Annotated in this window: 48 protein-coding genes, 1 tRNA gene, 1 rRNA gene and 1 other RNA gene; 21 read left to right on the forward strand and 30 right to left on the reverse strand. The window is 62.7% G+C overall.

What is annotated here, in order from left to right:
- Window positions 1–92: ribosomal RNA gene (rrf, locus tag E6X30_RS04325) — 5S ribosomal RNA — on the forward strand; the annotation flags it as partial.
- Window positions 93–677: 585 nt separating this feature from the next.
- Here the strand turns inward: rrf and E6X30_RS04330 are convergent.
- The 5 genes from E6X30_RS04330 to E6X30_RS04350 all read right to left on the reverse strand — a co-directional run bounded on the left by E6X30_RS04330 (window position 678) and on the right by E6X30_RS04350 (window position 4,879).
- Window positions 678–1,580, reverse strand: a complete 903-nt coding sequence (locus E6X30_RS04330) for a hypothetical protein (RefSeq protein ID WP_016663711.1) — start codon at window positions 1,578–1,580, stop codon at window positions 678–680.
- 276 nt (window positions 1,581–1,856) lie between these two features.
- Entirely contained in the window at window positions 1,857–2,738 is an 882-nt protein-coding gene (locus tag E6X30_RS04335; protein WP_016663712.1) for a hypothetical protein, read from the reverse strand.
- Entirely contained in the window at window positions 2,725–3,429 is a 705-nt protein-coding gene (locus tag E6X30_RS04340; RefSeq protein ID WP_016663713.1) for a hypothetical protein, read from the reverse strand. The genes E6X30_RS04335 and E6X30_RS04340 overlap by 14 nt, the downstream gene beginning before the upstream one ends.
- Window positions 3,426–4,154, reverse strand: a complete 729-nt coding sequence (locus E6X30_RS04345) for a hypothetical protein (protein ID WP_016663714.1) — start codon at window positions 4,152–4,154, stop codon at window positions 3,426–3,428. The genes E6X30_RS04340 and E6X30_RS04345 overlap by 4 nt, the downstream gene beginning before the upstream one ends.
- A 161-nt stretch (window positions 4,155–4,315) precedes the next feature.
- A complete protein-coding gene (locus tag E6X30_RS04350; RefSeq protein WP_016663715.1) occupies window positions 4,316–4,879 on the reverse strand; it encodes a hypothetical protein in 564 nt (187 codons plus the stop codon).
- A gap of 195 nt (window positions 4,880–5,074) precedes the next feature.
- Between E6X30_RS04350 and E6X30_RS04355 the strand changes: the two genes are divergently transcribed.
- Window positions 5,075–5,863 (forward strand): DUF981 family protein, encoded by a 789-nt coding sequence (locus tag E6X30_RS04355; protein ID WP_016663716.1) that lies wholly within the window; start codon window positions 5,075–5,077, stop codon window positions 5,861–5,863.
- Between the two features lie 66 nt (window positions 5,864–5,929).
- Here E6X30_RS04355 and E6X30_RS04360 read toward each other — a convergent pair whose 3' ends face one another.
- The 4 genes from E6X30_RS04360 to E6X30_RS04375 all read right to left on the reverse strand — a co-directional run bounded on the left by E6X30_RS04360 (window position 5,930) and on the right by E6X30_RS04375 (window position 10,686).
- Entirely contained in the window at window positions 5,930–7,417 is a 1,488-nt protein-coding gene (locus E6X30_RS04360) for a DUF1846 domain-containing protein (RefSeq protein ID WP_016663717.1), read from the reverse strand.
- Between the two features lie 167 nt (window positions 7,418–7,584).
- Window positions 7,585–8,415 carry a carbohydrate ABC transporter permease gene (locus E6X30_RS04365; RefSeq protein ID WP_016663718.1) on the reverse strand — a complete coding sequence of 277 codons (831 nt, stop codon included), beginning with the start codon at window positions 8,413–8,415 and terminating at the stop codon, window positions 7,585–7,587.
- Window positions 8,412–9,302 carry a carbohydrate ABC transporter permease gene (locus tag E6X30_RS04370; protein ID WP_016663719.1) on the reverse strand — a complete coding sequence of 297 codons (891 nt, stop codon included), beginning with the start codon at window positions 9,300–9,302 and terminating at the stop codon, window positions 8,412–8,414. The genes E6X30_RS04365 and E6X30_RS04370 overlap by 4 nt, the downstream gene beginning before the upstream one ends.
- Window positions 9,303–9,393: 91 nt before the next feature.
- Window positions 9,394–10,686: an ABC transporter substrate-binding protein gene (locus E6X30_RS04375; RefSeq protein WP_016663720.1), complete on the reverse strand. Its 1,293-nt coding sequence runs from the start codon at window positions 10,684–10,686 to the stop codon at window positions 9,394–9,396.
- Window positions 10,687–10,903: 217 nt separating this feature from the next.
- Here E6X30_RS04375 and ptsP point away from each other — a divergent pair, with 217 nt between their 5' ends.
- The gene (ptsP, locus tag E6X30_RS04380) at window positions 10,904–12,622 is read left to right on the forward strand and encodes a phosphoenolpyruvate--protein phosphotransferase (protein WP_016663721.1); all 1,719 of its coding nucleotides are present in this window, start codon (window positions 10,904–10,906) and stop codon (window positions 12,620–12,622) included.
- Window positions 12,623–12,696: 74 nt separating this feature from the next.
- Here ptsP and E6X30_RS04385 read toward each other — a convergent pair whose 3' ends face one another.
- From E6X30_RS04385 to E6X30_RS04395, 3 genes are all read right to left on the reverse strand, one after another.
- Window positions 12,697–12,969, reverse strand: a complete 273-nt coding sequence (locus tag E6X30_RS04385; protein ID WP_016663722.1) for an HPr family phosphocarrier protein — start codon at window positions 12,967–12,969, stop codon at window positions 12,697–12,699.
- Between the two features lie 123 nt (window positions 12,970–13,092).
- On the reverse strand, window positions 13,093–13,653 hold the full coding sequence (locus E6X30_RS04390; RefSeq protein ID WP_016663723.1) for a PTS sugar transporter subunit IIA: 561 nt from the start codon (window positions 13,651–13,653) through the stop codon (window positions 13,093–13,095).
- A gap of 35 nt (window positions 13,654–13,688) precedes the next feature.
- On the reverse strand, window positions 13,689–14,174 hold the full coding sequence (locus tag E6X30_RS04395) for a GtrA family protein (RefSeq protein ID WP_316335789.1): 486 nt from the start codon (window positions 14,172–14,174) through the stop codon (window positions 13,689–13,691).
- Window positions 14,175–14,229: 55 nt separating this feature from the next.
- Here E6X30_RS04395 and fdhD point away from each other — a divergent pair, with 55 nt between their 5' ends.
- The gene (gene fdhD / locus E6X30_RS04400; RefSeq protein ID WP_316335790.1) at window positions 14,230–15,099 is read left to right on the forward strand and encodes a formate dehydrogenase accessory sulfurtransferase FdhD; all 870 of its coding nucleotides are present in this window, start codon (window positions 14,230–14,232) and stop codon (window positions 15,097–15,099) included.
- A gap of 72 nt (window positions 15,100–15,171) precedes the next feature.
- Complete coding sequence (locus tag E6X30_RS04405; protein ID WP_316335791.1) at window positions 15,172–15,552, forward strand: hypothetical protein; 381 nt, start codon at window positions 15,172–15,174, stop codon at window positions 15,550–15,552.
- A 94-nt stretch (window positions 15,553–15,646) separates the two neighbouring features.
- Here the strand turns inward: E6X30_RS04405 and E6X30_RS04410 are convergent, their stop codons facing one another.
- From E6X30_RS04410 to E6X30_RS04425, 4 genes are read right to left on the reverse strand one after another with little or no spacing between them, the layout of a single operon-like run.
- Entirely contained in the window at window positions 15,647–16,531 is an 885-nt protein-coding gene (locus E6X30_RS04410) for a carbohydrate ABC transporter permease (RefSeq protein WP_316335792.1), read from the reverse strand.
- A complete protein-coding gene (locus tag E6X30_RS04415) occupies window positions 16,528–17,472 on the reverse strand; it encodes a carbohydrate ABC transporter permease (protein ID WP_259893143.1) in 945 nt (314 codons plus the stop codon). The genes E6X30_RS04410 and E6X30_RS04415 overlap by 4 nt, the downstream gene beginning before the upstream one ends.
- Window positions 17,469–18,857, reverse strand: coding sequence for an extracellular solute-binding protein (locus E6X30_RS04420; protein WP_316335793.1), 1,389 nt, complete (start codon window positions 18,855–18,857; stop codon window positions 17,469–17,471). The genes E6X30_RS04415 and E6X30_RS04420 overlap by 4 nt, the downstream gene beginning before the upstream one ends.
- A gap of 13 nt (window positions 18,858–18,870) precedes the next feature.
- Window positions 18,871–19,803: an endo-beta-N-acetylglucosaminidase H gene (locus E6X30_RS04425; RefSeq protein WP_316335794.1), complete on the reverse strand. Its 933-nt coding sequence runs from the start codon at window positions 19,801–19,803 to the stop codon at window positions 18,871–18,873.
- 221 nt (window positions 19,804–20,024) lie between these two features.
- Here E6X30_RS04425 and E6X30_RS04430 point away from each other — a divergent pair, with 221 nt between their 5' ends.
- Window positions 20,025–21,404 (forward strand): glycoside hydrolase family 125 protein, encoded by a 1,380-nt coding sequence (locus E6X30_RS04430; RefSeq protein ID WP_316335795.1) that lies wholly within the window; start codon window positions 20,025–20,027, stop codon window positions 21,402–21,404.
- On the opposite strand, the gene E6X30_RS04435 is transcribed toward E6X30_RS04430, so the two are convergent.
- The gene (locus E6X30_RS04435) at window positions 21,401–22,426 is read right to left on the reverse strand and encodes a LacI family DNA-binding transcriptional regulator (protein ID WP_168161685.1); all 1,026 of its coding nucleotides are present in this window, start codon (window positions 22,424–22,426) and stop codon (window positions 21,401–21,403) included. The two genes, E6X30_RS04430 and E6X30_RS04435, sit on opposite strands and share 4 nt — an antisense overlap.
- A gap of 74 nt (window positions 22,427–22,500) precedes the next feature.
- On the opposite strand from E6X30_RS04435, the gene E6X30_RS04440 reads away from it, so the two are divergent.
- The 6 genes from E6X30_RS04440 (at window position 22,501) to E6X30_RS04465 (ending at window position 31,758) form a co-directional block, all read left to right on the forward strand.
- A complete protein-coding gene (locus E6X30_RS04440; protein WP_070435579.1) occupies window positions 22,501–23,691 on the forward strand; it encodes a glycosyl hydrolase in 1,191 nt (396 codons plus the stop codon).
- Window positions 23,692–23,780: 89 nt separating this feature from the next.
- Window positions 23,781–26,843, forward strand: a complete 3,063-nt coding sequence (locus E6X30_RS04445; protein WP_316335796.1) for a glycoside hydrolase family 38 C-terminal domain-containing protein — start codon at window positions 23,781–23,783, stop codon at window positions 26,841–26,843.
- Window positions 26,844–27,009: 166 nt separating this feature from the next.
- The gene (locus E6X30_RS04450; protein WP_034371711.1) at window positions 27,010–28,290 is read left to right on the forward strand and encodes an extracellular solute-binding protein; all 1,281 of its coding nucleotides are present in this window, start codon (window positions 27,010–27,012) and stop codon (window positions 28,288–28,290) included.
- 75 nt (window positions 28,291–28,365) lie between these two features.
- Window positions 28,366–29,250: a carbohydrate ABC transporter permease gene (locus E6X30_RS04455; protein WP_034371714.1), complete on the forward strand. Its 885-nt coding sequence runs from the start codon at window positions 28,366–28,368 to the stop codon at window positions 29,248–29,250.
- Window positions 29,251–29,263: 13 nt separating this feature from the next.
- Window positions 29,264–30,205, forward strand: coding sequence for a carbohydrate ABC transporter permease (locus E6X30_RS04460; RefSeq protein WP_070435581.1), 942 nt, complete (start codon window positions 29,264–29,266; stop codon window positions 30,203–30,205).
- A gap of 164 nt (window positions 30,206–30,369) precedes the next feature.
- Complete coding sequence (locus tag E6X30_RS04465; RefSeq protein WP_083288046.1) at window positions 30,370–31,758, forward strand: extracellular solute-binding protein; 1,389 nt, start codon at window positions 30,370–30,372, stop codon at window positions 31,756–31,758.
- A 40-nt stretch (window positions 31,759–31,798) separates the two neighbouring features.
- Here E6X30_RS04465 and E6X30_RS04470 read toward each other — a convergent pair whose 3' ends face one another.
- Genes E6X30_RS04470 through E6X30_RS04480 form a run of 3 tightly spaced genes read right to left on the reverse strand, consistent with a single transcriptional unit; the run spans window position 31,799 to window position 34,903 of the window.
- A complete protein-coding gene (locus E6X30_RS04470) occupies window positions 31,799–32,665 on the reverse strand; it encodes a carbohydrate ABC transporter permease (RefSeq protein WP_070435582.1) in 867 nt (288 codons plus the stop codon).
- A gap of 13 nt (window positions 32,666–32,678) precedes the next feature.
- Entirely contained in the window at window positions 32,679–33,599 is a 921-nt protein-coding gene (locus E6X30_RS04475) for a carbohydrate ABC transporter permease (RefSeq protein ID WP_210386263.1), read from the reverse strand.
- Between the two features lie 5 nt (window positions 33,600–33,604).
- Window positions 33,605–34,903 carry an extracellular solute-binding protein gene (locus E6X30_RS04480; protein WP_016663753.1) on the reverse strand — a complete coding sequence of 433 codons (1,299 nt, stop codon included), beginning with the start codon at window positions 34,901–34,903 and terminating at the stop codon, window positions 33,605–33,607.
- Window positions 34,904–35,317: 414 nt separating this feature from the next.
- Here E6X30_RS04480 and E6X30_RS04485 point away from each other — a divergent pair, with 414 nt between their 5' ends.
- Complete coding sequence (locus tag E6X30_RS04485; RefSeq protein ID WP_016663754.1) at window positions 35,318–35,941, forward strand: NUDIX hydrolase; 624 nt, start codon at window positions 35,318–35,320, stop codon at window positions 35,939–35,941.
- Window positions 35,942–36,000: 59 nt separating this feature from the next.
- Here the strand turns inward: E6X30_RS04485 and E6X30_RS04490 are convergent, their stop codons facing one another.
- Window positions 36,001–37,293 (reverse strand): extracellular solute-binding protein, encoded by a 1,293-nt coding sequence (locus E6X30_RS04490; protein ID WP_034371720.1) that lies wholly within the window; start codon window positions 37,291–37,293, stop codon window positions 36,001–36,003.
- 233 nt (window positions 37,294–37,526) lie between these two features.
- Here E6X30_RS04490 and E6X30_RS04495 point away from each other — a divergent pair, with 233 nt between their 5' ends.
- Genes E6X30_RS04495 through E6X30_RS04515 form a run of 5 tightly spaced genes read left to right on the forward strand, consistent with a single transcriptional unit; the run spans window position 37,527 to window position 44,698 of the window.
- Window positions 37,527–40,718 carry an alpha-mannosidase gene (locus E6X30_RS04495; RefSeq protein WP_016663756.1) on the forward strand — a complete coding sequence of 1,064 codons (3,192 nt, stop codon included), beginning with the start codon at window positions 37,527–37,529 and terminating at the stop codon, window positions 40,716–40,718.
- Complete coding sequence (locus E6X30_RS04500; protein WP_016663757.1) at window positions 40,715–41,770, forward strand: alkaline phosphatase family protein; 1,056 nt, start codon at window positions 40,715–40,717, stop codon at window positions 41,768–41,770. Before E6X30_RS04495 ends, E6X30_RS04500 begins: the two co-directional genes overlap by 4 nt.
- Before the next feature lie 8 nt (window positions 41,771–41,778).
- A complete protein-coding gene (locus E6X30_RS04505; RefSeq protein WP_016663758.1) occupies window positions 41,779–42,441 on the forward strand; it encodes an HAD family phosphatase in 663 nt (220 codons plus the stop codon).
- Window positions 42,438–43,961: a beta-N-acetylhexosaminidase gene (locus tag E6X30_RS04510; RefSeq protein ID WP_016663759.1), complete on the forward strand. Its 1,524-nt coding sequence runs from the start codon at window positions 42,438–42,440 to the stop codon at window positions 43,959–43,961. The genes E6X30_RS04505 and E6X30_RS04510 overlap by 4 nt, the downstream gene beginning before the upstream one ends.
- Before the next feature lie 59 nt (window positions 43,962–44,020).
- The gene (locus E6X30_RS04515; protein WP_070435584.1) at window positions 44,021–44,698 is read left to right on the forward strand and encodes a metal-dependent transcriptional regulator; all 678 of its coding nucleotides are present in this window, start codon (window positions 44,021–44,023) and stop codon (window positions 44,696–44,698) included.
- On the opposite strand, the gene E6X30_RS04520 is transcribed toward E6X30_RS04515, so the two are convergent.
- The 8 genes from E6X30_RS04520 to E6X30_RS04555 all read right to left on the reverse strand — a co-directional run bounded on the left by E6X30_RS04520 (window position 44,682) and on the right by E6X30_RS04555 (window position 52,131).
- A complete protein-coding gene (locus E6X30_RS04520) occupies window positions 44,682–45,548 on the reverse strand; it encodes a metal ABC transporter permease (RefSeq protein WP_259893134.1) in 867 nt (288 codons plus the stop codon). The genes E6X30_RS04515 and E6X30_RS04520 overlap by 17 nt on opposite strands.
- Window positions 45,545–46,477 carry a metal ABC transporter permease gene (locus E6X30_RS04525; protein ID WP_016663762.1) on the reverse strand — a complete coding sequence of 311 codons (933 nt, stop codon included), beginning with the start codon at window positions 46,475–46,477 and terminating at the stop codon, window positions 45,545–45,547. The genes E6X30_RS04520 and E6X30_RS04525 overlap by 4 nt, the downstream gene beginning before the upstream one ends.
- Window positions 46,474–47,202: a metal ABC transporter ATP-binding protein gene (locus E6X30_RS04530; RefSeq protein ID WP_051120618.1), complete on the reverse strand. Its 729-nt coding sequence runs from the start codon at window positions 47,200–47,202 to the stop codon at window positions 46,474–46,476. Before E6X30_RS04530 ends, E6X30_RS04525 begins: the two co-directional genes overlap by 4 nt.
- Before the next feature lie 53 nt (window positions 47,203–47,255).
- A complete protein-coding gene (locus tag E6X30_RS04535) occupies window positions 47,256–48,269 on the reverse strand; it encodes a metal ABC transporter substrate-binding protein (RefSeq protein WP_236621875.1) in 1,014 nt (337 codons plus the stop codon).
- 457 nt (window positions 48,270–48,726) lie between these two features.
- The gene (locus E6X30_RS04540) at window positions 48,727–49,899 is read right to left on the reverse strand and encodes a hypothetical protein (RefSeq protein ID WP_070435586.1); all 1,173 of its coding nucleotides are present in this window, start codon (window positions 49,897–49,899) and stop codon (window positions 48,727–48,729) included.
- A gap of 152 nt (window positions 49,900–50,051) precedes the next feature.
- Window positions 50,052–50,136: transfer RNA gene (locus tag E6X30_RS04545), tRNA-Ser, on the reverse strand.
- 127 nt (window positions 50,137–50,263) lie between these two features.
- Complete coding sequence (locus E6X30_RS04550; RefSeq protein ID WP_016663766.1) at window positions 50,264–50,380, reverse strand: methionine/alanine import family NSS transporter small subunit; 117 nt, start codon at window positions 50,378–50,380, stop codon at window positions 50,264–50,266.
- Window positions 50,377–52,131: a sodium-dependent transporter gene (locus E6X30_RS04555; protein WP_070435587.1), complete on the reverse strand. Its 1,755-nt coding sequence runs from the start codon at window positions 52,129–52,131 to the stop codon at window positions 50,377–50,379. The genes E6X30_RS04550 and E6X30_RS04555 overlap by 4 nt, the downstream gene beginning before the upstream one ends.
- Window positions 52,132–52,312: 181 nt before the next feature.
- On the opposite strand from E6X30_RS04555, the gene ffs reads away from it, so the two are divergent.
- Window positions 52,313–52,408: signal recognition particle sRNA small type (gene ffs, locus E6X30_RS04560), an RNA gene on the forward strand.
- A gap of 19 nt (window positions 52,409–52,427) precedes the next feature.
- Here the strand turns inward: ffs and E6X30_RS04565 are convergent.
- Window positions 52,428–53,018: a DUF421 domain-containing protein gene (locus tag E6X30_RS04565; protein ID WP_070435588.1), complete on the reverse strand. Its 591-nt coding sequence runs from the start codon at window positions 53,016–53,018 to the stop codon at window positions 52,428–52,430.
- Between the two features lie 394 nt (window positions 53,019–53,412).
- Between E6X30_RS04565 and E6X30_RS04570 the strand changes: the two genes are divergently transcribed.
- Together E6X30_RS04570 and E6X30_RS04575 are read left to right on the forward strand one after the other, a co-directional pair.
- Window positions 53,413–54,261 (forward strand): DUF559 domain-containing protein, encoded by an 849-nt coding sequence (locus E6X30_RS04570; RefSeq protein ID WP_070435589.1) that lies wholly within the window; start codon window positions 53,413–53,415, stop codon window positions 54,259–54,261.
- Window positions 54,262–54,435: 174 nt separating this feature from the next.
- Complete coding sequence (locus tag E6X30_RS04575; protein WP_070435590.1) at window positions 54,436–57,414, forward strand: DNA polymerase III subunit gamma and tau; 2,979 nt, start codon at window positions 54,436–54,438, stop codon at window positions 57,412–57,414.
- Window positions 57,415–57,417 lie beyond the last annotated feature (3 nt).

Raw genomic sequence — 57,417 nt, forward strand, 5'->3', positions numbered from 1 at the left:
CGCCCGGTTCCATTCCGAACCCGGTAGCTAAGCCTAACTGCGCCGATGGTACTGCACTCGGGAGGGTGTGGGAGAGTAGGACACCGCCGAACTATTCTTTGAGGGTGGAGCCCCGGCCGCTAGGGCCGGGGCTCCCCACATTTAACGCCCGAATTTTTGGAGCCAATACCCCTGAGCTTAGGTTCGGGGTTTTCTTTTGCCTTCATGCGAATGCTTGCATCATCCGTGTGTTTACCGATCGCGCTGCCCGCATGGGGAAGAGAGGCAGCTAGCTGAGCGCTCTCGCTCGCTTGGTCACTGAACGTATCCGTCGATCGAGGGCATCGCGGAGAAAAGCTGATTGCTCCACCTTTTCGCCGGTGTTAGATGCTTTGTAGGTGAGGCGATAGTCAGGAGCCGGTGCCCGAAGCTTCGCCGGCATCTTGTCCTGGAGCGGCCCCTGCCTGTCTGGCAACCGAGTCTGTGCTCAAGTGTTGCTACGCTCCGACGGAATCATGCCATTGGACTCGTGCGGCTCCGCGAGGTTTTCGCCTTTATCGAGATCATCGCCGCTTTCGGGCGGGATGGCATGGGCTAAATGCGCTGGCGGAGCCGCTGAGTAGTTTGCAATTACCTTACGAAGGGTTCTTGCACTTTTGTTGTCGTTTTTGAGGAGTGGGAAGTCCAGGCGAGAATGTCTATCCCATCTTCGAAATGAACTCGTCGCCCCAGGCGGTAACGTCTTCGGGACTCAGCGCTCCGGCGTTTGCACCGATGATATAGACGAGTGCGCCGGAAGAGTTCTGTTTGTAGCACGTATGACTATTCGTGGTTTTGGATTCGCATGTCCAGCTGCCTACGGTCTTCTTTTCTCCACTTCCGTACTTTGTGAACATGTCTTGGGTGTCTTTGTCATTGATGATCGAAGCGATATAGACAAGAGTCATATCCTGAGAGACGTAGGTTCCGCCAACGTCGCCGATTCCGGCATCGCCGAACGAGGGGTCGAGGCTTGTCGAGCCAACCTGTTGAGGAAGGTTCCCCGATGCCACTCCGCCTCCACCGCCGGGCTGCGGAGCGTCTCCACCGCCTTGTCCCGGCTGAGGGCTATTGCCGCCGTCCCCGGGTTGCGGGTCGTTGCCCCCGGTGCCAGGTTGGGGCATCGGCTGGGGGATATTCTTGACGTCGTCAGGTTGAGGGCTGTCGCTGCTGTTTCCACCGGGCGCGGGGTTCGGAGCAGGAGCTGAACCCCCGTTGTTATTCGTGTTCCCCTTGTCGTCCTTGCCCTTGAGGTCCTTTTCCGCGGAGCTCACTTCTGAGGCGGGAACCTCTTTTTTGTCGTCGCCATTGAGGAGCGTGAACGCGAGGACGCCTCCACCGACCAGGAGAGCGAGCAGGAGGAGAACACCGCAGCCGATTCCAACCCACAGTCCAGTCTTGCTCCTCTTCTGTGGAGGCATACCGCCGCCGGGGTATCCCGCGGGCTGGTTGTATTGCCCTTGAAAATTGCCCTGGTCGTATGAGGGCTGCTGGTCGTAGCCTTGGTTGCCGTTCGGATTTGCACTCGAAGCAGCTCCTGGCTGCCACTCGGGGTTGCTCATGTTCGATGTCTTCCTGCTGTGCTGGGTCGCGAAGGTGCGAGAAGCGGACGGGACGTGTCGCAGACGCCAATGTAGGCGCAGGCGCCAGTCAGTATTACACATCACATCGATGGAAACCTAGAGTTGCCTATCTCAAAATTGCGGTGACAGCACCAGGGGTTGAAAAACGCAGGCGGGAGGATCCTGACGAGCTTTTGCTTACGGAATGCACCTCGGCGTCTTTGCCTTGGCTCGCACATCTCACCCCCACGCTGTGTGTGCTCCCGTTCGGGTGCTTTAGTGTGGCGCGGTCGCAAGCTGATCGCCGAACTGGGCGATCTCGTTGAGGTCTTTCACATTGGAGGCCATAATGAGCACGATCGCGCCGCCAGGGCCCTGGGCGTAACAGTCGCCGCCGTTCTCTACGAAGGCGTCTTCTTGGCATTTCCAGTTGCCGATCTGTTTTCCGGTCGCGTCAAGATCTTGGACAAAGAGTCGACCGCTCTCGGTATCGTGGAATACCTCGACCCAGAAGATCGCAGAGCTGTTTGGTGAGGAGTACACCTTCTCAACATCACCGAAATCTAGTTTCGGTTGGCTTTCGTCGACTTTGAAATCTCCCACTTGATCCGGGGGAGTATAGCCGCCGCTGGGATTCGAGCCCGGGGCGGGATCCGGCCCGTTCGGTCCCGGCGCCGGCTGGGGGCCAGGGTCAGGACCGTTGGGCCCTGGGGCCGGTGCAGGTTGAGGTCCGGGATTCGGGTCTGGATTCGGAGCCGGGTTGGGGTTCGGCTGCGGCGCTGGGTTCGGACCAGGTGCTGGAGCCGGGTTGGGGTTAGGTACAGGGTTATCCCCACCGCCATCACTCACGGGAGCCTTGGGGTTCGGGGCGGGCGCGGGTGCGCTCGTGGTCGTGTCGTCTTTAGAGTCCGACGCTTCCTTGTCTTTGTTGTTCATGAGCATGAAGGCGAGAACTCCACCGGCGATGAGAAGGAGCACGAATGCGACGCCCATCCCGATCGCGACCCACAGAACCATCCTGTTTTTCTTTTCCGGGGGTACCGGGCCCGGTTGGGTCATTGGAGTGCCGCCCTGTGGTGCTTGGTAAGGGCTGCCAGCCTGGTACTCGGTTGGTTCTGCGTGGGGATCGGGGGTCTGCTGCCAATTATTGTTGTTCATTCAACGCTCCAAGGAGTTCGTCGCCCCATGCTGCGAGTTCGTTGGGGGCGAGCGTCTTGGCTCCAATCGCCACGTAGCCGTGAGTGGCGTCTTGCGTGATGCAGCCGGTAAGTGAGCTGGACTCTTCCACGGCGCATGTCCATTTGCCGATTTTTTGGGGGTTAGGGAGGGTCTTCGCAACGCTCTCAGCGTTACGGTCGGTGTTCTTGCCGACTCCAACTTCGATCTGGGTGCCGTCGGGCATTTGGTACACGGAATGGAAGTCAAAGTTTTGAGGGGCTTGGTGGGGCTCCCCGGAGTTGACGAGAACGGCGTCTCCGATCTTTTGGGGTTCGCCGCCCCGAGCTTCGACTGGCCCGGAGCCGTCGTCGGGCTCGGGTTCCGGTGTCGGTGCGGGCTGCGAGGTCCGTTCGTCCCCGCCCTCATCGCTTGGTGGTGCCGACGCTGGATCGCTTTGGCCGTCGTCTTGTGGGCTCGGGTCGGGAGCTGTAGACGACGTGGTCGTGTCGTCGCCGCCCGATTCCTTCGAATCATTCCCGCTCATGAGCGCGAACGCGAGGATGATGCCGCCGACGATGAGGGCGAGCAGCACGATGCAGCCGCAGCCGAGGCCAACCCACAGGCCGGTCCTGCTCTTCTTTGCGGTCGGTATTCCGGGAAGGTGGCCGCCGTGTGGCGTGAATTGGGTCATGAGCTCGCTCCTCCGGCTGCGATGAACTGATCACCGAAGTTGGCGAGAGTTTGGGCATCTGGCGTGCCGATCACCTTCACGACGTCGGTGCCGTTGGAAGATTTCACGCAAATGTTTTGGCTCGGGTCTCCTTGGAAGGTCCCGCACGTCCAGCCGTTGATTTCTTGTCCGTCAGTGATGGTTTTCTTTTCATCCTCGGGGCTGAGCGTGGGATTTGCCGCGCCCGACACTTCGATCATGTCCATTGCGCTGTTGCTGTAGGCAGCGACGTAATCCGCACCGACAGTATTGCCTGTTCCAACACCGGCGAGTGTGTAGTCGCCGACTTGTTGCGGTTTATTTGAACTGCTGTCGCCCGAGGGCTGTTCTGGCATGGGAGCAGGCCCTGGGTCGTTGCCACCATCGTTGGGAGCCGGAGCGGGATTTGATGCCGTGCTGTCGCCGCCGCTGGGGGCGGGCGCTGGATTTGGTGCCGGTGCTGCAGCCGATGTCGTCGTGCCACCGTCTTTCGATTCCTTCGAATCGTCCCCGCCCATGAGCATCACTGCGAGCACGATGACACCGATGAGGAGGGCGAGGAGCAAGAGGCAGCCGCAGCCGAAGCCGACCCATAGGCCGGTATTGCTCTTTTTTTGCTGTGGCATAGCGCCCGGGTATCCCATAGCGGGCTGCCCCTGCACCGCACCGTGATTGATTGGAGCCTGATTCCACTGGTTGTTCGACATGTGCGGGGTCCTCATCGGGTGGGGCGGTGTGCGCACGCGCACAAGGGATAGCGCAGCTGACTGTAACGCTGTGCCGTTCGTCAGTATTACACATCACACCGAAGGAGTACTAGGGCTTCCGTTAATCTACGGCGCGGTGTGCGGGGCGAGATCTACTTCGGCTATTTGAGTTGCTCCATAAACTCTTCACCCCAGGCCGCAATGGTGCTGAGGTCGGCGTCGGTATCAAGCGGAACGAGGAGAACTCTTCCACGTTCGTCGTCGGCCATGCAGACGTTCATCTCGTACTGCGTCCCGCACACCCAAGGCCCGATGTCTTGCCGGTTCATGAGGCCGGCGGTGTCCTCTTCAAACGTGCGGCCCGTATCATTCTCGATCCCGATCTCGAACCCGCCGCCGCTCTCATCTTCGTAGCGGGCGCGCACGACGTAATCGTGATCCGGGTCTTCCCCGCGGGCTTCGGAATAAGCAAGGTGGGTATCGCCCACCGTTTCGGGTTCTCCGGATTTGGGGGACACAGCCTGGGAGCTTGAGGTATCGGGGGAGGGGTCCGACGCTTGCTCTTCCCTATCGCCCAGGAACATGAAGGCAAGAAGCCCGGCAACAGTGAGTGCTGCGAGCGCAACGAACATGCCACCGCAGCCAAGTAGCACCCACAGGAGAGTGTTGTTTTTGCGCTCCGGGGATGCAGAGGGGGGATTGGGTTGTCCCAATGGTGGTTGCATGCCATAAGAATAAATGAAAGCGCCTTTGCTCCTGCACCGCCCGTACAGAAGACCTTCGTCAGCATTGATATTTGACGCGATATTTAGCAATGGCCGCCTGTTGGACCGGTCAGCCGGCTCGTTCGCAACGTCTCTAGGTAAAAACCTGCAGGCGAATGCTAGTTTTAAGCAAAATCAACGCTCCAAGGAGGTCCAATGGGCACGTTTTTCACCGGTGAAAGTACGCCCGGGCTCATCGACTGGTCGTCGATGCCTACTTACAACACGATTATGGCCATCGCTGCTGGCGCCACCCTTCTCGCGCTCGTACTATTCGTACGCGGGTTAGCGAAACGCAGTACGCTCTCGCGCACCGAAGAAGTTTCGGAAGGGACAGAAGAGTACCGCGAGCTTGCCGCTTTTCTCGACGGCTATGCCGTTGCCTTTGGAGTATTCGGGCTCATTCTTTTTACGACCGGCCTCCACATGATTCTCACATGGCCGCTCGCGGAGGGCGGTTTTCCGTTCGACAACATCGTCTTCGGCGAAACCTGCCTGCCGCTCGGTGCACTGGCTCTTGGCGCTTCACTTTACCTGTGGCGTCGCCGCGATAGCGTCCTCGACGCCCCGAACCCTCTTGTGCATCTCGCGCGCATTGCGAGCCCAGTAGGCTTCTTCACCGTGCTCCTCGGCCTTGCATTGATTGGCATTGCACTTGCGGGTCTCGTGTACCAGCTTTTTGCAGCACCTCCACAAGAGCCCATCTCGGGTGCGTTCGCAAGCATGCCTATGCTCGAAAACGGCGCACTGGCCGTTCTCTTCTGTCTCGTGGCTTTTGGAGCGATCTGTTTCCCATTCATCACGAAACAGATCCGCGAGAAGGGGGCGCTCACGCCGCTTGCCGTCGTAGCAGGATGGAGCCTCGCACTTGCTGGCATCGCTTGGGGTCTTTTTGGCGCGATGAACTTCTATACCCACATCGGGCTCATTGTGAACACCATGTGAGCACACGGACGCGATGGCGTAGGTGGGCCGGCTGCTTGAGAGCCGGCCCACCTAGCTATTTGCTCGCTATTTGTGGAAAAGGCTCTTTTTGCCGAAGGCGGGCTCGCTCGTGACGAGAACCCCGAGCGAGCGGAAAACGGACTCGTCGACGGAGCCGAGGATCGTCGTCGTGTGCACGTCGCAGCCACGCAGGTTCTTAATCTGCGCGAGCGCGGCGGCTGCATTCTTGTCGCTCCCCGCGGAGACCGATAGGGCGATGAGCACTTCGTCGGTGTGCAGGCGCGGATTGCGCGAGCCCAAGTGGTCCACCTTGAGAGTCTGGATCGGCTTGATCGACTCGGGCGACAGCAAAAGGGCATCCTCGGGAATCCCCGCGAGATGCTTGAGCGCGTTGAGGAGCATGGCAGCGGAAGCACCGAGCAGGTCTGAGGTCTTGCCTGTAATGAGGGTGCCGTCGGAAAGCTCGAGGCACGAAGCAGGCCCGCCGGTTTTTTCGGCGAGGGCGAGAGCAGGCTTCACTGTGGGGCGAATCGTTTCGTCCACGCCGAGTTTCGCCATCACGAGCTTGATGCGCTGCGACTCGAGCGGGGGAAGTTCGAGCTTTTTTTCGGAAACACGGGCCTTGAAGTAGCGGCGCACAACCTCTTGCGTCGCGGCCTCGCGGCAGGCGTCGTCGTCGGTGATCGCGTACCCGGCCATGTTCACGCCCATGTCGGTCGGAGAAGCGTAAGGGCACTGCCCGAGGATGCGTTCGAGGAGGATTCTGAGCAGAGGGAACGCTTCGATATCGCGGTTGTAGTTGACGGCCTTTTCGCCGTACGTTTCGAGGTGGAACGGGTCGATGAGGTTGACGTCGTCGAGATCCGCGGTCGCCGCCTCATAGGCGAGGTTCACGGGATGCTCAAGCGGAAGGTTCCAGATCGGGAACGTCTCGAATTTCGCGTAGCTCGAGGCGATTCCGCGCTTGTGGTCGTGATAAATCTGCGACAGACACGTCGCGAGCTTGCCCGACCCAGGCCCCGGCGCCGTCACGATGATGAGGTCGCGTTCAGTTTTTGCCCACTCGTTTTGACCAAGTCCCTCCTCGGACACGACGAGGGTTGGGTCCGGGTAGCCCTTGATCGTGCGGTGGCGCACGACCGTCAAACCGAGTCGCTCCATGCGAGTTTTAAACTGTGACGCCGCCTCGTTATGGTCGTCCATTTGCGTGAGCACGATCGTGTTGACGAGGAAACCGCGCTCGCGGAACACATCCACGAGGCGCAGAACGTCCTCCTCATACGTGATGCCGAGGTCGGCGCGCATCTTGTCGTGTTCAATATCGTGGGCGTTGATGGCGATAAGGATCTCGAGCTCATCCTTCAGCTCGTAGAGCATCGCGATCTTGTTATCGGGTGTGAACCCGGGAAGAACCCTCGAAGCGTGCAGGTCGTCGAAAAGCTTGCCGCCCATTTCGAGATAGAGCTTCCCGCCGATCTGGGCCCGCCGCTCGGCGATGTGCTTCGACTGCAGCTCGATGTATTTTTCGGGATCAAAACCTTGCGTGCGTGCCATGCGAGCCTCCTGCGATGAGATGAGAAAACGAGGGGGCCGGTGGCATACGACCTGCATGTGCAGCCCTCGACATTTTAGGGCACGAGCGGGTGAGTTTCCAGGACCGTTGCGGTCCGACGGTCCCCGCGCGTACCCGCGATGCCTACTCTTTCGCGGTGGCCCTGCTCTCAGCCCTTCACGGAGCCGCTCATCATGCCCGAAATGAAGTACTTCGACAGCAGGATGTACACGACGAGGGTGGGAGCCGAAGCAAGAAGTGCGCCCGCCATCGACACCCCGTAGTTGGTTAGCAGCGCGCCGTTGGCGAGGTTGTTGAGCGCGAGAGTCACCGGGCCGTTCATCGGGGTCGCGAAGAACACCGCGAACAGGAAGTCGTTCCACGCGTTCGTGAACTGCCAGATCATGACCACCACGAAACCGGGAATCGAGATGGGCAGCGCAACGGACCAGAACGTGCGGAGCATCCCCGCGCCATCAACCTTGGCGGCTTCGATGAGCGACTCGGGAACCGTCTCGAAGTAGTTGCGGAAGATAAGCGTGCAGATCGGGATACCGAACACGACGTGCACGAGAATAAGCGAGGGAACGCCCGAGTCGATGGGCAGAGCAAGCACGAGCGAGAGCAGGGGGATCATCACGGCCTGATAGGGCAGGAACATGCCAAACAGGAGGAACGTGAATACGACATCCGCCCCGGGGAAACGCCAGCGAGACAGCACAAAGCCGTTCATGCACCCGAGAGCCGAGGAGATGATCGTCGAGGGAATGACCATCGCAAACGAACGTCCCATCGCAGGCGAGAGCGTTTCCCAGGCTTCCGCCCAGTTCTCAAGCGTCCACTCGCTCGGCAGCGCCCACGCGCGGGCGGCCGAGGCATCGCCGCTCGTTTTGAAGCTCGTGACGATGAGGACATAGACGGGAATCAGGACGAGGACGACGCCGATGAGGAGAAGGGTGAGGCGGGCGAACCGCCACGGGGAAACCGAGGAGGTGTTCACGACTGACGCTCCCTGTGTTGCTGAATGAGATAAGGAACGATGAGGACGCCCACGATGATGAGAAGAATCGTGCCGACGGCAGCCGCGTTCGCGTAGTCGAAGCTCGACTTAAACACGAACATGTCCACGGCGGGGATCTTGGTTTGGTAGTTCGAGGGTTTCGAGATCGACATGATGAGGTCGAAGCTCTTGAGGCTCATGTGCGCGATAATCACGAGAGCGCTCATGATGATGGGGGTGAGCTGCGGGAAGATCACGTGGCGGTAGATTTGCCACTCGCTCGCACCGTCCATGCGACCCGCTTCGCGAAGCTCATCGGGAACGCCGCGGAAGCCGGCGAGAAAAAGCGCCATGACATAGCCGCTCAGCTGCCAAATCGCCGGAAGGGCAATCGCGGCGATGCCCCACGTGATGTTGTTCCACCAAGGGTTTTGGAGAAAGCCGAGTCCCACCATCTGAAAGAGGCGGTTAAGCCCACTTGCACTCTCGCCCTGGTTGGAGTTGAGGAGCCAGCGCCACACCACGCCCGAGGCCACGAAGGACACAGCCATTGGGAAAAGGTAGATGGTTTGGAACACTCGACCACCTTTGATGGGGCGATCGAGAAGCCACGCCCACACGAACCCGGTGATCATCGCGCCACCCAAGAACACCACCGTGAAAATCACGAGGTTCATGAGTGAGTGGCGAAAATCGGGGCTCGAGAGAAGAGCGATGTAGTTATCGAGGCCAACGAACTTACTGGGTTGCACGCCGTTCGCTTGCGCTGCCGTGTGGTTGTCAGTGAGAGAGGTCCACACGTTCTGCGCCATAAGCACGTAGACGAAGATCCCCACGAGAATGAGCGAAGGCGAGATGAGCAGCAGGGGCGCCGCATACTTTTTCATGCCTGGTCCTAGGGTGGAAGTGGCATCGGTGGGGGCCGGGCGAGCGTCGGAAATGAGATCCCCGGCCCCGAAACCGATGTGAAAGCGGAGCTTACTTCTTCATGTTCGATTCGGCAGCGGAAACAAGCTCGGCCTGGAATGCCTTGGCGTCGGTCGCGCCGGAGGTGAACTTGCTCGTTGCGTCGGAAATGGCGTTGAGCCACGCGACCGAAGTTGCCGCACCGTGGGCGATCGAGGCGCAGATCTTGTCGTGTGCGAAGGACTCGAGCGCGGACTGCTGATACGCCGGGAACTTCGAGACATCAGCGTCGGTGCGCGCCGGGATCGAGCCCTTGGCGAGATTGAAGGCTTCCTGACCTTCAACGGACGAGATGGTCTTGAGCCACGCCTTCGCGTTGTCGGCGTGCGGTGCGCCCACAGGCAGGGTGAAGGAGTCCGCGAGGAAACCGAAGATCTTGTCGCCAGAGGCGGCCGAGGGCACCTCGAAGTAGACATAGTCCTTCATGTCTTCCTTGCCGGCTTCCTGGAATGCTGCAACGGCCCAGTCGCCCATGACGTTGTAGGCGGCCTTCTCGTCGATCACGAGGGCTGTCGCTTCGGGCCAATCGAGCGAATCTCGGTCGGAGTTGGTGTAGCCCACGAGCTTCTCGAACGCCGCGATCGCAGTGGCGACTTCCGCACCTGCCCAGTCGGTCGAGCCGTCGAACAGGCCGTTGTAGGCGTCCGCGCCGAGGTGGGACATGAGCACTGCTTCAAGCAGGTTGACCTGCGTCCACGGTGCCGCGAGAGAAAGCGCGGTGACACCCGCAGCCTTGGCCTTTTCGAGGTCGGCGAGCCAGGCATCGAACGTCTCGGGGACAGCCTTCGGGTCGATCCCGGCCTTCTCGAGCACGGCTGCTGATGCCCACACGACGTTCGAACGGTGAATGTTGGACGGCACCGAATAGATCTTGCCATCCACCGTGAGGAGCTTGACCAAACTGTCAGGGAAGGCCTTGCGCAGGTCGAACTCGTCGTAGAGTCCAGAGACGTCTTCGATCTGGCCAGCATTGATGTAATCGGTCAGCTCGCCACCCGCGTGCGCCTGGAAAGTGTCAGGCGGATTCTTGGTCTGCAAGCGCGACTGGAGCATGTCCTTTGCGGCACTGCCCGCACCACCCGCGACGGAGCCATTGACGAACTTAATCTTGGGGTTTTGCTCGTTGAATACCTTGACGAGAGCGTCGAGGCCCGCTTTCTCCGAGCCTTGGGCCCACCACGTGAAAACCTCGACAGAGTCGTCCCCTCCAGCGGAGCCGCCACCGGAGGAGTTGGAACATGCTGCGAGCGCGCCAAGCGCAATACCAGCGGACGTGAGAGTGAGGAAAGTCCTCCGTGCGATCATTGCTGTTCTCCTTTAAACAACAGGGGCGTCGTTGCCGAGTGCCGCGATGCGGCGGCCCTATTGTAGTCGCACTGGGCCCCGCGATCCAATCCGAGCGGTTGGAATGTTGTAAGTGCCGTGATCGCGCGGGCGCGGCGCGTCAGCGTGATTACGATGAGGTGACATCGCCAGTAGAGAGTAGAGACCGCGTCCGCCTAGGGCGTAAGAGGGAGATAGTGTGACGACATACCGAGGCGTCGCCGTAAGCGCCGGCCGCGTGATCGATCCGGTCAAGGTTATGGCCCCTCCCGTGACCGAACCCGAGGCCGGAAAGACGCTCCCAGAGGGTGAAGCGCGCGAGGCTGAGGCTGCTCGCATCTCACAGTCAGCTGCGGCGGTCAAAGCAGATCTTGAAGCGCGCGCGGAAAGAGCGAGTGGCGACGGCAAAGCCGTTCTCGAGGCGACAGCGCAAATGGCGGCGGATCCAACGCTCACAACGAGCGCGGAGCAGCTTGTACGCACCGCCGGTATGAGCGCCGAACGCGCCGTGTGGGAAGCCGGCGAGCAGGTCGCCACGATGCTTGAGGGCCTCGGCGGCTACATGGCCGAGCGCGTTGCCGACGTTAAGGATGTGCGCGCTCGCATCGTCGCCCACCTCCGCGGCGAACAGGCGCCCGGCATCCCGTTCTCGACCGAGCGCTTCGTACTCGCCGCGATCGATCTCGCCCCCGCCGACACAGCAACCCTCGACCCGACCATCGTTTCGGCGCTTATCACCTCCGACGGTGGGCCGCAGTCGCACACCGCGATTCTCGCGCGCCAGCTTGGGATTCCTGCCGTTGTCGCCGCGAAAGGCGTCGAGAGCATCGAGCCGGGAACGGTCGTGTACGTGGATGGTGCCGCCGGCACCGTGACCAGTGAGTTCGGCGACCGAGAGCGGGAACTCTCCGCCACCTGGTACGAGCTCGTGAAAAACCCGCTCACATACTCCGGCGGGGGTGCGGAGCTTTTCGACGGTACCCGCGTTCCACTGCTCGCCAATGTGGGCGGCGAAAAGGACGCGGCTTTAGCCGCCGAGGCCAATGCTGACGGCGTGGGTCTCTTCCGAACCGAGTTCTGCTTCCTCGACCGCGACGAGGAGCCGAGTATCGAGGAGCAGGCCGAGGCGTATGCGGGGGTGCTTCGGCACTTTCCGGGTAGGAAGGTCGTGATCCGTACACTCGACGCGGGTGCCGACAAGCCGCTTCCGTTTTTGACCGATGCCGACGAGCCGAACCCCGCGCTTGGCGTCCGGGCCTATCGCACCTCGTGGGAGAAGCGCTCGGTGCTCGAGAACCAGCTGAAGGCAATCGCAAAAGCGAGCTGCGAGACGAGCGCTGAGCCGTGGGTCATGGCACCGATGATCTCGACACTCGAGGACACCGAAGATTTCGTGTCGATGGCACGCTCCGCTGGCGTGGAGCGCGCCGGCATCATGGTCGAAACTCCGAGCGCGGCCCTCACAAGCGATCACCTGATGGGCGTCGCCGACTTTGCTTCGATTGGCACGAACGACCTCACGCAATACACGATGGCTGCCGACCGCATGCTCGGCTCCCTCGCGCAGCTCAACGATCCGTGGCAGCCTGCCGTCCTCGCGCTCGTGGGCGCAACGGCGACGGGTGCGCGGGTCGCGGGTGGCGACCCGGAAGCCTTCGGCGACGGCGCGAACAAGCCCGTGGGCGTATGCGGTGAGGCAGCAGGCGACCCCGCGCTCGCGGTCGTCCTCGTGGGGCTCGGTGTGAACTCCCTGTCAATGACGCCTCGATCGCTGCCAGCAGTCGCGAAAGTCTTGTCGACCGTGTCGCTGGCGGATGCGCGCGAACTCGCTCGTCTCGCGGTGTGCTCACCGACCGCCGCCGAAGGCAAACGGGCCGTGCGTGCGAAGCTCCCCATCATTGAGGAACTCGGACTCTAACGGGCTGAATGAAGCGAAGGGGGTATGCCGCTCGGCATGCCCCCTTCATCAGCCAACAGAGGTGTAGTTGGTACTTAGGCCTGCGCGTCGAGATCCGTCTCGAGAAGCTCCGCGAGCTTGTTGACCGACTCTTCGGCTCCGTCGCCCTCGGCACGCAGAACAACCTCGTCGCCGTGGCCAGCGCCGAGAGTCATAAGCATAAGAATTGACGAGGCGTCGATCGGCGCGCCGCCAACCTTTTCGATCGTGACCTTCGCGGGCTGTTCACCCGCGGCCTTCGAGAAAATAGCGGCGGGGCGGGCATGGAGCCCGGAAGCGGCCGCAATCTTGACGGTGCGTTCTGCCATGATGTGCCTTTCGACGAGCCGGTATGCCACATGGACAAACACCAGCGGGAAAATTTTAGTGAGGCCACCCTACCGAATGACGCTGCAGGTGACCTTGTTGGAACCGTCTCGTGCGGGCCATCCTCACAGCCCGCGAATCTCCTCGAAGTCAGGATCAAACACCGCGAGAACCTCGAGCGGCGCCTCTGCCTCAGCTAGTGCCCGGCGGCGATCCTCCTCCGCAAACACCTGCGAGATTGCCTGAAGCAGCATCAGATGCTCATCGCCAATGCCCGCAATGGCGATAACGAACGACACCTTTTCCTCGCCGCTGTCACCCCAAGCAATCGGCTCGTCATACTTCACGACGCTCATCGCTGTGCGGTGAATATTGCTCTTTGCCTCGCTCGTTGCATGGGGAACCGCAACGCCATACCCCATAAACGTTGACACCGCGTCCTCGCGCTCGTGCATCGCCTCAACATACGCCGGATCGATCGCCTCGAGTTCAACGAGGAGATCGCCTGCCTCCTCAATCGCCTCGCTCTGATTTCGAGCAAGGCCCGGAACGCGAATCGCATGCGGCGAAAGAATGACCGACTCGCCCGACGCCGACGGCGCCCCTTTCCCATGATCGCGCGTTACATCGCATGCCCACCGCGGAGCAGCGTGCTCAGATCCGTCACGACTTCGTGAAATGTTCATGATCCACGCCTTTCAAAAGATGCTTCACCTCGAGTCTAGGTGGCGTCGGACCCCTCCGCCTCAGGAAAAACGAACTTCCCGTACGTGAAGTACCGGAACGTCGTGGAAACCACCTGGCCAATGAACGTGCCGCTCACGTTGTCCGCGAAGGCCGAATCCAGCCCGAGGACGTAGCGGGAAAACCCCAGGCAACCGAGCTGCAGCGCGCTCGCGATCACGTTCACGATGATGAACGCGAGAATCGATTTCGCCGTCTGCGGCTTGTCACGGTCCCCGTACGTCCAAAAGCGATTCCCGAGATACGTGAGGCAGCTAGCCGCAGCAATCGTGAGGATCTTCGCGAGGATCGGCTGGTCGTGCATGAGCCCCTCGCTCCAGCCGTGCGTCGGGCTCCAAAACACGAGGACGTTATACATCGCCGCATCAAAGAAGAACACGAGGCCGCCCACGATCAGGAACTTCGAGCCGCGCAAAGCATGGGCGAGCGCAGCAGTTCTCGGCGGGGAATCCTTCACGGTCACGAAGCAAGGGTACAGGCCGTGCCGGAGCGAACGAATGCAGTTAAGCTGAGGTGCTATGGGACGAGTGACAGCATCGACGCGTCTGACGCGCATACGAATCCGGGACGGCAAGCTCTACCACTCTGAGCGGCCCGACACCGTCGCCGTTGAAGAACCGCTCGACATTCGTCTCAACGGCCAGCAGCTCTCCATGACGATGCGCACCCCTGGCCACGATGTCGAACTGATCCACGGTTTCCTTCATGCCGAGGGGTACATCACGAACCGCGAGGATGTGCGCGAAGCTCGCTACTGCGACGGTGCCGTCGTCGAGGATGATTCCGGTTTCGAGCGCAACACCTACAACGTCATGGATTTCACCACCCGCACGATCACCACAGCCCCGGTGATCACGAAGCCGTTCCTTACCTCGAGCGCGTGTGGCGTGTGCGGTTCGGCTTCAATCGACCAGGTGACGCAGCGGGTGCGTCACGATTTCGCTCCGACGTTTGCCATGCAGCCGTCGAACCTTCTTCGGGCGCAACGCGAGCTAGGCGACGGCCAGGCGGCGTTCTCGAAAACCGGCGGCGTGCACGCGGCAGCCCTCCTTACTCCGGAGGGTGAGCGCCTTGTGCTTCGTGAGGACGTCGGCCGTCACAACGCCGTCGACAAAGTGATCGGCTGGGCCCTCCTCGAGGACCGTCTGCCCCTCAACGACGCCGTGCTCCTCGTGAGCTCTCGCGCCTCTTTCGAAATCGTGCAGAAAGCCGCGATGGCCGGCATCGGCTTCATCGCATGCGTGAGCGCCCCCTCCTCCCTCGCGATCGACACCGCCGCGCGGCTCGGCATCACGCTGTGTGGATTCGTGCGCGCTGACGGAGACGACGGTCGCTTCAACGTGTACTGCGGGATGGAGCGGATTGATCTTTCGGGCAGCGAGAGTTGACGGCCGGGTTCCCTCCAGCACCGTGTGCCACGATGGCTGTGTCCGCAGACACACCTCTATGGAGGAGGAACCATGAAGAACAAGCTCATTCTTGCGACCGGCATCGCTATCGGTTTTGTGATCGGCTCGAAGATGGGCCGTGAGCCCTACGAGAAGCTCGAGGCGACCGCCAAGCAGTACGTAGACGATCCGCGTGTGCAGGAGAAGGTTGGCCAGGCACGCGAAACCGTCTCGAAGGTGGCGAAGGACGCGGCTGAGACCGTGAAGGACAAGGCCCCCGAGGTTGCCGAGCAGGCCAAGAGCGCCGCGAAGGGAGCTGCATCGACGGCCAAGGACAAGGCGCAGGAGGTGCGCGCCTCCCACAGGGCGAGCACGCCGACGGTGAAGGCCACCGATACCTCGAGCGACTCGAGCGTGGCCGGCGGCGACGCTGAGGTGCACGAGGCGAAGTAACGCTCCACGCGGCACGCGCCGCCTGGTACACAAAGAGCGCTCCCGGCGATTGATGCCGGGAGCGCTCTTCAGGTTAAAGCAACCGTCGGACCCCCTAGCCCTTGACGCCGCCGGCGGCCGCGAAGCCCGTGCCGAGGCTGCGGCCGAGAGCCAAATACAGCACCACGATCGGGGCGGAGTAGAAGATCGAGAACGCCGCGAGCTGACCGTACGCCACCTGGCCGTACTGGGACGAGAACGTGTAGAGGGTGACGGCTGCCGGGAGTTTCTCGGGGCTGAGCAAAAGCATGAACGGCACGAAGAAGTTGCCCCACATGCCCACGAACGTGAAAATCGTGGCGACGGCGAGGCCCGACTTCATGAGTGGAAGAACGACCGAGAGGATCGTGCGCACCACACCCGCACCTTCCGTCCACGCGCTTTCCTCAATCTCGACGGGCACCGAATCGATGAACCCTTTCGTGAGGAAGATGGCGTAGGGAAGCGACGAGGTCGCGAGGAACAGGATCGCCGCAGGCATGGAGTCCACGAGGTTGACCTGCACGAACATCGAGTACACGGGGATCATGATCGCCGTGATCGGAAGGCCCGTGGAAAACAGGATGCCGAGAAGCAGAGGGCGCCGCGCCCGGAAGCGATACCGAGAAAAGGCGTAGGCGCATAGCACCGCGACCGTCATCGTGATGAGTGTTGCGCACCCGCACAGCACAAGCGAGTTGAGGAGCGGGCGGAACGTCGTCTGCTCGTTCCAGATTGCCTGATAATTGCCGAAACTCCAGTGTTCCGGCGCTTTCACCGCGAGAGTCGCTTCGGTATCGAATGACGCAAGCACGACCCACAGAATGGGGATCGCGAAACTTACGCTAATGAGGGCGATGACGATCGAGGAGAGGACGGACGTGAGACGCCCGCGCGCCGTGTGAGGCTGGTTTCCGCGGTCGCTTTTCGCACGGGCCTTCGTGGGAGCTGCGGTGGTCATCGCTTGTCCTCCTCAGGCAGAAGCTTCAGATAGATGAGTGAGGCGATCGCCCCAATCGCGAGCAGGATTAGCGCGACCGCGGTGCCGTAGCCGAGCTGGCCGTACGAGAACGCCTGCTCATACATGTACAGGGGGAGGGTCTGGCTGCGACCGGACGGCCCGCCACCGGTCATGATGAAGATCAGACCGAAAACGGAAAGGGTCTGCAGCGTGATGAGCATGAGGTTCGTGGCGATCGCGGTACGCATAAGCGGAATTGTGATGCGGATAAGTCGCGTGAACGCCCCCGCGCCGTCGATCTCCGCTGATTCGTATACGTCCTTCGGGATCGACGTGAGAGCCGCCGAATAGATAAGCATCGTGAACGCTGTTCCGCGCCAAATGTTCGCGAAGGACACCGCGAGGATCGGCGCGCTAAAGAGCCAGTCTTGCCCGGGAAGCCCGATGCTCGTGAGGAGCGTGTTGAGGGAGCCCTGATCGGCGAAGAAGGTGTACAGGAGGTAGCCCGCGACGACCTCTGGGAGGATCCACGCGAGAATCACGATCGACGTGCCGATGAACGTCACGAGGCGGTTGGCCTTCTCCATGAGGAGTGCGAGAACCATGCCGAGGAGATTTTGGCCGATAACCGCGGACACCAGGGTGAAAATCAGGGTGAGGACGACGGCGTTCCAGAACCGATCGTCGCTAAAGGCGGTGATGAAGTTGTCCAGCGCGACGAACTCCACGGCTTTCGCGTTCTCCCCGCGCACGGCTTTATTCGTAAACGCGAGATAGATCGAATAGACGATCGGGCCGAGCATGAAAATCGCGATGAGCAGGAACGCGGGAACCATGAGGAGGCCGCGGCGAGGCGTGAGGTGATTCCCGAGCGGAGTCCGTTTGCGATTGGTTGGCGCGCTTGTTGGCGCCGCTGCGACGGCATCTACGGATGTACTCATGAATGACGCACCTCGATGTTGTCCTTGCCCACCAGCTCGGTGAGCTTGGTGTCGTACCAGGCGGCTGCCTGCTCGGGAGTCTTGTCGCCCACCATCACGGTGTCCATTGCGTCTTGAAGAGCGGAAGACACTTCGGGATAGACAGCAAACGCCGGCCGGTAGTAGGCGGCTTCGAAAATGTCGGTGAAGAATCCGACGGTTGGCGAGTAAGTCCTGTATTCCTCGTTTTTCGCGACGTCCCTCCTTGTCGTGAGGTTGGCGCCGCTCTTATTGCGGTAGACGAGACTCTCGAGCGTACACAGTTCCTTGATGAGTTCGAACGAGAGCTCTCGGTCGCGCGCGTGGGTGGGGATCGTCCATCCCCAGCCGCCGGCGAGGGTGGTCAGCCCCGGTTCTTCTCCATTTTGCGTGGGCATCTGGGCGAGGCCCACATCGTCCTGCCACGTGGGCCACGGTGCGGGGCCGTCCTCAGCCCACTGGTTGGAGATCCACGAGCCGTCAATGAGGATCCCGAGTTTGCCGGCGGGGAACATCGTCGATTGGATCGCTTCGGCGATATTCGGGTCGAGGTGCTGGGAGACGGGCAGCGTGAGCTTCTCGTCGAACTGGCGCTTGTAAAACGCGAGCGTGTCGATGAAGCCCTGCGACCCTGCGACCCACTTCTTCGTCTCGGGGTTGTAGAGGGTGTCGTTCGTGCCATACAGCAGCATTTCGAAGCCCTGCATCGAGGCTTTTTCGCCCTGGGTTTTCCCGCAGTACATGAACATGCCGGCGGCATCGACGTTCGCGTCACGAATGGTCGTGGCAGCTTCGGCGATCTCCTCCCACGTGCGCGGCTGCCACTCGGTGGGCAGGCCGGCCTTTTCGAAGACCTTCTTGTTGTAATAGATGCCGCGCGTGTCCGTTTCAGTGGGAACGCAGTGCGCGCGCCCCTCGGGATCGACGGCTGCCGCTTGGGAAGCGGGGTAGAGGTTGTCCCAGCCCTCCCAGCCCTTGACGAGATCGTCGATCGGTTGAATGTATCCGGCGGCAACGTCGGAGAGCAGGATGAAGGTGTCTTCGAAAACGAGGTCGGGGCAGCTTCGGGGCGACGACATCAAGAGTTCGTTCTTCGTGAAGTAGTCGTTCTCCGCGGCGACGATCGGCAGGAGCTCGACGCTCACGCCGGGGTGCTTCTTGGTGAACTCCGCGATGATCTTCGTGAGCCACTGCTGGAGGGTCGTGCCCGAACCAAATTGCTGATAGGCGACCTTGAGCGTGGACGAATCGCGCTCGCTCGAGCAGCCTGCGAGCATCGCGAGGGGGAGTGTGCTCGCGATTCCTCCGGTCACCTTCAGGAAGGTTCGCCGTGAGGATCGCTCCGTCACCTTGACTGATGGACGCATGGCGCGACTCCTTTCATAGGACGAATTCGCCGGTGTAGGTGGCGTCGCTTCCATACAGCGCACGGGTGAAGGCGCTGACCTTCGCTGACTGATCGCCAGGCTGAAGCTCGTATGTCACAAACGCCCCGAAGCCGTCGTCAACCGTGCGCTGGGCGAGCTTTTCAATTCCGCGGAGGGAGATCCCGCTCGCCTTCGAAAGGTCGATCGCGGCTGCGCCGTAGCGCTCTTTTGGCAGCCCCGGGACGTCGAAAACGTTGTACTGGTTGTAGTACGGATTCCATGCGTAATCGACGAGCTGGCCCGCGCTGAGGCCTCGATACTCGGCGTGCTCGGAACTCGGGCCGATGAAGTAGAACGAGATCACTCGGTTGGGCAGTCGTTTGCGCAGCGATGACAGCATCGCGAGGAAGGAAAAATCGTTCGGCTCGCCCGTGCCGTTCTTGCCATATTCGACCCATTCATCGTCGAGGTCTACGCCGTCGAGGCCGTAGCGGCGAACGGTACGCGAGACCTGTTTCGCGAAGTCGTCGGCCGCCTTGCGGCTCGGGAAGTTCGCGAAGCCAGCGCCCTCGTGGTTGCCGAGGACGGAAAGGAGGACCTTGATGCCGCGCTGCTGGAGAGGGCGGATCGTGGTCTCTGCGTTGTCGAGGACTCGCTGAACATTGTCGTTCATGTGAAGGTAGGCTTTTTCGCCGTCGTAGTTGATATTCGCTGCGAAAATAACCACGTAATCGAATGCTGGAGTGCCGTCGGAAAGAACATAATTGCCGACGTTCAGAATCGAATTACTGTTGACTTCGATATAGGCGACCGAGGCAATTCTCGAGCCGCGTCCGGGGCGGTGCGGGTTTGCAAGTGCAGGTGACGCCAGCGACAGCGCACCTGTGGCAGCGGCAAGGATGACGCTACCGCGAATAAGGGCGCGGCGGGAAAGTGGGCGATCCATGTCTCACTCCGTTGTAGACGCATATGGGCCAATCGCGCAGCTATGACGCGATTCACACACGAGGGTAAGGCCCCTACCTGGGAATGTAAAGGCGCAAGAGGGGCACGAGCCGTGTTGCCTCCGCGGTGCGGGATGCGAGAAAGTGGGAGCATCGAAGACCGGAAGAAGGTCGACGTCCGCCAATGTTGGCGGCCGAGAACCCCGAGCGAAATGAGCTAAGAGTGCCCCGCTTTGCCACCGTCGGAACCCCCCACCCCCAAGGCATTGAACTCGCCCCTGAACTCCTTGAACGCGTGTCTGCCCGCGTGCGCGACGCTGCTGGCGAGGACGTCGCCGAGGCCGTGGTGCGATTCCTTGACAACACCGCCCGCACGACGGTTCGTTGCCGCGGCAAGGGGGACACGTTCGTGATGACGGGCGACATCCCCGCGATGTGGCTGCGAGATTCGTGCGCGCAACTCTCGCCACTGCTTCGCCTGGTCGGCGAGGACGAAACCCTCGGTGACCTGATCGGCGGCCTGCTCGCGACGCACTGGCGCATGATTCTCATCGACCCGTACGCAAACGCCTTTAACGAGGAAGCCAACTCAAACCGCTGGGATGACGACGAACCCGAGCCGAGCCCGTGGGTGTGGGAGCGCAAGTTCGAGATTGACTCGCTCGCCTACCCGATTGACCTCGCCGCGCGCCTGCTCGCAACCGGCAACACATCCTGGATCACCGCCGACACGCTCCCAGCCCTTGAGGCCGTCCTCGAGGTCCTCGAAACCGAAACCCACCACGAAGAACGCTCGACGTACACGTTCGTGCGCCGCGACTGCCCGCCCACCGACACGCTCGTACGCGAGGGGCGCGGGCGGCTCACTGAGCCGTGTGGGCTCGTCTGGCAGGGCTTTCGCCCGAGCGATGACGCGTGCGCGCTCGGCTACAACATCCCGGGAAACCTCTTCATGGCCGCCGCTCTCAGGGCCGTGCCGGCGCTCGTGGAGGCATGCGCGACGGCCGGATTTAGCGAGGCGCCGGGGGAGCAGGGTGAAGGGGTCCGACGTCTGCCCCTGGGCGAGCGTGCCGACCTCGTACGCGAGGGGATCCTCAAGGGGATTGAGGTGCACGGAATCACGCGCGATGAGGGGGGTGCCCGGTTCTGGTACGAGGTTGACGGTTCCGGTGAAGCCCTCTTCATGGATGACGCGAACGTCCCCTCGCTTCTGTCTCTCCCGTATCTGGGCGTGATTGATGCCGAGGACCCGCTGTATCTCGCGACACGCGCGGCCGTGTTGAGCACCGCCAACCCGTTCTATTACGAGGGATCGGCGCTCGCGGGAGTCGGCTCCCCGCATACGCCCGAGGGCTACGTGTGGCCCATCGCGAAATCCATCGAGGGGCTCACCTCGACCCACATCGACGAGAAGCGGGCGATTCTCGAGTTGCTCCTCGCGACGACCGGTGGAACCGGCTATATGCACGAAGGGGTCGACTGCAACGATCCCACGGCGTTCACGCGCGAGTGGTTCTCGTGGTCCAATGCGATGTTTTGCGAGCTTGCCCTCGACGTTGCGGGGATCTCTCGCCCGTCGCTCGTGGCCGAGCCGCTTCTCTAGCTCTCGACGCGCGGCGGGAGAGTGTCGCGCGCGTGAAGGCGCGGGCACGCGAGTTCGCGTGTGCGGGGCTCGGGCCCGGGATTGTCGCGCATGTCGCGGAGGACTTCCACCGCGGCGCTTCCCATCTCGGCGGGGCTTCGCTCGAGCGTCGAGACCGCAGGGGTACGGAGCGTGAGGCCCGGGGTCGATTCCCACGACACGACGCCCGCGTCTGCGGGGACGGCGACATCGAGGTCGCTGAGTGCGCGCAGGGTCGCGAGAGTGAGGTCCTCGCTCTCGCACACGAACGTCGTCGCGGCCGTGAGGTCGAGCATCGAGGCGAAATCGCGAATGGCCGCGCAGGTGTCGTCGAGCTCGCCCAAGGGGATGCCGTGCTCAATTGCCGTGATCCCCGGGCGGCTGCGCCTGAGGGCCTTGAGGCGAGCCTCGCCGTGACTGTAGCGGGCGTGCGAATGGAGGTAGGCGATGCGGCGCGTTCCGTGGGCCACGAGGTCCTCGATAAGCGTGTCCATGACGAGAGCGTCGTCGATGAAAACGGAGGAGAACGGCTCGTTCGTTCCGGGCTTGCCGATGAAGACGGTGGGAACGCCGAGCGTGTTCGTAAGCGCAGGCCGCGGGTCGTCGGGGCGAGGGTTGACGAGGATGAGCCCGTCGATGCGGGACTCGCCGTGCCACTGGCGAATCGCCGTGAGCTCATCCTCGAAGTTCTCGACAATTTTGAGGACGAGGGCGACGGGGCTCGACGAGAGTGCGTGCTCGACGCCCGCGATGAGCTGGAGAAAGAAGGCGTCTCGCGCGAGTTCGGCGTAGGACGACGTGATGATGAGGCCGATCGCGTTGACGCGCGAAGTGGACAGCGCTCGAGCGGCACTGTTTGGGGTCCACCCCATGTCGTGGGCGATCGCCATGATTTTTTCGCGGGTGGGTTCGGCGACTCCCGGACGCCCGTTGAGCGCGAACGACACGGCGGTACTCGAGACACCGGCGGTGCGGGCGATATCGGCGATGGTGGGGCGGGCCATGCAGTCCATGATACCTTTTGAGCTAAAGCGCTTTAGGTGAGCGCATGGGTATCCAGCGACAACGAGGTGACGCGATGAATCAACAGCACGCGTGGGGCGCGAACTACACCCCCCGAAAAGGCTGGTTCCACTCCTGGGCGAACCTCGATCTCGGCTCGGTCGACAACGACTTCGCGACCCTCGCCGATCTCGGCCTCGACCACGTGCGCATCTTCCCGCTGTGGCCGCTCCTGCAGCCCAATCGCACTTTCATCGACTCGAAAGCCATCGATGACGTCCTCGCCGTCGCCGACGCCGCCGGCGACGCGGGCCTCACGGTCTCCGTGGATCTCCTCCAAGGTCACCTGTCGAGCTTCGACTTCCTCCCCTCGTGGGTGAGTACGTGGCATCGCCGCAACATTTTCACCGACGCCGACGTCGTGGACGGCCAGCGCGCCCTCGCGCGCACCCTTGCCGCCGAGCTTTCCACCCGCACACATGTCTCGGGCCTCACCCTCGGCAACGAGATCGGTCAGTTCGCCGCCCCACGGCACCCCGAACGCCACGAGATCTCCCCGAGCGAGGCCTACGCCTGGCTCGACGGCTTGCTCGCCGAGGTGCGCGGGGCCTTCCCGAGGGGAGCACACCACCACTGCTTTGATGATGACACCTGGTTCGTCGATGCTCACCCCTTCACTCCCCGCGCGGCCGTTGAACTTGGTGACTCCACAACCGTGCACTCGTGGATCTTCGGCGGCGCGGCGCAGCGCTACGGCGTCGATGCCCCCGAGCTTCCCCACTTCGCCCGCTACCTGCTCGAAGTCGCAGACCTCTGGCACAGGGTGAGCGGGCAACCGTCGGACCGCTCCGTGTGGCTCCAGGAAGTGGGCGCGCCAACGCCGTGGGTGAGCCCCGAGAACGCCGCCGATTTCCTCGAGGGAACCGTTCGCGCAGCGTGTGGGTACCGAAACCTCTCGGGTATCACCTGGTGGTGCTCCCACGATGTTTCGAGAGCGCTTGCCGACTTCCCAGATCTGGAATATAGCCTGGGTCTCATCGATTCCGAAGGAGTGGTGAAACCCGCGGGCGAGCGCCTCCGCGACCTCATCGCTCTCGAGAAAGCCGGCGAGCTTGCCACGACCCCAACCTCGACGCCGAGCGTGATCGTGGAAGGGCTGAAGGCCGATGGCTCGAACCGCTCCCTCACCAATACAGGATCCGATGTCTTCGGCGAATGGATGGACTTCGCTCGCCGTGGAGAGTACCGAAGCCTCGAGCTCGGATAGCGCGAGCACCGTCGTTCGCCACACGCCGATCACGACCGTGCCCGCCCGCAACCCGAACGCGCAGCAGACCCTCGACGAAAGGCCAACCGATGTTCAACAACCGCGCGCACAGCGAGGACCGGGTCCGACGGTTCCTCGCCGAACAACTCCCCGCGAGGCGCCACCTCGATACCGCGCCCGTCTCGATCGAAGCGTGGGAAGTGCCCGGCGAGCCAGTTCCCTTCGACGAAGCGAAAGCGCAGACCTATAGCCCCATCGAGGTCGGCGCTCGCTGGGGCCGCCCCTGGTCAACGCTGTGGCTGCACGTCACGGGCGAGGTCCCCGAAGGATGGGCGAGCGACGACGAGCGCGACGTGGAACTCCAGCTCAACCTGTCGTTTACGAACATGCCGGGTTTCCAAGCCGAGGCGCTCATCTGGAATACCGACGGCACCACCGTCAAGGCGGTCAATCCCTACAACCAGTACCTCACGCTCGAACCCGGCACCACGAGCTTCGAGTACTACCTCGAACTTGCCGCCAACCCCAACGTCGCAGGTGACTGGACATTCGCGCCGACGAAGCTCGGTGAGTGGGAGAGCGCGGGAGACGACCCGATTTACGACCTCACGGAACTTCGCCTCGCGTGGCGCTCGACAACGATCTGGGAGCTCGAACAGGATGTCGTTGCGCTGAACGGCCTCATGCATGAACTCCCCGAGGACAGCACGCGCCGCCAGGACATCCTCCGCTGCCTTGACGACGCGCTCGACGTCGCCGACCCGGATGATCTGCACTCGACGGCTCACGACGCGCGCGAGGTGCTGCGTCGCGAACTCGACAAGCCCGCCAATGCCTCCGCGATGACCGTGATCGCGACCGGCCACGCCCACATTGACTCCGCGTGGCTCTGGCCCGTGCGCGAGACAGTGCGTAAATGCGCGCGCACCTTCTCCAACGTGTGCTGGCTCCTCGAGCATTACGACGACCTGACGTTCTCGTGTTCATCGGCGCAGCAGTACCAGTGGATCCGAGATTTCTACCCCGAACTGTTCGAGCGCATCAAGGAGCACGTCGCGAGCGGCCGTTTCATTCCCGTGGGTGGCATGTGGGTCGAGTCCGACACGAACATGCCCGGCTCCGAGGCAATGGCCCGGCAGTTCATTCAAGGTAAGAGCTTCTTCTTGCGCGAGTTTGGGCTCGAAACCACAGAAACCTGGTTGCCCGATTCCTTCGGATATTCGGGCGCGCTTCCGCAAATTTGCGCCGCCGCGGGCAACACCAACTTCCTCACCCAAAAGGTCAGCTGGAACCAGTTCTCCGTGTTCCCGCACCACACGTTCTGGTGGGAGGGCATCGACGGCACGACCCAGTACACGCACTTCCCGCCCGCCGACACCTACAACTGCCAGCTCACCGGCAAAGAACTCGCATACGTCGAGAAGAACTACAAGGACAAGGGCCGCAGCCACATCGCGCTTAGCCCGACCGGTTGGGGCGATGGCGGTGGCGGCCCCACGCGCGAGCAACTCGCGGCGGGCCGCCGGGCCGCGAACCTCGAGGGTTCGCCGAAGGTCGAGTTCTCGAGCCCCACGGCATTCTTTGAGCGCAGCCGCGCCGAATACGCCGATGCGCCACGCTGGAACGGTGAGCTGTACCTCGAGCTGCACCGCGGCACGTACTCGTCACAGATCCGCGGTAAGCAGGGCAACCGCCGGAGTGAGGCGCTCATGCACGACGTCGAGAAATGGAGCGCGCTCGCCGCACGCCTCGATGACTCGTTCGAGTACCCCTATGCGGAGATCAACGAGCTGTGGGAAAAGGTCCTCCTCCTCCAGTTCCACGACATCCTCCCCGGCAGTTCGATCGCGTGGGTGCACAAGGAGACCGAACACAACTACGAGGGCATCGCGGAGCGCGGCGAGGAACTCGTCGAGAAAGCCCTCGAGGCAATCGCGAGGGCAAAGGACACGGGCGCGGGGGAGAGCAGCGGCGATGGTGAAACCGCGGGCGAGGTTACGTGCGAAGAGTCCGACGGCTGCTTCGCCCTCAGCAACGGCCACGTGTCCGCCACGATCGACGCCGACGGCCACCTCGTGAGTCTCCGCGCCGGCGAAAGCGGACGCGAGCTCATCGCTCCCGGCGCGAAGGGCGCGCTGCTCCAGCTTCACCGCGATACTCCCAACGCGTGGGATTCGTGGGACATCGACGAGTTTTATCGGCGCATTGGCAGGGACCTGGCAGCCGTCGGACCCGTGAGTGTTGAGCGCGAAGGCGAGGCGGTGCACGTGCGCGCCACCTACGAGACCCGCACGGAGGGCGTGCGCACCGAGGAGCGTCCGTACCCCGGCGCGCCCTCTAACGGGACCGGCTCGAGGATTGTGCTCACATACGTGCTCGCGCCCGGCGCCAAGGGGCTCGAGGTCGTGCTCGACGTGGATTGGCACGAGCGCAAAAAGGTTCTCAAGCTCGCGCTCCCGTTCGACCTGCGCGCGGCGCACATGGCGAGCGAGATCCAGTTCGGGCACATCGAACGCCCCATCCCCGTCAACACGCTCGACGACTTCGGTCGCTTCGAGACGTGCGCGCACCGCTGGGTGCGCGTGCACGAGGGTGATCGGGCCGGCTCGGCCGTCGCGCTGGCGAACGACTCTTCGTACGGCCACGACGTGCGCCGATGCCTCCGCGAGAGCGACGGCGGCACGACCACGATCGTGCGCGCGACCGTGATCCGCGCGGCCGAGTTCCCCGATCCGCGCGCTGAGGAGGGGCAGTACCGGATGCGGTATTCGCTCGTTCCGGGTGCGTCGATTGCCGACGCAATCGACGAGGGCACGCGACTCAATCAGGTGCCGCGCGATGTCGATCACGACCTCGTGGACGCTGCGCTTGCGCGCATCGAGGGGGAGGGGACCTCCCTGCGCCTCCAGACGCTCAAACTCGCCGAGGACCAGTCGGGCGATCTGATCGTGCGCCTATACGAGTCCGAGGGGAGGCGCGGCGAGGGCGTCGTTGTGGTGCCTGGCGCTGAGGAGATTGTCGCTGTGGATCTTCTCGAGCGTGAGCTGACCGAGGAGTCGGTGCTGCACTACCAGGCCCAGCGCGCTGACGGCGACCGGATCACGATCGCGGCCCGACCGTTCCAGATTGTGACCCTTCGCGCCCGCTTTTAACTGGATTCCATAGGGGCTGTGGGGGTTTGGGCCCGCGGGCAGAGCGATCTGCTTGCGGGCCCTCAGTCTTTCGTGTGGCTGAGGAGGCGTGTACACTCAACTTTAGCGGTTTAGTTATCACCGGTCTGGTGCCGCTCACGACATCTCAAGGAAGAGGTACACGGCAATGAAAACAACTCGTCGCGCGGTTCTCGGTGCAGGCGTCGGGCTCATGGGGCTCACCCTCGCGGGATGCGGTCTGAGCGGTGGCGGCGGCAGCGCCGAACAGGATAACGCCGCCAAGGAAGCCAAAGAAGGCAAGGTCGAGGGCGAGATTTCGTTCCAGACCTGGTCGCTCAAGAACGAAAAATTCAGCCCCTACTTTGAAGACCTCGTCGCGAGGTTCGAAAAAGAAAACCCGGGCGTCAAAGTCAAGTGGATGGATCAGCCCGGCGAAGGCTACGAGGATAAGCTCCTCGGCCAGGCAAACTCCGGCGCGCTCCCTGACGTCGTCAACGTTCCGCCGAACTTCGCGTACTCACTCGCAAAGAACGGCATGCTTCTCGACCTCGCGAAGGCCGACGACAAGCTCAAAGACATGTACGTCGAGGGCGGCGTCAAGGCCTACGAAATGCCGGGCATCGACGGCAGCTACGGCTACCCGTGGTACCTCGGTACCGACATGTCCTGGTGGAACATCGATGCGCTGAGCAAGTTCGGCGTGAGCGAAGATTCGCTGCCCACGACTTTCGACGAGCTCTACGACCTGGCCATGGAAGCCGCCAAGCAGGGGGGATCCGCCCCGATCATCTCCTCGCTCCCCGAAATCATCATCACCTCTGGTGACGACGGCAAGTTCAACTTCAACACCGACGAAAACGTCGACTTCCTGCAGAAATACGTGGAGCTGTACAAAGCCAAGGCCATGCCGGTCGAGGTGCTGAGCGATAACTACACCGGTAACGCCCAGCTGTACAAGCAGGAGAAGGTTCTGTGGACAACGGCGACCTCGAGCTACCCGACCGAGCTCAAGACCGATAACCCCGGCCTCATCGAGAAGACGGTCGTGACGAAGCGTATGGGGCAGCCGCCTCTGTTCGTACAGGGCATCGCCGTCTCCGCAAAGTCGAAGGCCCCTGCCGCAGCACTCGCCTTCGCGAAGTTCGCGACGAACACCGAAAACCAGATCGAGTTCGTCAAGCTCGCACAGGGCTTTTTGCCCGGCACGAAAGAAGCGGCAGCCGACCCCAGCAAGTTCGCCGAGAAGTCGGACATCGAGCTGCAGAACAAAGCAGTTGAGCTGGCCGCCGAGTCGATGAAGACCGCTGTCGACCCCACGAACGTCATGTGGACCGAAGACATGAAGACCAACATGGGGCAGCAGATGGCGCTCGCCATGCGCGGCGACATCACGGCTAAAGAGGCGCTCGACGCAGCCGTGAAGTACGGCAACGATCAGCTCAGCTGACACCCCTGGCCGGGTGAAGCCCCTCGGGCCTCGCCCGGCCCCTTCACGCCGCACCGTTGGAAGGAAAGAAGTAGCGTGCGTTCATACAAGTGGTACGTCCCGTGGCTCCTCGTAGGCCCCGCAGTTGTGTGGGTTGCCGTTTTTGCTCTGTGGCCGTTCGTCAACACGGTCGTCCTGAGCTTCACGAATGCGCGCCCGCTCACGGGCGGAACCTTCGTCGCCTTCGACAACTATGCGGCGCTCTTCAGCGATGCGCGCGTGTGGACATCGCTCGGAACGACGCTTGCCTTCACCGTCGCGTGCGTCCCCCTCCTGACCTTCTTGCCGCTCTTGCTCGCTCTCCTCGTGCATCGCATGATCCCCGGCATCTCGTTCTTCCGAACTACTTTCTACTTCCCCGTCATCGCCTCGGTTGTTGTCGTGGCCCTCATCTTCCAGTGGCTCTTCGACTCACGCGGCGTCATCAACGAAACCCTGCAATTCCTCGGCCTCGTTCAAGGCCCGTTGCCGTTCCTCGCCTCGCGATGGGGCCTCATTTTCACGGCCGTCGTCCTCACCGTATGGAAAGGCCTCGGGTACTACATGGTCGTGTACCTCGCGGCGCTCGCCAACGTTGGCACCGAACTCCACGAAGCCGCAGCCATGGACGGCGCAAGCGCCTGGCGCCGCTTCTGGTCCGTCACCGTGCCCGGCGTGCGCGGCGCAATGTTCCTTGTGAGCGCCCTCATCACCGTGAGCGGCATGCGCGTGTTCTCCGAACTGTACGTGCTCTCGAAAGGCTCGGGCGGTCCAGGTGGCGAGGCATCCTCGCTCGTCATGCTCGTCCAGCAGGTCGGCTCAGGCCTCAACGGCAGGCTCGGATACGCTTCGGCGCTTTCCGTGCTCCTCTTCCTCTTCACGGTGGGGCCGCTCATCCTCGTGGCCTACCTCAACAACCGGCCAGACTCGAACGCGCACTAAGGAACTGATCGGAATGTCCACTCTCGAAACCGGAGCCGGCAACGTGAACCCGGAAGCCGTCGGAACCTCTTCCCGCACCTACCGCAACACGAATCGCCCGTGGCGCAGCAAGGAATCCGGGGGATTTAATAAGCCGACGCTTGCCGGTTTGATCGTGCGCTACATTCTGCTCGTCGCGATGTTCTTCGTGTCGGTGGGGCCGTTCCTGTGGCAGCTCAGCACGAGTTTCAAAGGCCCGAAGGACCCGATCTATCAGTTCCCGCCGTCGCTTCTGCCGAGTGATTTCACGCTCCACAACTACGTCGAGGTTGCCAACACTGTGCCGATCCTCGGCTACGCCTGGCACTCGCTTATCGTTGCCGTGACGCTCGCGATAGCGAATGTCGTGTTCTCGACGATCGCCGGTTACGCCCTGGGCTGCTTGCAGTTCAAGGGCAAGAAAATCGCGCTCGGGATTCTCTTTTCGACGCTTCTCCTGCCTGGCGAAGTGACCCTCATGAGCCAGTTCCTCACGATCAAGTCGCTTGGCCTCGCTGACTCGCTCGCGGGCGTCGTGCTTCCCGGCCTCATCGGTGCTGTCAACGTTCTTCTCATGATGGCGGCGTGCCGATCGATCCCGCCGGCGCTCCTTGACGCGGCCGTGATCGACGGCGCGAATACGTGGCAAATCATCACGCGAGTGGTGTGGCCGAACGTGCGGGGTATGGCGAGTGTCGTCGCCATTTTCGCGTTCATCGGCGGGTGGGATGACTTCCTGTGGCCGCTGCTCGTGCTGAGCGATCCCGACAAATACACGCTCACCGTGGGCATGCAGTACCTTAACTCAAACTTCGGTTCCAACCCGCGCGTCATCGCCGCGGGCACCATGATTGCGCTCGTGCCGATCATCCTGTTCTTTGCCGTGTTCCAGCGCTTCTTCTTCAAGGGAGTGGAAGACGGCGCGGTTAAGGGGTGAGTGAAGCGCCGCGGCGTAGGGGCCGCGCGCCCGCGACCCGGCGAGAGCTCTGCGAACAGCCCGGTTATCGATAGGCTACGGGGGACCTCCCCGGCCCCCTCGCCTGGAGTACGGGGCAGCTTAGCCACGCACTCCGGTGGCCCGCGAACGAGAGGACCGCCATCATGCACCACGCCGTGAAAGTCACGAGCCGGCCGTCGCGCCGAAACTTCCTCACGGTGACGGGCGGTGTAGCGGCAACGCTCCCGCTATCGATGCTGACCGGGTGCGCGAGCGAACGCGACGCCTCGACGCTGCGGATCGCGTTCCAACAGTTCGGATCAGACAGGAACCTCGAGCAGTGGCTGACGGGAGTAGCCGCGAGCTTTACCGCGAAACACCCGGAGGTGAAGGTCGAACTCGTGCCGATCGTGGCCGCGGCGAATGACTACTTCACCAAAAATGAGCTGCTTATGTCCTCGCCACGCAGCTGCCCGGACGTCGTGTTCGAAGACTCCTTCATTCTCCAGTCCGACATCGCCGCCGGTTACCTTCAACCGATCGATGATCTCGTTGACGCGTGGGAGGCCTGGGAGAGTTTCTACCCGGCCTCCAAGGAGGCTGCCAAGGACCCCGAGGGGCGCGTGCACCTTATTCCCACCGAGACCGATACGCGCGGCATCTACTACCACAAGAGAGTGTTCGAGAAGGCGGGACTTCCCACCGAGTGGCAGCCGAGCACGTGGGACGACATTGCCGAAACCGCCGCGGTGATCCGCGACGCCGACATCGGCGCGACCGGCATGTTCATGTACTGCGGAAAAGCGCAGGGCGAATCAGCCTCGATGCAGGGCCTCGAGATGCTCCTCTACGGCACGAACGACACGCTCTACAATCCCGAGACGAAGAAATGGGTCGCGCGATCGCAAGGCTTCATTGACGCGCTCGCGTTCTACAAGCGCCAGTTCGACGAAGGGCTCACACTCCCCGCAGCCCGCCACTTCGACCCGAATCTCATGGAGGCCGTGCAGGCCACGATGTTCCCCGCGGGCGAGCTCGGCATCCTCATCGATGGATCGTGGATCTCATTCCTCTGGGCCGAAGGCAGCCTCGCCCCCTGGCCCACGTGGCCCGATGACGTCGGTGTCGCCTTCATGCCCACCCAGCACGGCGAAGCCCCCGGATCGACAACTCTCGCGGGAGGCTGGGGCTGGGCGATCCCCACGCACGCGCGTGATCGCGACCTCTCGTTCGCACTCGTCAAGGAGCTATGCAGCCTCGAGCACCAGGTTCAGCGCAACATCTCGGGAGGCACGCTCACGACGAGGAGGGACGTCGCGCAAAACGAGGAGTACAGGGGCTATTCGCCAACCGTCGGATTCTTCACCGACATGCTCGAGGGCGCCCATTACCGGCCCGCCTTCGCGGTCTATCCCGAGGTGTCCTCCGCTATCCAGGACGCGATGGACACCGTGATGGTGGGCGACAAAACGCCGGAACAGGCAGCGGCCTGGTACGACGCGAAGCTTGCCGAACTCGTTGGCGGCGCGAACGTCGAAACCCGCAAAGCCTGAGCGCCGAGGGAGGGATTGCCCCCGCTCATGAAGGAGCGGGCTAGGACTTCACCGCACCCTCGGCGATACCCGCAATGAACTGCTTCGCGCCAATGATGAACACGATGATGAGCGGCACGACCGCGATCAGGGCCGAGGCCATGAGCATGCCGTAGTCGCTTCCGTGGGCTGTCTTGAGCTGGCTCAATGCGACCTGGAGCGTGAGCTTATCCGGGTTCGTGAGCACGATGAGGGGCCACATGAAGTCGTTCCATGCGCCGATGAACGTGAACATGCCGAGGAAGGCGAGGGCCGGCCTGATGAGCGGGAGGCACACGTGGCGGTACTGGCGCAGGAAGCCACAACCGTCGATGCGGGCAGCCTCGAGCAACTCGGTTGAGACCGAGTTCGTTGCGTATTGGCGAAGCCAGAACACGCCGAACGCGCTCGCGAGCGACGGGAAGATCAGGGCCTTGAGGTCGCCGGTCCAACCGAGCTTGCTCATGAACAGGAACTGCGGGATGCTCGCGAGCTGGGCCGGCAGAAGGAACGTGGCCATGATGATGAGGAAGAGGCCTTTTTTGCCGGGGAACTCGAACTTTGCGAAGGTGAATGCGGTGATCGACGAAATGAAGAGCCCGAGCACCGTCACGGACAGGGCCACGACCAGGGTGTTGCCCATTGCCGCCCAAATGTTGATCTTCGAGGTGATGGTCTCGATGTTGGTGCCGAGACGATCACCGGGAAGCACATCCGGCGGGAACTTGAAGATCGCGGACGACGGGTGGGTCGCGAGGATGAACATCCAGTAGAACGGGAACAACGAGACGAGCGCGCCCGCCGTGAGCGCGATGTATTTGAGGATCGTGGTGATCCGGATCGGCTTGCGGCGGCGAACAATCGTGTCCGTATGAGTCTGAGCTGTCATGTCGAGGCGCCCCTTAGTCCTTGCGCTCGCGGGTCACGAGCCAGTTGATGATCGAGAAGAACATGACGACAACGAAAACGCCCCACGCAATCGCGGCGCCGTAGCCGTAGCGGTTCTCTTGGAAGGCCACCGAGTAGAAGTACATCACCATGGTGAGACCAGAGTTGTTGATGCCGCCCGCACTTGCTGCACCTCCAGAGTTTGAGGAGGTCAGCACCTGCGATTCGGTGAAGCTTTGGAGTGAGCCGATCGTCGACATCAGGGTGACGAACAGGATGATCGGCCGCAGCTGGGGGAGGGTGATGCGGAAGAAGATCTGCCACGAGTTTGCGCCGTCGAGTGCGGCGGCTTCGTAGAGGGATTTATCGATCGCCTGGAGGCCGGCGAGGATAAGCAGCGCGTTGTAGCCCACGAACGCCCAGGTCGTGAGGCATGAGATCGCAATCTTGATGCCCCATTCGGTTTGAAGCCACGCGATGTTCTCGAAACCGAAGACGTTGATGATGGCGTTTGCGATACCGAATTGGCTCGAGAAGATCGAGCTGAACAGCATACCCATCGCGACCATCGACGTGATGTTTGGGATCAGGTAGATGACCTTGTAGGTCGTCGAGAACCTGAGGGTCGAGTTGAGCATGAGGGCGAGGATCGTCGCGAGAACGAGGGTCGGCACAGTGCCCATGACCCACAGAATCAGGGTGTTGACGAGGGATTTGTAGAAGAGGGGATCGGAGACCAGGTACTTGAAGTTGGTGAAGCCGATCAAGTCGAAGTCGCCCAACCCCGACCAGTTCGTGAACGCGAGCGCCATCGTGAAAACGACCGGCATCGCACCGAACACGAAAAAGAAGAAAAAGTACGGCGAGATGGCCAGGTATTGCGGCAGCGCCTTTTTGATGCGCGCCCCGAGTGGCCGGGGTTGGGGATTGTTCATATCTGTTACTTCACCTTGATGCCGGCCTGTTCGGCGATGCGCTTAGCGGCCGTGACCGCGTCGTTCCACGCCTTTTCAGGGTCCTTGCCTGTCGATTCGATTTGTTCGAGCTCTGCAGTGAACGGTGCGATGACCGATTCGGAGTTCGGGTCTTCATACAGCGGGCGAACGGTTTCGGCGGCGGCGCTGAAGACCTCCGCGGCTTTTTGGCCGCCGAGGAATTCGACGGCACCGTCGACCTCGGGCATCGAGTGCGCCTCGGGTGCAGCGGGGAAGTTGCCGCTGAAGGTGTACTCGACTGCCTGGTTCTTCGCGTTGAGAATGAAGGAGATGAGCTCGAACGACTTCTTCGGGTCCTTCGCGCCCTTCGGGATAGTCAGGAACGAACCGCCCTGGTTGACGGCCTCACCAGGGTGCTTGCACACGCGCCACTTGCCGGCAGTTTCGGGGGCGTCGACTTTCATGTCGGCGAGGTGCCACGACGCGCCGAAGTCGGCGGGCAAGCGCCCTTCGTTGACAGCTGCCGCGGAGTCAGCGGTCTGCGAGTCAAGGGCGGCGTTGATGCCGGCAGCATTCGCCTTGACCGAGAGATCCCAGGCCTTGCGGATGTGGTCCTGATCGCCGATGAACATCTGGTTCTCATCGATAAAGCCCTTGCCGCTTTGGCGGTAGGCGGTGCTGAAGATGCCGGCGCTGTTGCGGATCAGGTAGGTGCCAGGCTTCTTGGCGATGAGTTCCTTGCCGAGTTCGAAGTAGGCGTCCCACTCGCGAATCGCGGCTTCGAGTTCGGCTGGTTCGAAGGGGAGTCCTGCTTCTTCAAACACGTCGATGCGATAGAAGAGGGCGGTGGGGCCGATGTCGATCGGGATACCGAGCTGCTTGCCGTCTTTCGAGGTGGCCTGCTGCCATTTCCAGTCGAGGTAGTCGCCCTTGATGTCTTTCGCGCCGAGTTCGTTGAGATCCTCGAAGTAGTCGGTCTTCGAGAGGAAGAAGGCGATGTCTTCGCCCTTGACGCCGGTGATGTCGGGAAGGCCGGAGCCGGCGCTGAAGGTGGTCGTGAGCTTCTGCTTGAAGTCGCCACCGATGACATTCTGGCGGAAGTTGATGTCGGGGAACTGTTCTTTGACGGCCTTGAGGGTGTCCTCGCTGAAGCCCTCGGGCCAGGTCCATAGAACGAAGTCCTTGTCGCTGCCGCCACCCGAGGTGGAGCCGGATTTACCGGTGGAGCAGCCCGTGAGGGCGAGAGCGACGGGGCCGAGGGTGAGCGCGCTGGCGCCCAGAAGCGAACGGCGTGAGATATCCATGGAAAACTCCGTAATTCGGAAAGCGTGAGGTTATAGGAGCTACTGAGTCCGCAGCCGTCGCGAACACGGAGCACTGAACCTTACTTCCGGGTATTGATGATGTGAATATTCGCGGGGATATAAAGCTATCCACACGGTTGGGGTTATGAATTGTGTGTGCCCCGCCGACGGTGGCGGGAAGGGCCGCGGTGCCCCAATTCGCTGGCTCCGCTGCCCGTTCGAGTATAGCGCGCGAGCGGGGGACTTTGCCCGCGCGCAGTGCGCGGTGTGCGGGCGGCTGCTCGTGCCCGAGAGCGCGTCGACTGTAATCGCATTAGATGCGCGGCTTTGGGTGTCTTTTGCAAATTGACGGGACAGGCTTTTGTCATCGAAAAGATCTGTATACAGATTATGTGGCCCGGGGTGGCGTGCGGGATGCGGCACGAGAGCGGTGCACTGGGCGAGGTGACCTCGACGAGCATCGACGAGAACTGTTGCCGGCGCATGCCGACCCTGACCGGGCTCAGGCCGCCTCGCTACCGTGGAGGCATGAGCGACCTCCTCCCGAACCCCTACTTCTACCAGCAGCTGCCTACCCTCTTCAGCTCGGGTGCGGCCGTGATCCGCGACGAGCACGGTCGAATCCTCGTGGAAAAACCGAACTACCGCGACCACTGGCTCTTGCCGGGCGGAGGCGTGGATGCCGGCGAGGACGCGCGAGAGGCCACCGCCCGGGAGCTGCGCGAAGAGCTCAACCTGGATCTTCCGGTCGGCCGGCTCCTTTCGGTGAGCTGGGTGCCGTCGAGCGCCGCCTACGGCGCACCGATGGGAGTTCACTTCGTGTTCGATGCCGGGGTGGTTCCCGAGGCGGAGCTTCGCGATCGAGTGCGTCTGCAGGAGGAAGAGCTTGAGGCGTGGGATCTCATCGACCCGCGGGACGCGGCGATTCTCTCGCCGTGGGGCGCCGAGCGCGTGTGGCATGCTCTCGATGTTCTTGAAGGCCGCTCTGAAGTCGACCTTTTCGTGGTTAAGCGAGGCGGGATCGCGGAAGCGCCGTGAGGTGGGGCAGGCGTCGGAATGGTCCGACGCTTGCCCCACCACCGGTGCTGCCGCTGTGATCACGCGAGTGTCAGGCCGGCCTGTTCGGCGATGCGCTTGGCGGCCGTGACGGCATCGCTCCAGGCCTTCGCCGGGTCCTTCTTCGACGATTCGACCTGCTCAAGCTCCGCGTAGAACGGCGCGTTCACGGTTTCGGAGTTCGGGTCTTCATAGAGCGGGCGCACGGTTTCGGCGGCGGCGCTGAAGACCTCCGCGGCTTTTTGGCCGCCGAGGAATTCGACGGGGCCGTCGACCTCCGGCATCGAGTGCGCCTCGGGTGCAGCGGGGAAGTTGCCGCTGTTCGTGTATTCGAGGGCCTGATTGCGGGCGTTCAGGATGAAGGAGAGTACCTCGAAGGACTTCTTCGGGTCTTTCGCTCCCTTCGGAACGGTGAGGAAGGAGCCGCCCTTGTTGACGGCCTCGCCGGGGTGCTTGCACACGTGCCACTTTCCGGTGGTGTCGGGTGCGTCGGACATGAGGTCGGCGAGGTGCCATGACGCGCCGAAGTCCGCGGGGAGGCGCCCGGCGTTGACCGCGGCGGCCGAATCGGTGGTTTGAGCGGCGAGTGCGCCGTTGATACCGGCGTCGTTCGCGGCGATCGCGAGGTCCCATGCCTTCTTGATGTGGTCCTGGTCGCCGATAAAGGTGCCGTTTTCATCGACGAATCCCTGGCCGGCTTGGCGCCAAGCCGTGCCGAAGACGCTCGCGGTGTTGCGAATGAGGTAGGTGCCCGGCTTCTTGGCGATGAGCTCCTTGCCAAGCTCGAAGTACTCTTCCCAGCTGCGGATGGCGGCTTCGAGCTCGGCGGGTTCGGAGGGCAGGCCCGCTTCTTCGAACACATCGAAGCGGTAGAAGAGGGCGGTGGGGCCGATATCGATGGGGATGCCAATCTGCTTGCCGTCCTTGGTTGTCGCTTGCTCCCACTTCCAGTCGAGGTAGGTGCCCTTGATGTCTTTCGCACCGAGCTCGTTGAGATCCTCGAAGTAGTCGGCTTTTGAGCAGAAAAATGCGATGTCTTCGCCCTTGACGCCGGTGATGTCGGGAAGGCCGGAGCCGGCGCTGAAGGTGGTCGTGAGCTTCTGCTTGAAGTCGCCACCGATCACGTCTTGGCGGAGGTTCAGGTCCGGGAACTCCTTTGTGACGGCGTCGAGGACCTTGTCTCCGTAACCTTCGGGCCACATCCAGAGCACGAATGCGTCGTCATTTCCTCCGCTCGACCCACCCTTGCCCGTCGAGCATCCACTGAGAGCGAGTGCGATGGGGCCGAGGGCGAGGGTGCTAGCGCCCAGAAGCGAACGACGTGAAAGGTTCATTGCGTACTCCGTAAGTAGGGATGAATGGTGGCGATCAATTTCCGCGACTAGTAGAAACCCGCGATGTTAACGGCCAGTAAATTTTGTGAGACCGAGACTTTTCGCCTTGGTGACCCCATGTAGGCTTGGTCCGGCGCGCAAATGAACTGGCGTGCGAACGTAGGGCGAGGGGGCCGCTCGGTGCTCCTCGACCCGGAACCGAGCCGTGTGACAACCAGGTAGGGGCAGGTGCGATGTTTGATGATTCAACGCTCGTCGAGGACCGTATTGAACGGCTCCACGAGAGGCTAGGGAAAGAGCTCTTCCGCGTCCTTGCCCCGGTTGACGTCACCGCGTGGAAGTCCCCCGGCGAGCCCGTCGACTTCGCGACCGCCGCTGAAGCGAACTACGACCCGATCTCCTCGGGTGACCGCTGGGGCCCGGCGTGGAGCACGTGGTGGTTCCGTATGAAGGGCACCGTTCCCGCAGAGGCGAGAGGCGAGCGCGTGCACCTGCGGGTCGATCTTGGCTTCGAAGGTGATTGGGCAGGAAACCAGTCCGAGGGCCTCGCCTACACGACCGCTGGAACGCCGCTCAAGGGCGTGAACCCCATGAACCGCCTGATCCCGCTGACGGGCGAGGGGCTTCCCGCGACCATCGCGAAGGCGGGGGAGCGGCTTCTCGACGACAGCGGTGCCGTTGAACTCCTCATCGAGGCCGGCGCAAACCCCAATATGGGCGACTACATGAACAATCCCACCGACCTCGGGGACCTTTCGACGCGCCCGGACACGCCCGTGTGGACGTTCGGTGGTGCCGACCTCGTGGTGCGCAACGAGAGCGTGTGGCATCTGTGGCTCGACGTCGAGGTGCTCTGGGGCGTACTCAAGGAGCAGCCCAAGGGTTCGACACTGCGCGCGACCCTTCTGCGCAGGCTCGAGGAAGCCGCGGACGTCGTCGATGCTCAGGGCATCCAGGAGGGGGCCGACGCCGCCCGGGCCCACCTCGCTCCCGTGATCGCAAGCAGTGCCGGTAACTCCGCCCAGATCATGAGCGCCGTTGGCCACGCCCACATTGATTCAGCTTGGCTGTGGCCCCTGCGTGAGACTCGCCGCAAGGTCGCGCGCACCTTCTCGAACGTCCTTACCCTTGCCGAGGATTACCCCGAATTCACGTTCGCGTGCACGTCTGCGCAGCATTATGCGTGGCTCAAGGACGGGGCCCCGGCGCTCTTCGCGCGCGTGAAAGAATCGATTGCGAAGGGTCAGTGGCACCCCGCGGGCGGCATGTGGGTTGAATCCGACACCAACCTCCCCGGTGGCGAGGCTCTCGTTCGTCAGTTCACCGTGGGGCTCAACTGGATGGAGCGAGAGCTTGGCGTTGCCCCCACGTGCACGTGGCTTCCCGACTCATTCGGCTACACGGGGGCGCTCCCGCAGATCGCACGTTTGAGTGGCATGACCACGTTCTTCACGCAAAAGCTCAACTGGAGCCAAACGAACACGCTCCCGCACCACACGTTCTGGTGGGAGGGGATCGACGGCACCCGCATCTTCACGCACTTCCCGCCCGTGGATTGCTACGACTCGATCGTGAGCGCCGAAGAGGTCTTCAAGGCCGAGCGGAACTTCAAAGAAAAGGGCCGAGCAAAGCGCTCGCTGCTTCCGTACGGCTACGGCGATGGCGGCGGCGGCCCCGTCGCGGAAATGGTGGAGCGCGCCAGGCGATTCGCCGACATGGAAGGTGCGCCCCGCGTGGAGTTCGATTCCCCCGACGGCTTCTTCGACAAAGCGCGCGAGGAGTATCCCGACGCCCCTGTGTGGAGCGGCGAGATGTATCTCGAGTTCCACCGCGGCGTGTACACGAGCAGCGCTGAACTCAAGCGCGGTAACCGGGAGGTCGAGGCGAAGCTCGCCGTCCTCGAATGGCTCGGCGCTCTCGCCACCGAGCGAGGAATCGACTACCCGCTCGCTGAGGTCGAGGAGCTGTGGCAGCGCGCCCTTCTCCTCCAGTTCCACGACATCCTGCCGGGCTCGTCGATCCACTGGGTCAACCGCGAGGCGCGTGCCGAGTACGAGGCGCTGCGCACCGATATCGAAACTCTCATCGACTCGCTCCTCGCCTCCCGCGCGGGTGGGGGCACGGGCTCGGTGGAGGCCCTCGACGGCGACAGTGGTCAGGCCGCGGCGCTCGCGGGCTCTGAGGTCACCGTCGTTAACCCGTCGCCCGTGATCCGCCGCGAGGTGTGGGAGCATTCCGACGGTTGCTCACTCATCGAGGTTGCCCCTCTTTCGAGTGCTCCCCTGAGTGCGCTCGAGGTGTCGCCCACGAATCCGGTGACGTGCGAGACGCGCGGGAGCGATATCGTGCTTGCCAACGGCCTCGTGGAGGTCGTGATCGATGCAAACGGTCTGGTCTCGTCCATTCTCGACCTCGACGCGGGCGGCCGCGAGCTGCTCGCCGCAGGCCAGAGGGGCAACGCCCTCAGCGTCCACCCGGATTTCCCAAGCTGCTTCGATGCGTGGGAGCTTCAGCACCAGTACAAGCGCAGCGAAACAGTGCTTGAGGAAGCGCTCGAGGTGAAGGTCGTGACGAAGACGGCGCTTCGCGCGTGCGTCGAAGTACGCCGCACCCACGGAGATTCCACCTTCACTCAGCGCATCACGCTCGATGCGGACGCTCGTGCCGTTGACTTCGAGGTGCATGTCGATTGGCGCGAGAAGCATCGCGTACTGCGCGTGGGCTTCCCGCTTGCACTCAATGCCCGCACGGATCGTTCGGAGATCCAATTCGGGCATATCGACCGTGCGATCGCGAAGAACACTTCGTGGCAGGAAGCGCAGTTTGAGGTGAGCGGCCACCGCTGGGCGCTCCTCGAAGAACCCGGCTACGCGGTTGCCTTCGCCAACTCGCAAACATACGGGCACGACGTCCGCGTGCTTGACGCCGCTGCCGCCGACCGTCGCGGTGGTGTCGCGTTTGGCTACACGCTCTTGCGCTCGGCCACGGCGCCCGACCCGGAAGTCGATCTCGGTGAGCACACGCTTCGCTACAGCCTCGTGTGTGGTGCGGATCTCGCGCACGCGCACGCCGCTGGCCTCCGCCTGACGCAGCCGCTTCGCGAAACCGCTCACGCGCTCGAAACATCGGCCGTTGCGAGCATCGAACACCGTGAGGGCGACACTCTCGCTCTCATCGACGCCGTGAAGCCCGCCGACGACGGCTCGGGCGACCTCATCGTCCGTCTCCACGAGGCCGAGGGGCGTGCGGGCATCGCCCACGTCCGCTTCGCCTCCGCGCCGAGCAAAGTCCGCGCGACGAACCTGCGCGAAAAAGAAGCGCCGGAGGTCGCGCCCGGCCTTACCGCGTGTAGCGAGGACCCCTCGCTCTACGAGGTGTCGATGCACGAATTCCAGATTGTGACCCTAAGGGTGGCCCGCGCATGAAACTTCTTCTTATATGCCTCGACGGAGTGAGGGCCGACATCGCCCTTCCCGAATTCGTTGCGGCGGATCCGCACTTCGCGAAACCCGATCACGGCGCTGATCCCCGTTTTCGGGCAGTAAACGATAAGGGTGAGCCTGCCGTCGGACCCCACGACCCTCCGCTCGACCGCACCCTCCCGCTCGAGGAGGCCCCGAAGAATCTCGCGCCCACGCTCGCGCGGCTTGCTCGCGGCGACGAGCACTCGGGCGGGCACATCACGCCCATGTGGATGACGCCGCCCACGGACTCCGCGCCCGGCTGGTCCTCCATCCTCACGGGCTCCACCCACGAGGAATGCAACGTGTGGTGGAACGAATTCGTCGGTCACGACCTCGCGCGGCGCCCCGACATCCTCTCGCGCGTGTACTTCGCGAACCCCGCCGCGCGCACACTCGCCGCGGCCACGTGGGAGGCGTTCTGTGCGCCCCACGGGCTCGGCCCGCTGCTCCAGCACCGCTTCGACCAGCAGCGCACGGGCCAGCACCAGACGTTCCACCCCGACCTTAAGGACGGATTGGATCGCGCGGACGATGACGTTGCGCACTGGGCGACGTGGAAGCTTCTCCACGAGGGCCCCGACGCGGCGGTCGTGTACTTCGAGGGCGTCGACGGCGCGGGCCACGCGCACGGCGCCGAATCGGAACAGTATCGGGACGCGATCCGCCACGTCGATGAACTCACCCGTCACCTCATCAAGGCTGTTGCCGAGCGTCACGAGCAGCTCGGCGAGGACTGGCTCGTGGCCGTCACGACCGACCACGGCCACAAACCCGAAGGCGGCCACGGCGAGGACGAGGTCGAAGTGCGCCGCAGCTTCCTCATTACCCACCGCATCGGCGCGCCCTTGCCTGAGGTTCTTACCTCGCGCGACGTGCTCCACAGCGAGCAGGTCATGTGGGACCTCCTCGATGCCATGGGCGTGCGCCAGGGTAGCTACGACGCCGAAGGAGTGGGAGTGCTACGCGACATCGAGCAGGTGGGCCCCACGCGCAACCTCGCTTTCGAGTGGTGAGGGTGGCCGTGGCGGAAACACTCCCGAGCCGGGTTGCCGGCGTCATCTTTGACATGGACGACACACTTTTCGATTCGGAAAAGGCGTGGCACGAAGCAGCCGCTGCCCTGTGGCGTGATGCAGGGGGAGTCTTTCGCGGCTACGGAGACCGAGGCGGCACCGTCGAAGACCTCGCGAACGCGTTCCTTGACGAATTCGGGGGAGGGGACGAACGCGAAGAGCGCATGGGTGACGTATGCGCGAGACTCGAAGACGCGATCCGCGAGCGACTCGACGTCGACCTCGCGCCCATGCCTGGAGCCGACGCCCTCACGTCTCGCCTCGCCCAAGTGGTGCCGCTCGCGATCGGCTCCAACTCGCCGCAACGCATCGTCGAGCAGTGCGTGCGCGCGATCGGCTGGCAGGAGCGGTTCACCGCAGCCCTCGGCGTCAGTGCACACATGAACCCCAAGCCCGCCCCCGACCTCTACCGTGAAGCGGCCAGGCGCTTAGGAGCCGACCCTCGCGATTGCGTCATTTTCGAAGACTCGCCCACGGGAGCCCGCGCCGCTGTCGCTTCGGGCGCCTTTGTCGTGACGATCGGCGACGACGCACGTGGAATCGGGACGCTGGCAGTCGATACTCTTAACGATGACATCGTGACCTCGTGGACACCGGAGCAGCTGACATGAGAACCCTTATTCCCGAACCAACAACCGTGCGCGAGCTGGACGGCCACTTCAGCTTCCCCTCGCCCCTGCCCGTGACCGGAGGCGGGCATGCCGCCGACTATCTCGAGGAACGCCTTTCCCGCGCAGCCGGCGTGCGCGTGTGCGAAGGCTCCGGCGGAGTGCTGTTCTCCCGCGACGATTCCCTCGGCGACGAGGCCTACCGCCTGCGCGTAAGCGCCGAGGGCATCCAGATTGAGAGCGCCGACGACCGCGGTGCCGGATGGGCCGTGCAGACGCTCCTCCAGCTCCTTCCGCCCGCAATCTACTCATCGGGCCCCATGGAGCCCTCCTCCCTCGTCGTGCCGTGCGTCGAGATCGAGGACGCCCCGCGCTACCACTGGCGCGGCTCCCACATCGACGTCGCCCGCAACTTCCTTCCCCTTGAGGGCCTCTACAGGCACCTCGAGGTCATGGCGATGCATAAGCTCAACGTGCTGCACCTTCACCTCACCGACGACCAGGGCTGGCGCATTCCCATCGAAGGGTTCCCGAAGCTCATCGAGAAGGGATCACGGCGCCCGGGAACCCTCGCGGGCCATCAGCCGCCGCCCGACGAAAACGACTGCGACGATGTCGCGGAACACGATGGAATCGAATGCGGCGGCTACTACACGCGCGACGAGATAACCGCGCTCATCGAACGAGCCGGAAAGCTCGGCATCCAAGTCGTGCCCGAAATTGACATGCCCGGGCACATGGAATCCGTCGTCGCCGCATACCCCGAGCTCGGCTGTGTCCCCATCGAACACCCGCGTACGTGTTGGGGCATCTCCGAACACGTTCTCGCCCTCACCGACGAAGCCGTCGAATTCTGCCGCGCCGTGCTTACCGACGTCGCCTCGCTCTTTCCCGGCTCGCCCATCCACGTCGGTGGCGACGAATGCCCCGGTAAGGAATGGCGCGAACACGGACCGTCGCGCGCAACCATGGAACGTATCGGTGCAACGACACCTGCCGAGGCCCAGGCCTGGTTTGAGAACGAAGTGTGCACGCACGTTCTCGGCATGAACCGCCGCGTGATCGCATGGGACGAAGTGCTCGACGGCACCGTGCCAGAGGGGACGACGGTCATGGTGTGGCGCAAATCCGAAGCGGTCGAGGCGGCGATGAACGCCGGCTTCGACGCTATCGCCGCGCCCACGGAGTTCACGTATTTCGACTACCGCCAGCACTCCGGAGAGGACCACCCGCTCACGATCGGCGGCAACCTCCCGCTCAGCAAGGTCGCGGGCCTCAGCGACCTCCTCGACGCCGTTGGCGGCGAAGGCAAAGGCGAACTGCTCGGTGCGCAATTCCAACTGTGGACCGAATACGTCCACGACTGGGTGAAAGCCGAGTACCTCCTGTGGCCCCGAGGCTGCTCGGTCGCGCAGCAGGTGTGGTCCGGTTCGGCCGGCAACGCACGTGAGCTCGAGACGATGAAGGCCCACCTCGCGCGCCTCACGGCACGCGGCCTCAACTGGTGCCGCACGGCCGAATAGCCTTTGATCGGCTCAGCCGTGAGCCGGTCATGAGAGAGCTGTGTTGCTACTGTGGTGGCGTGTCAGTAGAGAAGCTCTCCGGTAGCGTGCAGGATTACCTCAAGGCTGTGTGGGTTCTAGGCGAGTGGTCGAACGAACCCGTGACGACCTCGAAGATTGCCGCGCGCGTGGGAGTTCGACCGGCAACGGCATCCGAGACCATTAAGAAACTGGCGAAACAGGCGCTCGTGGAGCATTCGCCTTACGGGGCAATCACGCTCACGGAAGAAGGACGCTGCCTCGCCCTCGCTATGGTGCGCCGACATAGACTCATCGAGACCTTCCTCGTCGAAAAGCTCGGCTACGGGTGGGACGAGGTGCATGCCGAAGCAGAAGTGCTTGAGCATGCGGTCTCCGATCTTATGGTGGAGAGAATCGACGCTGCGCTGGCGCATCCCACACGAGACCCGCACGGTGATCCGATTCCAGGGCCCGACGGAACACTTGAAACGATCCCCGCGTTCCAGCTCACAAATCTTGCGGCTGGGGAGTCGGCACGAGTGGAGCGAGTGTCGGATGCTGATCCAGCGCTTTTGCAGTTCCTCGCGGGGAAAGGGCTCACTTTTGGGGCGATTGTGCGTGCACGCGAAGCGGAACCTTTCTCCGAGACGCTCGACCTTGAGGTCGACGGCGTGAATGGGACAGCGGCGCTCGGCAAGACTGCGACTGACGCTGTGTGGGTCACGGTTCTCGAATAGAGGGGCGAACCCGAGAGAGCACCGTGCGGGCGACGAGTACGCAGAAAAAGATGAGGCCATAGACGACAGCCATGCCCGCACTCGTCGCCGCGCCGAGCACGTAGGCGAGCCAAAACCCAGCGAGCGTTCCGAGCGTAGCGACGAGAACACTTCCGATCAGCATGTCTCGAAGGTCTCTGGACCACAACCGCGCTGTCGCGGCGGGAATCACGACGAGGGCAAGTACCAGGACAGCGCCGGCGGCGTGAAAAGCGGCCGTCACGGTGAGCGATGTGAGAAACATGAAGACCACATTGATGGCTCCCGTGCGCACGCCGATTGATTGGGCGAATGCTGGATCGTAGGTGGTGATGGTCAATCGTGGGAACAACGCGGCGATTACGCCGATGTTAAGGGCGAGAACCGCGAGCATGACGTAGAGGTATTGCGGTCCAACGTCGATGCCGCCGATGGTGAGAGGTGTCCATGCGGCGAGATTGACATCGCCCACCAAGACCGCGTGTTCATCGAGGTGGACATTGCCGAAATCGACCGAGATGAGAAGAACGCCGGCGCTGAAAAGAGCCGGAAACACAAGGCCCTGCGACGCATCTCCCGCGAGCAAGCGCGTGCGTGAGAGTGCCTCGCTTCCGAGCACGACGAGGAGCCCCGCACCTGCGGCGCCGACGATGAGCAGGGGAGAGGTAAGAGAGTGCGTCAGCGCATAGCCGATCACGACTCCTGGAAGAACCGCATGGCTCATACCATCGACCATCATCGAACTCTTGCGAAGTACGACGAAAACTCCGGGAAGGGCAGTAGCGAGTGCCGTCGTGACAGCTAGGGCACACGTACCAAGGATGAAGTTCACGGTTTCCTCCCTTGCCCGGGTGACGATCGAAAAGTGCGGCGCGTTGTCGAAGACGCGACCATGCGCGCAAGGATTCCACGTCGAGGGGCGCACAGGAGTGACACGACGAGAGCCCCGACGAGCACGAGAACGGTCACGGGTCCGCTCGGCAGTTCCCCGAGCGCGACAGATGCATAGGCGCCGAGGCTGCTTGCGCCCGCACCAACGAGAGCGGAGCAAAGTGTCATGGAGGAAAGCTCGCGGGTCCACTGGCGTGCGACCGCCGGAGGGGTCACAACGAAAGCCACCATGAGCACGAGCCCGACGGCTTTTACCCCCGCGACCGTGGCGATCGCGAGCATGGCGAACATGGCCGCATCGATCGCCTTGCCGTTCAGTCCGAGTACCGTGCAAAACTCCGGATCGAACGCGCGCAGCGAAAACTCTTTCCACAGGGCGAGCGTCACGAGGATTGCGCACCCGCCGACTACCGCGCTCGAGGTGATGTCGGCTTTCGTGAGCGTTGAGGCGTTACCGAAAAGAAACGCACCGATCCCACCCTTACCGGGGAGGGAACTTTTACTGATGAACTGAAGGAGCAGCATACCGGTTCCGAAAAAGAGCGAGAGCGTCGTGGCCATCGCGGCATCGATCGTGAGCGGTGTGCGAGACGCGACGATGTTCGCGACGAGATGCGCTGCCGTTCCGGTGACCGCCGCTCCTATGACGAGAAGAAGTGGCGAATGTATGAAGGCGCCCGGACCAAGCGTTGAAAAAAGGAAGGCGAGGAGAACCCCAGGGAGGGCTGAATGCGAGATGACGTCGCTCGCAAGCGACTGGTGGCGCACATAGGCGAAGCAGCCGAGCGCCCCAGCAATGGCTCCGATGAGGCTCGTCCCCACAAGAACAGTGCGGTAGGTGTAGACCGAAAGAAAATCGACGATGCTCACGAGTGGCCTTCTTCGCGAGAGACGAGGGCGCGCGAGAGACATCCATCGAGGTCATACGCGCGCCGAATAGCTACGTCTGTGAGGGTGCGTTCCACGGGGCCCGATGCGATGAGTTCAGTATTGAGAATCGCAACGTCAGAGCAAAACTCCCGAACAGTCGCAAGATTGTGATGAACGAGCACAACGGTGCGCCCTTTCGAGCGGAAGTCGGCAAGAACATCAAAGATTGCACGCTCGCTTCGCGCATCGACCCCTTGAAATGCTTCGTCGAGGATGAGGAGGTCTGGCTCTTGTACGAGGGCGCGGGCGAGAAAGACGCGTTGGCGCTGACCACCCGAGAGCTCATTAATGTGGCGTGTGCTCAGATCCTCGAGGCCGACCTGGCGAAGCGCCGCGAGCGCACGCTCACGCTCGCGGCGCCCCGGCCGGCGAAACCACCCGAGAGTGCCGTAGGTCCCCATTGTCACAACGGTGAGCGTGGTCGCGGGAAAGTCCCAATCGACGCTCAGAGATTGCGGCATGTACCCCACTCGCGAACGCGCCACGCGGAGGCTTTGCCCGAAAAACTCGGCCGTGCCCGTGAGGGGTGGAACGAGCCCAAGCATGGCTTTGAGCAGAGTGGATTTTCCCGCGCCGTTGGGTCCGACGATCGCCATGCAGGCGCCGCGTGCCACTTCGAGCGTGACACCTTTGAGGACGATATTTTCGCGGTAGGCGACTGTCATGTCGGTGACGCGACACGCGGGCGCGGCGACACTCTTAGCAGGGGGTTGCGCCGTCACTTCCCAAGCCCCTCCGCGACAGCGTCAACGTTGTGGGTGAAAGCTCCCAGGTACGTGTCGACCCCGGGTTCCGCTCCAAGGGAATCCGCGTAGAGCTCGGCATCCGAGATCTTGACGTCCCACCCTTTCGCGTGCACCGCTTCTTGGAGGCTCTTGATGGCCTGCGGGTTGGCCTGGTTGTCGAGGAAGATCGTGGGAATTTTCTTCGAGGCGATCAGGGTTGCGAGATCGTCGATTTCCTTTGCGCTCCGCTTGGCTTCCGTCGAGATGAAATCGGTCGCGTGAACCTCGAGATCGAAATGCTTTCCGAAATAGTTGAAGGCGTCGTGCCCCGTCACGAGGATGCGGGGCGCATCGATCTTTGCGAGTTTTGCGTCGGCCTTACTCACTGCTGCGCGAATTTTCTCCTTGTATTTCTCGGCGTTCGCGCGATAGGTTTTTTCGTTTTTGGGGTCGGCCTCGGCGATCTTGTCGGCAACCGAGTCAACGGCGATGAGCCATGCTTCAGGGCTGTTCCAGATGTGAGGGTCATGGAGCGGGCGCCCTTTGTCGTCCTTTTCTGGCCACGGCAGGAGAAGCTTCTCAGGGACCTTCGAGCCGACAGCGAGTTGACGATCGCCGAAGCTTTCGAGCTGAGAGGTCATGTGGGCCTCGAGGTTCAAGCCGTTCCAGAAAACGAGGTCGGCGCTTCGCATTTTTTCGATGTCTTGGGTGGAGGGCTGGTAGGTGTGGGGATCCCCTCCGGGGCCCACCATCGTCGTGATCTCGGCGTCTGGGGCGATGTTCGCGACGGCATCGGCGAGGTAGCCCGTCGTCGCGTACACGGAGAGTTTCTTGCCGTCGTCTTGGCGTGCGGTTTGGCCTGAGCAGCCTGTGAGTGCGAGCGCCATGGCAGCGAAGGCAACGACGGCAGCGCGTGCTGACTTTCGAAGGTTCACGTTATCCCTTTGATGCTGGAGTGAAGACGTGCCGAGCAGGCGTGCATCCGTGCACGTCGGATGTCGATCCATCTCTCGCGCCCTATGACGCGAGAAATCCAGGATGCACTAACAAAGAAGTTAGGGCAACCTAAAACCGTGAGTGTTGTGTGTCACGAGAGCGCGATCGAGCAAGGAAAGTGCGTCGTTGTGCTCCCTCGCGCCTCGATTTAATCGTGGGTCGATTTCTCTCGATCAGCCGGGTGACCTGGAGTGCGATGTATGGAGCATCGAAGGGTGTCCGCTTCGTGTTCGACGTTGACACAGTTCCCGAGGGGAGCTTCGTCGGATCATCCGTGTGCAGGAGGCGGAGCTTGCGGCCTAGGCGCCAGAGAGTTTCCTCGCGATCCGGTCAAACGGGGTGAAATCTCCGGCGGGGGAGTGAAGCACCTCGGGGTTTGCGATTCCGACGGTATCCAGGCCACCGTCGGACTCCACCTCAAGAGCTGATGCCGCCAGGCTCAGCTTCCCGGCTACGCCAACCCAACATTTAGCCTTGCGCGTTCTTCGCGGCCTGTGCACGTGCCGCATTATGCGCAAGCACGAAGGCATCGGTGTTGCGCATGAAATCCCTTGCCCACTCCGCTCGTCTCGTGGCCGCACGTCGGTACTGACTGCGCTGAACCTTGTCCCCGGAAGCAGCAAACCCCTGGACGTGCTCGAGCCGCTCAAAGTGCTCCATGACCTTCGAAAAAGCATCGTCGGGGGAGGTGAGAACATTCGAGCCGCGCTCGCGGTCCCCGATTTCGTCGTACTGCCAGCGCCCCTGAGCGTTCCGAAGCGCCCACGCGGGGGCTCGGTCGCCAATCGCCCTGCGCAGGTACGCATCGGGTTCTTCGGCCACGGTGATGTCGATACGCGCATACCGATCGCGCACGGCGGGCGAGCAGCGGAAGAGACGGCTAATGTCCCGCGCGTCGAATCCGGAAAAGTAGGGAACCTGCCCTGCAAGGGAACCGTCGGACTGAATCAGGTGATTGAAGAGGTAACTCGCGCTCCCGATGTACAGGCGGTCGTTGCCGGAGGTTAACGGAGAGAGGTACTCCTCGACGTAGTACACGCACGAAAGGATGGCGGCCATGTCGGCGGCAATGGCCCGATCGAACTCTTCCGTACTTTCGGGGCGGAACTCCCACGTTGCACTTCCGTATTCCTTGTAAATCAGGTCGCGGAAAGCATCAACGGCTTCGTCGATTTCGCCCGTCACGCGTGGATCCCCTTCACCGGAATCTTTCGTCGAAAATCGATGCCTAACGTGCTTATCCGCGCGATCGGCGAACACGAGCTTCCACGTACCGCTTCCGTCGCTCCTTACGTTACGAAAGATCCCATACGAAACCGGTAAGACCCGGCTCGTCGCCGTGGTCACCATGTTTACACCCTTAATTTCGCCCGGCTCGCTCCCCTCAAATTTCTCGTCGAGGTCATCTTTGAGGGACCGAAGGAAGCGATCGGGGGCCCCGCTCCTCGGCCGCACACGCCTCAGCTCACGAATGTGGAAACCCGAAATGGGGTCGATGACACTCTCGGCGTGCAACTCATCGAGATAGAGGCTTGCAGCAATCTTCGTGGGGAAGTGGTGCTCGGGCGGTTCCTGTGAGCACGCCTCTGCGCTCTGTGCGGTGCACTGTTGAATCTTGTCGAGCGGGGTAATGTGCCACATGCGGGACTCCAGGCGCCGGTCGTCGCTTCGTCGTGATTGAAAGGGGCGCGCACCGAGTTTACGTACCGGTTCTGGTGGAACTGCGAGAGCCCCAGCGCGAAAAACGGGCACCGGCCCAACCATGAAGGCTGAGGCGGTGCCCGTTCAATCAGCGGAGGATAGGGGATTTGAACCCCTGAGGGCGTGAACCCAACACGCGTTCCAGGCGTGCGCCATAGGCCGCTAGGCGAATCCTCCAGTTCGCTGCCGTGGGCGGGACATACCCGCCACAAAAGGCAACGCGCTCCAGTGTACCCAAAAAGACATGCGCGGCGCATGTGCGGGCCGGAATCGCTCGGTACAGACGGGTCGAAGGTCACACGAGCTAGTCGTCTTCGGCAGAAAGATCGGGATGGCGCAGTAGATTCACGATCGCTGCACCGAGCCCGCCCCAGAGCATAAGCATCGAGACGATCAGCAAAACAACGGCTGACGCATTCATCGCTTCCCTCCCTTCGTCAAGAGGCGCGCGAAGAGTCCGGCGCGCGCGGGGTCATCGTCGGCGCGAAGCTCTTGCGGGAACTGCGTCGTGGACGTGGGGGCCTCAAGCGGCTTGCCGCGCACGATGCTTTGAGCGATCGGGTCGCCGTCGGAGTCGAGCTTGCCAGCATTGGAGGCTTTCGGCCACGGGATTGCGCTCATGATGATGGCTAAAGCGACGAGTGTCGCCGCCATGCCCCACCCAAACGTATTGACGAACCACGAGGGCATGCCGCCGTAGCCGTTCGCGAGGATTTCGCGCGCATCGAGCACGAGGGTGACGGCGAGGATCGCCGGGGCGATGACCGAGATCATGACGTACCAAAAATCGCCCACTCGGAAGGAGCCGTACATATTCAAGTGGTCGCGCAGGGCGGGGATGCCGCGAATCACGTAGGAGAGAACGAGCGTCCCCACGAGGGCAGCGACCACGATGCCAAACGAATTCACGAACTTGTCGGAGACGTCGAGCAAGTTGAGGCCCGTCGTCGTGGAAAAGCCGAGGGTCGAAAGGATCGCCATGGGGATGCCCACGGCGAGCGTGCCGGCAACGCGGCCAAGGCCCAGCTTGTCCTGCACAGCGGCGATGATGACTTCGAGGATCGAAATGAGCGAGGTGAAGCCGGCCACGAGCAGAGAGCCGAAGAACAGCGCACCAATGAGAGCACCGAGCGGGGCCTGATTGATGATTGCCGGGAAGGCAATGAAGGCGAGACCGATGCCGTCGGTCGCGACGTCGGTCACCTGTTGGCCGGTTGACGCCGCCATGAAGCCGAGAGCGGCAAACACGCCGATGCCGGCGAGGAGCTCGAAGCCCGAGTTCGAGAAGGCGACAACGAGGCCGGAGCCCGTCAGGTCGGTCTTCTTCTTGAGGTACGAGGCGTAGGTGAGCATGATGCCGAACGCAACCGAGAGCGAATAGAAGATCTGCCCATAGGCCGCGATCCACACCGAGCCGTCTGTAAGAGCACCCCAGTCGGGCGTGAAGAGTGCATCAAGGCCGAAGCTTGCGTTCGGTAGAGTCACCGCACGAATGACGAGCACGAGGAACATCACGATAAGAAGCGGGATGAAGATCGTGCTCGAGCGGGCGATCCCGCCTTGAACGCCGAGCGCAAGAACACCGACGCTCAAAACCCACACGACGATCATCGCGATGAGGATCTTCGGCACGAAATCAAAGCCAATCCCCGTTGTCTCAGCGGGGACCGACGCCGTGAACTCACCGAAAAACGCCCCTGGGTCATCACCCCACGCCTTGTTAAAGCTGAAGATGAAGTACCACGCAGACCACGCGAGGATTGCCGCGTAATACGCCGCGATCACTACGCAGATCATGACCTGCCACCAGCCGATAGCCTCGGCCTTGCGGTTCATGCGCCGCCAGGCGAGAGGTGCGGAACTACGCCACCGGTGCCCAATCGCGTAATCCATGAAGAGGAGCGGAACACCCGCGGTGAGGAGCGCGATCAGGTACGGAATCATAAATGCGCCGCCACCGTTTTCGTACGCCGTGTACGGGAAGCGCCAAATGTTGCCAAGCCCCACCGCCGAGCCGATCGCCGCAAAAATAAACGCTGTGCGGCCGGAGAACGCGCCGCGGTTAGCGCGCTGTTGTTCGGGGGCGGCGTGCGAAGTGGTGGGGACACCGGCGGGTCGGTCAGTGCTCGGGGCCGACGGTTCCACGCCCAAGTGGTGGGGATGATCGGTCATCGTGGTCTTTCCATGTGGGGTGTTCGCGTGGGTCGCGAATTGAACCTCCATAGTGTGGGGAGGAGGAGCGCGCCGTGTCCACCGCGTTTCGCGATGTGGTCGGCTCCGAGAATGGGGCTCGTCTACATCACAGTGGCCGACGGTGGCTGTGCGAAATACGTTGCGAGCCTGTATCGTTGAGGGCGACTCCCCGCGTGGTGTCATCCATCGGAATCCCCCAGGGCTTGACGGCAGCAAGGGTACGAAGGCTCTGGCAGGTGCGCGGGGAGTCGTTTTATGCCGTCAGCGAGCAGGGGTTAGTCGAGCGAGTCGTCTTCGGGAAGAACAAATTCCTGCCCCACGACCCCCTTGATAAGGAGGGGGTCAATATTTTCCCCTTCGCGGATGACGCTAATGAAGCCGTTCGGCTCCATAATCGCGCACTGAACCTGGCTCCGGGTAGCGATGCCGGAGCGACGGAACGCGAATGCGAGGTCCTGGTCCGTGACGCGGGCCCGCCGCGCGTAGTGCTCGATTTTCTTACCGTGCGCGAAGACGACGACGGGTCGTTTGTTGAGACCAAGCGCGGGATATTTTGTCGATCGTGACAGTGCCGTGTTGAGCGCGCCGAAGATCACTTCCATGAGAACGAGGGTGACGAGCCCGATCACGCCTGCGGCGAGGGTGGGTGGGTGTCCAATCACGACGCGGCCTGCGACTGCGCCGAGCATGATGATGACGGCGGCGTCGAAGCTCGTCGACCCCGTGAGGATGCGCGGCCCAAAAATGTGGATGAGGAGGTAGAAGACGAGGTAAATCACGACGGCGGAGAGGACCACGATGGGGATACGCCACCATTCGATACCGACCGCCCCGATCAGTGCTTCGGTCCACTGCGCAAATGTCATGGGTTAAGCCTAGGCCACCAGCCCCTGAGGCGCGGGGCCGTCCCAGTCTCCTCCTTCCCACGCTGCTCCCTCTCTCCCTCGCCGTCGCACTTTATGAAAATTCTCGAGTTATGCGGGGCTGCTGCCCTTGCCATGCCCCTGTTTCTTCATGAAGTGAAACGGGAGAAGATGGGCGAGGCGGGGGAAGAGGAGGCGACGCGGGGGAAGAAGGCAGTGAGGGGAAGAAGGCAGTGAGGGGCGGAAGTGGGGGCGGAAGTGGGGTGGTGAGGGATTGCAGGCGAGGGGCTGTGGCAAACTCTTTCCTCTTGCCGCGGCTTTCGCTTCACAGCCTGCGGTTGTCAACAGCGGCGTTACCCCTGTGATTTGAATACCTCTCAACTTCAATCCTTGGAGTATGAGAATCGACTTTTCCCACGAGGCTGTGAGTGCGGCGCAACTTTTCGAGGCAGGTTGGACCCGGCGTTCCATCAACCGCGCTCTCGCGAAGGGAAACCTCGTGCGGGTCGCGTACGGATGCTACTCGTTCACCCCACTTTCGACGGAGGATCTTGCTATACGCGCGGTCACGCTTGGCTGTTGGGTCACGTGCTTCTCGGCACTTGAACGGCATGGTCTCTGGGTCCCGCGAATGTCTGGCCCGCCGCATTTGTGCACGACCTACAATCGCCTCGCAAGTGGCAAGGCCCGAGAGGCGAGCGTGGGATCCCACCGCCGATGGACCCGCAACCCGTCGAAAGCACCCGTGCTGGACATCGTGGATTCGCTGACTGAGGCTGTCCACTGCGGAACTGCTGAACAGGCGTTTATTGTGCTCGAGTCTGCCCTCCGCCTTGGGAAGGTAGCCCCGTTTGAAGTTGAGCGCATCTTGGGAAAGTGCTTCGCATACCAGGCCAAGGAGATTGGAGTCCCGGGCCGTTTCTCAGAGTCGGGAACGGAATCGGCGTTCGCCTTTCGCATGAAACGCCTGGGTGTCGGTTTTCGGCAGCAGGTGTACATCGATGCCATTGGGCGCGTTGACTTCCTGATCGGGGACTCGCTCGTCGTTGAGCTCGATTCGTTCGAGCATCATCAAGCTAGCCGGCACGGGTTCAATCGAGATCGCGAGCGCGATGCGGATCTTCAGCTCCGTGGCTACAGGGTGATCAGGCTGACCTACGACCAGGTGTTTTACCGCTGGAACGAGTGCGAGGCTCGAGTGAGGGAGGCCATCAGGCAGGGTTTTCATCGTAAGCGGATGCGATGAACTGGACCGCGTCACTTTTAATAAAAATTCCGGGGCTGCAGGCTCTCGAAGGCAAGCAGCTCTGAGGTTTTCTTCATGGTGTGGAACGCAATCTCCGCGAGGTCCGGGCCCAGCCAGCACTCGCACTCGACGCTCGACCTCATCCACAATGCTGCCCTCCATTAGGCTGGTGTCGTGGCTACAGCTCTTTACCGTCGTTATCGCCCCGAGTCCTTCGCCGAGGTCATCGGCCAGGACCACGTCACCGAGCCGATCCGGCGCGCGTTGAAGTCGGGCCGAATCGGCCACGCCTATCTTTTTTCGGGCCCGCGCGGCTGCGGCAAGACCACGTCGGCACGCATCCTCGCGCGGTGCCTGAACTGCGCCGAGGGGCCCACGGATACGCCCTGCGGCACGTGCGATTCATGCCGTGATCTCGCACGCGACGGGGCGGGCAGTCTCGACGTCGTCGAGATCGACGCGGCGAGCCACGGCGGCGTGGATGATGCCCGTGACCTGCGTGAACGTGCAGCTTTTGCTCCGGTCCGCGACCGCTTCAAGGTCTTCATCATCGACGAGGCCCACATGGTCACCTCGGCCGGCTTCAACGCGCTGCTCAAGCTCGTTGAGGAGCCGCCCGAGCACGTCAAGTTTGTGTTCGCGACGACCGAGCCCGACAAGGTGATCGGCACGATTCGTTCGCGCACCCACCACTATCCGTTCCGCCTCATCCCGCCGCAGGTGCTGCTTCCCTACCTCGAGCAGATTTGTGCTCAGGAGGGCGTCACTGTTGAGGACGGGGTCCTCTCGCTCGCCGTGCGTGCGGGCGGCGGCTCGGCCCGTGACACGTTGAGCGTGCTCGACCAGCTGATCGCCGGCTCTGACGAACGCGGTGTCGAGCTTGAGGTTGCGACGAACCTGCTCGGCTTCACCGACGTTGAACTGCTTAATCGCGCGGTTGATGCCATCGCGGCACACGACGCCGCGACCCTGTTCGGCGTTCTCGACGAGGTGATCGGCTCGGGCCACGAGCCTAGGCGCTTTGTCGAGGACCTGCTCGAGCGCTTCCGTGATCTCATCGTTCTCGTAGCTGCGCCCGAGCGCGCACGCGAGCTGCTTCCGGACGTTCCTAGCGACCAGGTCCAACGCCTGAGTTCCCAGGCCGAGGATTTCGAGCCTCGCACGCTTACGCATTTGGCGCAGGTGACGAGCGAAGCCCTCAACTCCATGGTGGGCGCGACCTCGCCACGCTTACATCTCGAATTGCTCGCCGCGAGGCTCCTTCTCAGCCCGGCGACGGGTACGGGGGAGGGCGCAATCGGGGCACGCCCCGGCGCGGTGGGCGGCGCCCCGGGCGCCTCTTTCGGTGGCGCGAATGGGGGCGGGGCTGCGCAGTCCGACGCCTCCCGCCAACCCCTGTCTCCACGTCAGCGCGCCGTGCAAATTGCACGGGAACAGGCAGCGGCGGCCGCGGGCCGCGACAAAGGTCAGGTCTCGCGAGCGCCGCAGGCCGAGGAATCGTCGCCGCACGCGCACCGAGACCCCGCGCGAGAAGAGCAGAGAGCGGTGCAGGCAGACCAGCTTCGGACGCAGCCCAAGGCTCAAGAAGGGCCGGAGCACGTGCCAGCCTCGCCTGAAGCGGAACCCGTGAAAAACGCGCAGTCCTCTCGGCCGACGCCGGAGCAACCTCAATCGCAGCCACGGCGACCAGTGCCGAGCAACAGCGATGATTCATGGGGCGACCTTGTGTCGCAGCAACCGTCGGACTCCCTGAAGCCGAACCCGACCCCTGAGCAACCGGCCCATTCTGCGACGGACGGAGCGAACCCGCAGGCCACACCGGCGGATTCGGGCGCGAGTGCGAGCGATGTTGAGGGGCACTGGTCGGCGCTTATGGATACGCTGCAGACGCTCAAGCGCGCATCGTGGGCGCTTATCGCTCAAAATGCGGGCATTCAGTCGTTTGACGGCTCGACCCTCGTGTTGAGTTTCCGCAGCCAAGGGCTCGTCAATGCTTTCTATCGCGGCCAGCACGCGCCGCATATGGCCGAGGCCGTGCGGCGCATCATGCGCATCGACGTGACGGTCGAGGCTACCTCTGGCGATGTGCCGCCGGGAGATGGGCGCGGCGGTTCTCCCTCCAATGGTTCGCCCGCGAACGGCAATCGATCACGCGAAGGTGGACCCCCCAAGGCCGCCGCGCCCACTGAGCGGTGGGGCGATGCCGTTGCTCCAGCCGAGCATCCGGCGCCTTCACCGCACGTGCCCGGGCAGAACGCAGCGAATGCACGCGCAACGCGCGACGCGGAGGCGTCTCCAGGGGGCCAGCCTCCCGTGGCAGTTGCCGCCCCTCGCGAGCCGGACGCGGACGTGCCGCCGTTCTTCGACGAGGAGCCTCCCGGTGACGAGGATGCCCCGTCTGAGGACTACACACCGCAGCGCACCTCCGAGCCGGAGCCTGAACCTCGGGCGCAGTTTGAAGAACCGACGCCCGCGCGCGACACTGCTTCGATGCCGCGCGGGGTCACGGAGCCGGTGCGCATCCCGGCACAACCAGGCGAGGGAGAGCCTCGCACCCACGGCCAGAAGGCTCTCAAGGAGGCGATGGCAAGCGCGTTCGGTCAGGGTTTTGAACCTGCGGCGACTCTCGTAGATGCACCCGAGGCGAACGTCCCGGCGGGGCACGAAAAGGATCCAGCAATCGGGCGGGCTCAGGCCGAGGTTGATGCGGAGCAGACCGATGCATGGTCGGGGACAGCAACCGCTACGTCGACAGATGAAGACAGCTGGGGACTACGCACGCAACCAGATGTGCAACGCGATCAGGCTCCCGAAAGACAGGAGCTCAAGCGGGGCCCGGGTCTGGGTCCCGCTGGTGCGCCGCGTCTGACGGGTGCTGCGCTTGCGCGTCAGGCCCTCCACGAAGCGCAAGCCAATCGACACGGCAGCGGTGCACATGCTGGCTATGGGCTCAATGGACGCAGCCAGCACTCGCCCAAGGCTCAAGAATCGCACGTGAGCGCCGAGGGTCATAATTACGATGATCCCTTCCAGGGGGCTTCGCTCGATGACGAAGACGCGTCGTCAACTGGCTCGCAGCGCCGCCCCGGTCGAGACATTGTTGAGGAATTCCTCGGCGGCGAGGTGCTCGAGGTTATCGACGAGCAGCCCTGAGCC

The organism is Dermabacter sp., from assembly GCF_032550575.1.
Classification (GTDB): Bacteria; Actinomycetota; Actinomycetes; order Actinomycetales; family Dermabacteraceae; genus Dermabacter; species Dermabacter hominis.

Bases quoted from the DNA above. Each gene is read 5' to 3' on its own strand.
- E6X30_RS04330 (WP_016663711.1), bottom strand. From the start codon at position 1,580: ATGAGCAACCCCGAGTGGCAGCCAGGAGCTGCTTCGAGTGCAAATCCG.
- E6X30_RS04335 (WP_016663712.1), bottom strand. From the start codon at position 2,738: ATGAACAACAATAATTGGCAGCAGACCCCCGATCCCCACGCAGAACCA.
- E6X30_RS04340 (WP_016663713.1), bottom strand. From the start codon at position 3,429: ATGACCCAATTCACGCCACACGGCGGCCACCTTCCCGGAATACCGACC.
- E6X30_RS04345 (WP_016663714.1), bottom strand. From the start codon at position 4,154: ATGTCGAACAACCAGTGGAATCAGGCTCCAATCAATCACGGTGCGGTG.
- E6X30_RS04350 (WP_016663715.1), bottom strand. From the start codon at position 4,879: ATGCAACCACCATTGGGACAACCCAATCCCCCCTCTGCATCCCCGGAG.
- E6X30_RS04355 (WP_016663716.1), top strand. From the start codon at position 5,075: ATGGGCACGTTTTTCACCGGTGAAAGTACGCCCGGGCTCATCGACTGG.
- E6X30_RS04360 (WP_016663717.1), bottom strand. From the start codon at position 7,417: ATGGCACGCACGCAAGGTTTTGATCCCGAAAAATACATCGAGCTGCAG.
- E6X30_RS04370 (WP_016663719.1), bottom strand. From the start codon at position 9,302: ATGAAAAAGTATGCGGCGCCCCTGCTGCTCATCTCGCCTTCGCTCATT.
- E6X30_RS04375 (WP_016663720.1), bottom strand. From the start codon at position 10,686: ATGATCGCACGGAGGACTTTCCTCACTCTCACGTCCGCTGGTATTGCG.
- E6X30_RS04385 (WP_016663722.1), bottom strand. From the start codon at position 12,969: ATGGCAGAACGCACCGTCAAGATTGCGGCCGCTTCCGGGCTCCATGCC.
- E6X30_RS04390 (WP_016663723.1), bottom strand. From the start codon at position 13,653: ATGAACATTTCACGAAGTCGTGACGGATCTGAGCACGCTGCTCCGCGG.
- fdhD (WP_316335790.1), top strand. From the start codon at position 14,230: ATGGGACGAGTGACAGCATCGACGCGTCTGACGCGCATACGAATCCGG.
- E6X30_RS04405 (WP_316335791.1), top strand. From the start codon at position 15,172: ATGAAGAACAAGCTCATTCTTGCGACCGGCATCGCTATCGGTTTTGTG.
- E6X30_RS04410 (WP_316335792.1), bottom strand. From the start codon at position 16,531: ATGACCACCGCAGCTCCCACGAAGGCCCGTGCGAAAAGCGACCGCGGA.
- E6X30_RS04415 (WP_259893143.1), bottom strand. From the start codon at position 17,472: ATGAGTACATCCGTAGATGCCGTCGCAGCGGCGCCAACAAGCGCGCCA.
- E6X30_RS04420 (WP_316335793.1), bottom strand. From the start codon at position 18,857: ATGCGTCCATCAGTCAAGGTGACGGAGCGATCCTCACGGCGAACCTTC.
- E6X30_RS04425 (WP_316335794.1), bottom strand. From the start codon at position 19,803: ATGGATCGCCCACTTTCCCGCCGCGCCCTTATTCGCGGTAGCGTCATC.
- E6X30_RS04435 (WP_168161685.1), bottom strand. From the start codon at position 22,426: ATGGCCCGCCCCACCATCGCCGATATCGCCCGCACCGCCGGTGTCTCG.
- E6X30_RS04440 (WP_070435579.1), top strand. From the start codon at position 22,501: ATGAATCAACAGCACGCGTGGGGCGCGAACTACACCCCCCGAAAAGGC.
- E6X30_RS04445 (WP_316335796.1), top strand. From the start codon at position 23,781: ATGTTCAACAACCGCGCGCACAGCGAGGACCGGGTCCGACGGTTCCTC.
- E6X30_RS04450 (WP_034371711.1), top strand. From the start codon at position 27,010: ATGAAAACAACTCGTCGCGCGGTTCTCGGTGCAGGCGTCGGGCTCATG.
- E6X30_RS04460 (WP_070435581.1), top strand. From the start codon at position 29,264: ATGTCCACTCTCGAAACCGGAGCCGGCAACGTGAACCCGGAAGCCGTC.
- E6X30_RS04465 (WP_083288046.1), top strand. From the start codon at position 30,370: ATGCACCACGCCGTGAAAGTCACGAGCCGGCCGTCGCGCCGAAACTTC.
- E6X30_RS04470 (WP_070435582.1), bottom strand. From the start codon at position 32,665: ATGACAGCTCAGACTCATACGGACACGATTGTTCGCCGCCGCAAGCCG.
- E6X30_RS04475 (WP_210386263.1), bottom strand. From the start codon at position 33,599: ATGAACAATCCCCAACCCCGGCCACTCGGGGCGCGCATCAAAAAGGCG.
- E6X30_RS04480 (WP_016663753.1), bottom strand. From the start codon at position 34,903: ATGGATATCTCACGCCGTTCGCTTCTGGGCGCCAGCGCGCTCACCCTC.
- E6X30_RS04485 (WP_016663754.1), top strand. From the start codon at position 35,318: ATGCGGCACGAGAGCGGTGCACTGGGCGAGGTGACCTCGACGAGCATC.
- E6X30_RS04490 (WP_034371720.1), bottom strand. From the start codon at position 37,293: ATGAACCTTTCACGTCGTTCGCTTCTGGGCGCTAGCACCCTCGCCCTC.
- E6X30_RS04495 (WP_016663756.1), top strand. From the start codon at position 37,527: ATGTTTGATGATTCAACGCTCGTCGAGGACCGTATTGAACGGCTCCAC.
- E6X30_RS04500 (WP_016663757.1), top strand. From the start codon at position 40,715: ATGAAACTTCTTCTTATATGCCTCGACGGAGTGAGGGCCGACATCGCC.
- E6X30_RS04510 (WP_016663759.1), top strand. From the start codon at position 42,438: ATGAGAACCCTTATTCCCGAACCAACAACCGTGCGCGAGCTGGACGGC.
- E6X30_RS04530 (WP_051120618.1), bottom strand. From the start codon at position 47,202: ATGACAGTCGCCTACCGCGAAAATATCGTCCTCAAAGGTGTCACGCTC.
- E6X30_RS04535 (WP_236621875.1), bottom strand. From the start codon at position 48,269: ATGGATCGACATCCGACGTGCACGGATGCACGCCTGCTCGGCACGTCT.
- E6X30_RS04540 (WP_070435586.1), bottom strand. From the start codon at position 49,899: ATGTGGCACATTACCCCGCTCGACAAGATTCAACAGTGCACCGCACAG.
- E6X30_RS04550 (WP_016663766.1), bottom strand. From the start codon at position 50,380: ATGAATGCGTCAGCCGTTGTTTTGCTGATCGTCTCGATGCTTATGCTC.
- E6X30_RS04555 (WP_070435587.1), bottom strand. From the start codon at position 52,131: ATGACCGATCATCCCCACCACTTGGGCGTGGAACCGTCGGCCCCGAGC.
- E6X30_RS04565 (WP_070435588.1), bottom strand. From the start codon at position 53,018: ATGACATTTGCGCAGTGGACCGAAGCACTGATCGGGGCGGTCGGTATC.
- E6X30_RS04570 (WP_070435589.1), top strand. From the start codon at position 53,413: ATGAGAATCGACTTTTCCCACGAGGCTGTGAGTGCGGCGCAACTTTTC.